Below are 55,636 nucleotides of genomic sequence, written 5' to 3'. Positions count from 1 at the left end.
GTGCTTGCGCATGCGCTCCATCAGCACTTCCGGCTGGGTGGTGGCCGCCTCGCGCAGGGCGGCGATTTCGATCATGGCGCGGTAACGGCATAGCTGCCCCACCTGTTCGGGCGTGAGCTTGAACACGAAAGTGCCGCGCTGCGGATAGATGTCGACCAGGCCTTCCATCTTGAGCCGCACCAGCGCTTCGCGCACCGGCGTCTTGCTGATGCCCATCCGTTGCGCCAGCTGGGCCTCCGATACCTGCTCTCCCAGCTTCAGCTCGCCGGCCACGATGCCCTCGCGCAAGCGGTCGTAGGCGAGATCGGTGAGCAACTGCGGTCGCTCGAAATGTAGGGGGGCGTTCATGGGGTGCTCCGTGTTCCGGCTTGCTCAAGTGTAGGGGTTATCGAGGATGTCGGATCTGAGATACCAGATACGATACATCGAACACGGCGACACACAAGCCGGCAAAACGAGCAGGAGACACATGGCAATCGAACAAGCGTCGCTGGGCACACCGAGCATTGGCCGTTGGGAAGAGCGGCTGCTGGTTGCCAATCGCTGGGCACTGATCCTGTTGCTGGCGACGATGGCCGTGCTGGTCATCGCGAACGTGATCTCGCGCTACGTGTTCTCGTATTCCTTCACATGGGTGGAGGAGGCGACCCGCTACATGATGATCTGGTCCGCCTTCCTCGGCGCCGGCGTCGCCCTGCGGGTGGGCGGCCATATCGCCATCGACACGCTGCCCGGCGCGTTGCCGCCGCGTGCCGCACGCCTGCTGCGCGCGCTCATCGTGCTGGTGCTCGCCGTCACGCTGCTGGTGCTGATCTGGCTCGGCGTCGAATACTCGGAATTTGCCTGGGAGCAGGAGACACCGGTGCTGGGTTGGTCCTTCGGCAAGGTCTACCTTGCGATGCCCATCGGTGCAGCCCTCATGCTCGTGCACCTCGGCCTGGTGGCGCGGCGCTGGATCGGCACCGGCGAGTGGGAAAAGGTCGAGGGCTTCGACCCACAGGCACTCTGAGGCGGACACAAGCATGACTGCCGTTCTTTCCATCAGCTTCCTGGGCCTGATGATCCTGGGGGCGCCGATCGCCTTCGCGATGCTGATTGCCGGGCTCGCCGCCGTCGCCATGAAGCCGGGCCTGAGCGGCCTGATCGTGGTGCAGAACCTGTTCAGCGGCCTCGACAGCTTTCCCTTGCTGGCGATCCCGTTCTTCATCCTCGCTGCCGAACTGATGTCGGGTGGCGCGTTGACGGATGTGCTCCTCAACTTCGCGGCGCGGCTCGTGGGTCGTCGGCGGGGCGGCCTGGGCCACGCGAACATCCTGACGCTGACGTTCTTCTCGGGCATCAGCGGCTCCGCGCTGGCCGATGCCGCGGGGCCCGGCGCGATGCTGATCAAGATGATGAAGAAGGCCGGCTACAGCCCTGCCTATGCCGCAGCGTTGACGGCTTCCACCGCCATCGTCGGGCCGATCATTCCGCCGTCGATCATCATGATCGTCTACGCGCTGACCGACAACAGCGTGACGATCACAGGACTGTTCCTCGCCGGTGTCGTGCCGGGGCTGCTCATCGCGGGCGCGCTGGCGGCAGTGAATCACGCCATCAGCGTGCGACGCAACTACCGAAGCTCCGAGGCGCTGATCGACCACACGCCGATTCTTCGGCTCTTCGTGAAAGCGTTGCCGGCGCTGGTACTGCCTTTCATCATCCTCGGCGGCATTCACCTCGGCATCTTCACGCCGACTGAAGCCTCCGCGGCTGCAGTCCTCTACGCATTCCTGGTCGGTCGCTTCGTCTACGGCACGCTGCGCATGGACATGCTTCCGGCGATCCTTTTCCGTACCGCGCTGATGACCTCGTCGGTGCTGTTCATCGTGGCGACGTCCGCGGTGTTCGCCTGGGTGCTGACGGTGGGCCAGATCCCGCAGACCGTTGCAGCCTGGATCGCGGGCATGCACCTGGCGCCGATCGCGCTGCTGATTGCCATCAACGTGTTGCTGCTGCTGGTGGGCATCTTCATCGAGCCGCTGCCCGGCGTGATGATCATGGTGCCGATCCTGGCGCCGCTGGCCGATGCGGCCGGCCTGAATCCGCTGCACTTCGCGATCGTCGTCATCGTCAATCTCACGCTCGGGATGATCACGCCCCCGGTCGGCGGGCTGCTGTTCGTCACATCCATCGTCTCGGGCGTCTCCATGGGGCCCATGGTGCGCGAGGCCAAGCCGATGCTGGTCGCGCTGCTGCTCGTGCTGGCACTCCTCACATTTGTCCCGGGCTTCTCGACCTGGCTGCCGGGACTGCTGGGCTACAGGAACTGAGCCTCTCAATCATTCGACCGCTTTGCACACAGGAGACATCAAGATGAACAGAAGACGCCTTTCCCTCTTGTCCATGGCTGCGGCCATGCTGGTCGCATTCGGAGCCTCGCAGGCGCATGCGGAGAAGGTCCTGAAGTACGCGCATTTCCAGCCGGCCAAGAACGACCAGCCGAAGCACGTGGCCGCGCTCGCGTTCAAGGAGCACGTCGAGAAGGCCACCAATGGCTCGATCAAGGTCGAGATCTACCCCGCAGGCCAGCTCGGCACCGCGCAGCAGATGATGGAGGGGCTGCGCCTCGGCAGCGTGGAACTGGCCGTCGTGCATGACGGCGGCATCCCCGGTGTCTACAAGACCTTCAACATCTTCGGGCTGCCGTACCTGTTCAACGACCATGCGCATGCCTACGCGGTGCTGGACGGTCCGTTCGGCAAGGAGCTGGCCGAGGACATGCGAAAGAAGACCGGCATTCGGCTGATGGCCTACGCCGACAACGGCATCCGCCACTTCACCAATTCAAAGCATCCCATCAAGGCGCCGGACGACATGAAGGGCCTGAAGATGCGCGTGCAGCCCAGCCCGGTGTTCGTGAAGCTGGTCGAGGCGCTCGGCGGCAGCCCCACGGCCATCGATTGGGGCGAACTGCCCGCGGCGCTGGCACAGGGCACGGCCGATGGCCAGGAGAACGGCGTGACCAACATCCTCGCCGCCAGTCTCTACCAGCACCAGAAGTACGTCACGCTCGACGGCCACGTCTACAGCCTTCATGCCTATCTGGTGAGCGACCGCTTCTACAACAGCCTCACGCCCACCGAGAAGAAGGCCGTGGACGAAGGCGTCGAGAAGGCGAAGAAGATCCACCGCGACATGACACGCGAGCAGGATCTCTCGGCCAAGAAAGTGCTGGGCGAAAAGGGCATGACGGTCACTGAACTCAGCGCTGCGGAGGTCGATCGCTTCCGCAAGGCCTCGCAACCTGCAGTGCGCAAGTACCTGGAGGCCGATGTCAGCAAGGAATGGACGGAAAAGCTGGTGAAGGCCGCGGACAGCTCGCGCCAATGATGTCGGAGCCGGCGACCGTGAACGAGCGAAGGGCCGGCGCCTTGCCGTACCGCGTGGTCGCCCTCGACGACGGCTACGCGTCGTACGACCAGGAAATCCGCCTGCTCGGCGAGGCGGGCGCATCCTTCGAGGTGCAGCCCTGCCGCGCCCAGGAAGAAGCGGCCTTGCGAACGGTGCGCGGCGCGGATGTCGTGCTGGTGAGGGAGTCTCCCATTCCGCGGCGGGTGATCGATGCGATGGATCGCTGCAAGGCCATCGTTCGCTACGGAATCGGCGTCGACAACATCGACCTCGTGGCGGCGCGCGAGCGCGGCATCGTGGTGGCGAACGTGCCCGACTACGGGACCGATGAAGTCAGCACGCAGACGGTGGCTCTTGCGTTGTCCGTCGTCAGGCGCTTGCAGTTGCACGATGCCGAGGTACGGTCCGGGCGATGGTCGACGGGCGTGCTCAAGCCGATGTATCGATTGCGCGGCCGTACGCTGGGACTGATCGGCTTTGGTCGGATCGCCCGCATGACGCATGAGAAGTTCGCCGGCTTCGGCTTCGGCCGCGTGCTGGTGAACGACCCGCACGCCGAACTGCCGCCGGGACTGGAAGCAGCGAGCGTGGACGACATCTGCCGCGAGGTCGACATGCTGTCGCTGCATGTGCCGTTGACGGCGCAGACGCGGCATCTGATCGATGCCCGCAGGCTGGCCTTGATGCGGCCGACGGCCATCCTGGTCAACACCTCGAGGGGCGGGCTGGTCGATTTGGATGCGCTCCATTGCGCGCTGACAGAAGGCCGAATCCTCGGCGCGGGGCTCGACGTGTTCGAGCAGGAGCCGCCGGACCCGGCGCATCCGATCTTCGCGCTGGACAACGTCGCCGTCAGCAATCACATCGGCTGGTACAGCGAGGAGGCCATGCGCGAACTGCAGCGCAAGACAGCGGAAGAAGCGGTGCGCATCCTGCGCGGCGAGCCGCCGCGTCATTGGGTGAACCGCTGAATCGAATCTTGTTTGGGATCTAAGGAGCTGAAGAATGAAAGAACTGATCGAAGGATTTCAGACCGTCGCGGTCGCCTCGGTGGCCGATGCCGTCGACAAGGTGTGCGGCAGGCGCGGCTACATGGACGCCAGCATCAAGCCGCGCATCAACGACAAGCGCGTGGTCGGCCCCGCGGCCACCGTGCTCGAAGCGGCAACGGATGAATTCCTGCCACCGCAACACGCGCTGGACCTGATCGACGAGGCGCCGCGGGGCAGCGTCATCGTGATTTCCATCGCGGGCGGCGAACCCGACGTGGCGGTCTGGGGCGGCCTCATGACGGCGGGTGCCGTGGCCAACGAGCATGCGGGCGCGATCCTGGACGGCGGCGTGCGCGACCTGGGCGAGATTCGTCGCGACTATGGCTTCCAGGTCTATGCCCGCGAGATCAGCCCAGGCACGACCCTGGGCCGCTTCAAGACGGTTGCATCCCAGGTGCCGGTGGAAGTCGGCGGCGTGGTCGTCCATCCGGGGGACATCATCGTGGCCGACATCGACGGCGTCGTGGTGGTGCCCCAGGGCAAGGCGCAGGAAGTGCTGGACATGTCCATCGAGATCGATGCGCGCGAACTGGAGCAGGCTCGCCTGATCATTGCGGAGAAGTCGCTGCGCAAGGGTCTGGCCAAGTACGGCCGCATCTGAAGGGGAGGGCCCAGCGCGTGACAACCGACATCCTCGCCCTCGGCGAGCCGATGGTGGAGTTCAACCAGACGGGGGAGGGCGGCGGTCGCTCCTACCTGCAAGGCTTCGGCGGCGACACCTCCAATGCGGCCATTGCCGCGGCCCGGCAAGGCGCGAGCGTCGGCTACCTGTCGGCGGTGGGGGACGACGTGTACGGTCGCATGCTGCGCGACCTGTGGGAGCGCGAAGGTGTCGAGCACGGCGGCGTCGCGACGAATCCGCAAGGCTTCACGGCCGTCTACTTCGTCAACCACGACGCCAAGGGCCATCACTTCAGCTTTTTCCGCCGGGGCTCCGCTGCGAGCCAGATGCGGCCACAGGACTTGTCACGCGAAAAGATCGCACAGGCGAAGGTCTTGCACCTGTCCGGTATCTCGGCTGCGATTTCCGATTCGGCATGCGACACCTGCTTCGCTGCCGTGGAGATGGCGAAGGAAGCGGGCGTGCAGGTCTCCTTCGACACGAACCTGCGGCTGAAGCTGTGGCCGCTGGCGCGCGCGCGGGCGGTGATGCGTGAACTGATCCGCCAGTGCGACATCTGCCTGCCCAGCTTCGAGGACATCAGCGCCATCAGTGGCCTTGAAGATCCGGATGCGCTCGCCGATTTCTGCCTTCAACTGGGCGCGAAGACCGTGGCGCTCAAGCTCGGGGCGGAAGGAGCGCTGATGGACGATGGGCGCAGGCGCTTTCGCCTGGCGCCGCATCCGTGCAAGCCGGTGGATGCGACGGGCGCTGGCGACACGTTTGGAGGTGCGTTGCTGGCGCGGCTTGTCGCCGGTGATGATCTTCAGGCGGCTGCGCGCTATGCGACTGCGGCTGCCGCCCTCTCCACCGAGGGCTACGGTGCAGTGGAGCCGATCCCTCATTCGGAGCAGGTACGGGCCGCGCTCGCCGCATGACGGTCGCGATCAGCGCCCTTCGTAGGCTTGCTTCAACAGGCCGATGTCCAGCTTCTTCATTTTCATCATCGTCTCCATGACGCGCCTGGCCTTCTGAGGGTCCTTGTCCTGGAGCATCGCGCCGAGCGCGGTGGGGACGATCTGCCACGACAGCCCATACTTGTCCTTCAGCCAACCGCAGGGCTGGATCTCGCCCCCGTCGGATGACAACTTCGCCGCGAAGTCATCGACTTCTTCCTGCGTCTCGCAGCGCACGAAGAAGGAGATGGCGGGTGTGAAGCTGAACATCGGGCCGCCGTTGAGGGCCATGAATTCCTGACCCTCGAGTTCGAAGGTGGCGCCCATGACGGAGCCCTTCGGGCCGGGCCCGCCTTCCCCTTGGCGCATGACGTCCTTGACGCGCGAGTTCTTGAAGATGGACGTGTAGAACGTCATCGCCTCTTCGACCTTGCCGTCGAACCAGAGGAAGGGCGCAATCTTTTGCATCGGGATTCCTTTCGTCTGCTGCCGGGAAAAGCGGGGAGTGCGGTTGCAGCACTTCCATGCCGGGACGGGCAGGGGAGAAGACCAAAGGTGGCCGACTGGTACTGAACCAACAAGTTCAGTATGCGGTGCGGCTCAACCGCATGTCAAGCGTCAAGCGACTTGCAGCGATGCCCTGCGTTCGCCGAGCCGGCTGCTCCACGCTGCAAGCGCCAACGCGCCGAGCGTGATGGCCGCGCCCGCCCACGGCAGGTCGGCCAGCGGGGCGCCCGCGGCCAGCATGCCGCTGCCGATCCAGGCGCCGGTCGCGTTGCCGAGGTTGAACGCGCCCTGGTTCAGCGTCGACGCCAGATTAGGCGCGGCGTCCGCATGCTGCACGATGAGTGTCTGCAACAAGGGCACCAGCGCGAAGGAGAGGGTGGTCCACAGCAGCATCAGCACGACGGTCGCGGCCTTCATCGGCAGCACGAAGTGCATGAGCGCCAGCACCAGCGCGTTGAGCCCGAGTACCAGCAGCATCGACGGCACCAGGCGCCGGTCCCCCAGCCGCCCGCCGACCGTGCTGCCGATGGTCAGGCCCACGCCCAGCAGAAGCAGGATGGGCGCGACTGCCGCGTTCGAGAATCCGCTCACTTGCGTGAGCAGCGGCGCGATGTAGGTGAATACGCAGAACAGGCTCGCCGAAGTCAATGCGCTCGTTGCCAGCGCCAGCAACACGCGGCGATCCGCCAGCACGGTGAACTCGCGAAGGATGTTGCCCTTCTGCATCTCGATGTGTCGCGGGAGCAGCACGACCAGCGAAGCAACCGCGGCCAGCGCGATCACCACGATGGACGCGAAGGTCATGCGCCAGCCATAGTGCTCGCCGACGATGCGGCCGAGCGGCACGCCGAGCACATTGGCCAGCGTGAGGCCGGTGAACATGAGTGCAATCGCCTGCGAGCGCTTGTTGGGCGCGACCAGCCCTGCGGCGACGACCGAACCGATCCCGAAGAAGGTGCCGTGCGCCAGCGCAGTGATCACACGGGCCGCCATCAGCAATCCGTAGTTGGGTGCCAGCGCGCACAGGAGGTTGCCGAGCACGAAAAGCGAGGCCAGGGTAATCAGCGTGGCCTTGCGCGGCAGCCGCGCCGTTGCCACGGCGAACACCGGCGCGCCGACCACCACGCCCATGGCGTAGCCGGTGACCAGCAGGCCCGCCTGGGAGAGCGTGACGCCGAGGTCGAGCGCCATGTCGGGCAGCAGCCCCATCACGACGAATTCGCTCGTGCCGATCGCGAATGCGGCGGCCGCGAGGGCCAGCAAGGCAATGGGCATGCGCGACGGAGCTGCGAGCGGCGAACTGGTCGAGGTGGTCATAAGGAATATTAGGGTTAACCCCTATTATCCCGGACGACCCGCCTCACGTTGCTGGCAGAAGCGAATTCCGACGGAACTCCGTCGCATAAAACAACAGTGCGACCACTCCAAAGGCGCCGCCGAGGAGGCACAGGCCACCCCATCCGTGGAATGCGTAGATCGCAGCGGCCAGGCCGGAGGCCACGGCCGCGCACATGAAGATGAAGGTCAGGAACAGCCCGTTCAGCCGTCCGCGCAACTCCGGCGCCAGGATGTACAGGCTGCGCAGGCTGAGCACGTTGCACACCTGGACAGCACCATCGAGCAGGATGCCCGCCGCGACCAGGCCCGCCAGCGAGCGGAAATGGACGGCCGCGGCGCCCAGTCCGAAAGACAGCAGCGCGACGACGATCGCCATGCCCGTCGCCGGTCGCGTGAGTCCGCGGTCTGCCAGGCGCCCCGCCCACGGTGCGGCCAGTGCTCCCGCTGCGCCAGCCAACGCAAACAATGCGATCCCGCCCTGGCCCAGCCCGAACTCATGGGCCAGCGCGAGCGGCACGGCAGTCCAGAAGGCCTGGAAGCCCGCGAACATCATCCCCTGGTAGAAGGCGCGCCGACGCAGCAGCGGCGTGCGCCAGACAATGCCGGGCAGCGAGGCCATGGTGCGCGCATAGCCGGTCGAGGCATGCGGCCGGCGCTGCGGCAACGCGCGCCACAGCACCACGGCCAGGGTTGCCATCAAGACCGCGGAAATGGCGAACACGGCACGCCATCCGAAGGCCGCTGCGATCAGGCTTGAAAACGGCCGCGCCAGCATGATCCCGGCCAGCAGCCCTGCCATGATGTTGCCCACGACCTTGCCGCGCGTCGCCTCCGGCACGAGATGCGACGCCAGCGGCACCAGCACCTGGGCCGCCACCGCGCAAGTCCCGACGAGAAACGAAGCCGCAAGGAAGGTCGCTGCCGAATTCGACAACGCGATGCCGACCAGGCCGATGACCGCACCCACCATCAGAAAGGTGATCAGCCGCCGGTTCTCGACCACGTCGGCCAGCGGAACCAGCATCAGGAGGCCCGCGCCATATCCGAGTTGGGTCAGCGTCATGATCAGGCCGGCCAGGCCCGCATGCAGCTGGAGCGTGGCGGCGATCGGCCCGATCAGCGGTTGCGCGAAGTAGATGTTGGCGACGCAGAGCCCACACGCGATGGCGAACAGGATGGTCAGGCCGGTGGACAGCCCGGCAGGTGCGGATGTCCCGCTGGGAATGGAATGTTGGGGATGGGGCACGGAGGCGTCTCGCAAGGGCTCCAGGGCTCGCCTGGGTGGAGGGCCGGCACCTTAGCATGTCTCCCGAGAACGTGCCGGGCGGCTGGAATGCACGTTCCGGCATACAGCGAAAGACGCATGGTCTGTTCGTCGGGAAGCGCACAAACTGGAGAGAGCTTTCAGGGAAAGGATGCACCATGCCAAAGAACATCGTGTTTTGCGCCGACGGCACCTGGAACGGCCTTGGCGCGGGCGATGCCCAGGATCTTCAGGCCGACGCGACCAACGTGCTGAGACTCTTCGCCGCACTCGCCGGCACGGTCACGTCGGACTCCCTGCGAAAGCAGGACGAGCAGGAAAAGGTGGCCACCGGGGCCGACGGCGAGGTCACCCAGATCGCGAAATACCTGCACGGCGTCGGCGACTCGAAGAACGGTATCCGGAAGCTGCTGGGTGGGGTGTTCGGAGAGGGCTTCATCGAGCGGATCGTTCGGGGCTACACCTTCCTGTCCAGAAACTACGAGCCAGGCGACCGCATCTACCTGGCCGGCTTCAGCCGCGGCGCGTACACCGTCAGGGCGCTCGGAGGCATGGTCACGAAGATGGGCTTGCTTCCCCAGGATGCCATGCGAGGCAGCGACGGCAGCTACGACGCCGACAAGGCCTACAAGCTCGGCGTGTACATATGGGCCGCCTACCGCAGGGCCGCGGGCAAGCACAGCACCTTGCTTGGCTATCTCGAAGAGTTCAAGGCCGAGTCGATCGATCTCGACAAGCTGGTGCAGGGTGTCGGCATCGAGGCGATCGGCGTCTGGGACACCGTGGGAGCCTTGGGCGTGCCGGTCTATGACCTGGCCGATGCGTCGAAGGTCGACATCTTCGAATTTGCCGACAAGGCGCTCTCCGCCAAGGTGCGGTCGGGATTCCACGCGCTGGCCATGGACGAGCAGAGAAGCGATTTCGAACCGACGCTGTGGGATGACCGGGATGGCGTCCATCAGCGGTGGTTCTGCGGCGCGCATGCCGACGTGGGTGGCGGCTACCCGACGCAGGAACTCTCCACGTTTTCGCTCGACTGGATGATCGGGCGTCTGCGCGACAGTGGAGTGGCGATCTCGCCGCAATACAAGGCGGCGGACTCATTCACCTTCGGCCCCATCCACACGCCGTACGAGGATCCGCCCTTCAAGCTGCGGCCGCACGCGCCGCGGCAGTATCCCGGTGACGCCTTGTTCCATCCGAGCGTTCAGATCTACCTCTCGGGCTTCGCGGGCTATCAGCCGGTGGGCCTGGGCCCGCTGCTGACCGGCCGGCAACTCGACCCGAGCGTCGTCAGCCCGTAGCGTCGTCGTCGTCGAGCCTTGCAGCAGCCGTGATCTCGGGGTGGACCAGGCGGTACGCGATAAGCAGCCAGGCAATGGCCCAGGCGGTGCCGAGCGCCCATCCCGCCAGCACATCCGTTCCCCAATGGACGCCGAGCGCGATCCGGCTCACGCCGACGAGCAGGGCCGTCGCAGCTGCGACGGCAAGGATGTAGAGGCGCTCGGACAGGCGGTTGCGTGTCGTCGCGGTGAGCACGCCCAGTGTGAGGAACACCGCCGCGGACATGCTCGCGTGCCCACTCGGAAAGCTCATGCCCCAGGCCGCGTAGTCGGCGAACGTTGCATCAGGCCGCATCCGGCTGAAGGCATGCTTGAGCAGCGTGACCAACCCTGCGAAGCCGAGCGTGGACGCCACGACGAGCAGCGCCGTCATGCGTGCCGACACCAGCAGCAGGTAGCCCGCGGTGGCCGCGGTGAGCAGTGTCAACACGGAGGTGCTGCCGAGCCCGCTCAGATCGCGCATGACCTGGGTGAACCAAGGGTGTGCCTCCCTGATCTGTTGCGCCTTGTGCAGAAGGCGCATGTCGATGCCGCGTGTATCGCCCTCGAAAACTTCGCTCGCGATGAGGGCGAATCCGAGAAGCAGGAGGACGACGCTGAGACCTGCGGCCAGCGGCCCGAGCAGCGACCGCAGATTGTCGAAGCGGGCCAGCGATACCCATCCGAATCGATGGCGAAATGGTGGCGACGGTGTGCTCATATCGATCTGCAATCTAGCACCGCTTGGAAGCGGACAGGGCGGACCCCGAAGCGAACTGGCAGGCGCCCGGAACGGCTCGCGCCTTGACGCCCTGAGACCCGGAGCGTTGCCGGGCAAGTCCCTTGATGGAAAATGTCTTGCTCCCCCGAAGATCAAGCACTTATTCAATGCTGACAACGAACCACGGCAACCAGGTGCTTTCTGTTGCGCCCATGATGGACTGGACAGATCGCCACTGCCGGTACTTCCATCGCCTTCTGACGCGGCGCACGCTGCTCTACACCGAGATGGTGACGACCGGTGCGCTCATCCATGGGGATGTGCCGCGCCATCTGCGTTTCAACAGCGAGGAGCATCCTGTCGCACTCCAACTCGGCGGCAGCGAGCCCGCCGATCTGGCGCATTGCGCCAGGCTGGGCGAGGAGTGGGGCTACGACGAGATCAACATCAACTGCGGCTGCCCGAGCGAGCGGGTGCAGCGCGGCGCCTTTGGTGCGTGCCTCATGAACGAGCCGCAGCTCGTGGCCGACTGCGTGAAGGCCATGGTCGACGTGGTGGACGTGCCCGTCACGGTCAAGCATCGCATCGGCATCGACAAGATCGAGAGCTACGACTTCGTGCGCGACTTCGTGGGCAAAGTGAGCGAAGCGGGCTGCGACACCTTCATCGTCCATGCCCGCAACGCCTGGCTCAAGGGTCTGTCTCCCAAGCAGAACCGCGAAGTGCCGCCGCTGCGCTACGAGTTGGTGCATCGGCTCAAGCATGACTTTCCGGCTCTGCGCTTCTCGATCAATGGCGGCTTCAACGACAACGCCCAGATGCATGCACACCTGCGCCTGCTCGACGGCGTGATGATTGGTCGCGAGGCCTATCACAACCCCTGGTGGCTGGCCGAATGGGATGCAGTCTTCTATGGTGACGCCCCCTCCACGCAGACGCGGGAAGAGGTCGAACTGAAGATGTGTGACTACATGGCGCGCGAGTCGGCAGAGCACGGCACGCCCTGGTCCAACGTTGCGCGCCACATGCTGGGCCTGCGCAATGGCCTCCCGGGCGCCCGCCGCTGGCGGCAGGTCTGGAGCGACCACCGACTCAAGTCCCGCCCGCCCCACGAGGTGATGGCAATCGCCCACGAGCCGGCAGACCAGCCCGCCTGAGCGCCGCGAGCGGCGCGCAATGCCAGAAATACCGCGGCCTGCGCGCGACTCAGAAACACCGCGGAACCGGCTCAGCCGGTCCGCCGGTGTTGCCCCCGGCAGGGGGAAGGCGAAGCGACACGAAGTGCGCGCAGCCTGGGGGCGAGCTCAATTCGCCGCTTCAAGCCCATTGCTGAAGTGTTGCTGCATCCTCGCCATGGCCGCAGCCGGATCGCGGCCCCTGATGGCGGCCATGACGGCCCGATGCTCCTTCAGCGATTCGCCGATGCGGCCCGACTTCAAGAGCGAGTTGTGGCGGTTGAGCTTCATCACCTTTCGCAGGTCGGCCACCATCTGGTCGCGCCAGCGGTTGTTGGCGATGGCGAGCAGCCGCATGTGAAATCGCTCGTTGATCGCGAAGAAGTGTTCACGGTCGACGTGGCCCGGCGTGGCGGCGGCTTCGAGTTCGGCATGCAGAGCATCGAGCTCGGCCAGTTGGGCATCCGACGCATGCTCGGCGACCACGCCCGCGGCATCGCTCTCGAGCAGGCTCAGCAGGTGATAGACGTCCGCCAGGTCCTTCTCCGACACCTCGGTGACGTAGGCGCCGCGTCGCACCTTCATCGTGACCAGCCCTTCGGCCGCCAGCACCTTCAGCGCCTCGCGCAGCGGCGTGCGGCTGATGCCGTATTCCTCAGCCAGCTTGAGTTCGTCGATCCAGCTGCCGGGTTCGAGTTCGCGGCTGAAGATGCGTTGGCGCAGCAGTTCCGCCACCTCTTCATAGAGGGCACGCGGTGTAAGGGTGACGGCGGACATGGGTGGAATGTACCGCAAGTTGGGTCTTTGAATTAATAATTACGGATCGGTTAGACTTGTATTGAACTGTGCCGCCGCCGCGCGGACACTCCACGAACTCGCACGACCTTAAAAGCGGCGCTCATGAGCAAATCCGACATCACCTTCTCCATTGCCACCCTCGAAGCCTGGACCAAGGCGGCCGCCAAGTCGGCCCCGGGCGGAGACCTCAAGGCTCTGAACTGGATCACCCCCGACGGCATCACCGTCAAGCCGCTCTACACCGCGGCCGACCTGCAGGGGCTGAAGTACACGGACACCTTGCCGGGTTTCGAGCCCTATCTGCGCGGCCCGCAGGCCACGATGTACGCAGTCCGTCCCTGGACCATCCGCCAGTACGCGGGCTTCTCGACGGCGGAGGAATCGAATGCCTTCTATCGCAAGGCGCTGGCGGCCGGCGGCCAGGGCGTCAGCGTGGCCTTCGACTTGGCGACCCATCGCGGCTACGACAGCGACCATCCGCGCGTGACCGGTGATGTCGGCAAGGCCGGCGTGGCGATCGATTCGGTCGAGGACATGAAGATCCTGTTCGACCAGATTCCGTTGGACAAGGTGAGCGTCTCGATGACGATGAACGGCGCGGTGCTGCCGGTGCTGGCGGGCTACGTGGTCGCGGCCGAGGAGCAGGGCGTCGCGCAGGACCAGCTGAGCGGAACCATCCAGAACGACATCCTCAAGGAGTTCATGGTCCGCAACACCTACATCTTCCCGCCACAGCCCTCGATGCGGATCATCGGCGACATCATCGAGTACACGGCGCAGAAGATGCCGAAGTTCAACTCGATCTCGATCAGCGGCTATCACATGCAGGAAGCCGGCGCCAATCAGGCGCTCGAACTGGCCTTCACGCTGGCCGACGGCAAGGAGTACGTGAAGACGGCGCTCGCCAAGGGGCTCGACGTGGACGTCTTCGCGGGGCGGCTGAGTTTCTTCTGGGCCATCGGCATGAACTTCTACCTTGAGGTCGCCAAGATGCGTGCCGCGCGCCTGTTGTGGTGCCGGATCATGAAGGAGTTCGACCCGAAGAACCCCAAGAGCCTCATGCTGCGCACGCACTGCCAGACCTCGGGCTGGTCGCTGACGGAGCAGGACCCCTACAACAACGTGGTGCGCACGACCATCGAGGCCATGGCTGCGGTGTTCGGCGGCACGCAGAGCCTGCACACCAACGCACTCGACGAGGCCATCGCGCTGCCGACCGAATTCAGCGCTCGCATCGCGCGCAACACACAGCTCATCATCCAGGAAGAGACGCACATCACCAATGTGATCGACCCCTGGGCCGGCAGCTACATGATGGAGAAGCTCACGCAGGACATGGCCGATGCGGCCTGGGCGATCATCGAGGAGGTCGAGGCGATGGGCGGCATGACCAAGGCCGTCGACAGCGGCTGGGCCAAGCTCAAGATCGAGGCCGCCGCCGCCGACAAGCAGGCGCGCATCGACTCGGGCAGGGATGTGATCGTGGGTGTCAACAAGTACAAGCTCAAAGAAGAGGAAACGCACGACATCCTGCAGATCGACAACGTCAGGGTGCGCGACGGCCAGATCGCCAAGCTCAAGGCCATTCGCGAGAAGCGTGACAGCGCTGCCGTGCAGGCCGCGCTCGACGCGCTCACCGCGGCCGCGGAAAGCGGCGAAGGCAACCTGCTCGACCTGAGCATCCAGGCCGTGCGCCTGCGCGCCACGGTCGGCGAGATCAGCGATGCGCTCGAAAAGATCTATGGCCGCCACCGTGCCGACACACAGAAGGTGACCGGGGTCTACGCCGCTGCCTACGATTCCGCGGAAGGCTGGGAAGCGCTGCAGCACGAGATCGCTGCCTTCGCCGAAGAGCAGGGCCGGCGCCCGCGCGTGATGATCTCCAAGCTCGGGCAGGACGGTCATGACCGCGGCGCGAAGGTCGTGGCCACCGCATTCGCCGACCTTGGATTCGACGTAGACATGGGGCCTCTGTTCCAGACGCCCGAGGAATGCGCGCGCCAGGCCATCGAGAACGACGTGCATGCCGTGGGCGTCAGCACGCTCGCAGCCGGCCATAAGACGCTCGTGCCCGCCATCATCGAGGAACTCAAGAAGCAAGGCGCCGACGACATCATCGTGTTCGTGGGCGGCGTGATTCCGCGCCAGGACTATGACTTCCTCTACGAAGCGGGCGTGAAGGGCATCTACGGTCCGGGCACGCCGATCCCGGCCAGCGCCAAGGACGTGCTGGAACAGATTCGCGCGGCGGTAGCGGTCTGAGATGAGGCATACCTCCTGGCTTGCCCACTTCGCGTGGCGGCCCACCCCCTTGCAGGGCGCAATACCTGCGGACCGGCGGAGCCGGTTCCGTGGCATTCCCGGTTCGGATGCAGCCGACAGCTGAAATGCCGCCTGTCAAAACTACCGTAACCGCCGACGCGTTGCTGGCGGCCCAGGGTCCGCAACAACGTCGGGCGATCGCCAAGGCGATCACGCTGCTGGAATCCACCCGCGACGACCATCGCGCGCAGGCGGACGAGTTGCTCACGGCCTTGCTGCCGCACACCGGGAAATCATTCCGGCTCGGGATCTCCGGTGTGCCTGGCGTCGGCAAGTCGACCTTCATCGAGGCGCTTGGGCTTTTTCTCATCAGGCGCGGCCACCGCGTGGCGGTGCTCACCGTCGACCCGTCCTCGACCGTCTCGGGCGGGTCGATCCTCGGTGACAAGACGCGCATGGAGCAGCTCTCCGTGCATGAGCGCGCCTACATCCGCCCGAGCCCATCGTCTGGCACGCTGGGCGGCGTCGCCGAAAAGACTCGCGAGGCAATGCTGGTGTGCGAAGCCGCCGGCTACGACATCGTGATCGTCGAAACGGTCGGCGTGGGCCAGAGCGAGACGGCGGTCTCGGGCATGACGGACATGTTCGTGCTGCTTCAGTTGCCCAACGCCGGAGACGACCTGCAGGCGATCAAGAAGGGCGTGATGGAGCTGGCCGACCTCGTCGTCATCAACAAGGCCGACATCGACAAGGATGCCGCGACCCGGGCGCAGGCACAGATCACATCGGCGCTGCGCCTCTTCGGGCACCACGGCAACCCGGCGCACGCGCAGGTGATGCACGCGGCGCACGCCGTGCCGGGTTCGCCCGAAGCGGAAATCCGCTTCTGGCTGCCCAAGGTGATCCAGCTCAGCGCATTGGCTGGCACCGGCATCGACGCATTCTGGGACGCAGTCCTGCAGTTCAAGGCGCTGCAGGCCGCCAACGGCAAATTGGCCACACGCCGCGAAAAGCAGGCGCTCTCATGGATGTGGGAGCGCATCGACGCCGGGCTCAAGCAGGCATTCCGACATCACCCGCAGGTGCGCGATCTGTTGCCCCAGGCCATCGCCCAGGTGGCAGCCGGTACGCTGCCTGCATCGACCGCTGCGCGCAATCTGCTCGCCGCGCAGGCAGGACGGGCGTAGCCTGTCGCCTGCCACCCTCACAAGATCAACTCTCCCGACGGAACGTCATGAAAGAAATCCTCGAACAACTTGAAAAACGCCGCGAACAGGCGCGGCTCGGCGGTGGCCAGAAGCGCATCGACGCGCAGCATGCCAAGGGCAAGCTGACGGCGCGTGAGCGCATCGAGCTGCTGCTCGACGACAACACCTTTGAAGAATGGGACATGTTCGTCGAGCACCGCTCGAGCGACTTCGGCATGGCCGACAACAAGATCCCGGGCGACGGCGTGGTCACCGGCTACGGGATGATCAACGGACGCCTTGTCTTCATCTTCAGCCAGGACTTCACCGTCTTCGGCGGCGCGCTCAGCGAGGCCCATGCCGAGAAGATCTGCAAGGTGATGGACCAGGCCATGAAGGTCGGTGCGCCGGTCATCGGCCTCAACGATTCGGGCGGCGCCCGCATCCAGGAAGGCGTGGCGTCGCTCGGCGGTTATGCCGACGTGTTCCAGCGCAACGTGATGGCCTCTGGCGTGGTGCCGCAGATCAGCATGATCATGGGCCCCTGCGCGGGTGGCGCCGTGTATTCGCCGGCAATGACCGACTTCATCTTCATGGTGCGCGACAGCTCGTACATGTTCGTCACCGGCCCCGAAGTGGTGAAGACGGTGACGCACGAGGACGTGACCGCCGAGGAACTGGGCGGAGCGCTGACGCACACCACCAAGAGCGGTGTGGCCGACATGGCCTTCGAGAACGACGTCGAGGCGCTGATGATGCTGCGCCGGCTCTACAACTACCTGCCGCTCAACAACCGCGAGAAGCCGCCCGTGCGTCCCAGCGGCGACCCGGCAGACCGCGCGGACCTTTCGCTCGACACGCTGGTGCCCGACAACCCGAACAAGCCCTACGACATGAAGGAGCTGATCGTGAAGGTGGTCGACGACGGCGACTTCTTCGAACTCCAGCCCGACTATGCCAAGAACATCGTGATCGGCTTCGCGCGCATGGAAGGGCAGAGCATCGGCATCGTGGCGAACCAGCCGCTGGTGCTCGCCGGTTGCCTGGACATCAAGTCCTCGATCAAGGCTGCGCGTTTTGTGCGCTTCTGCGATGCGTTCAACATTCCGGTCGTGACCTTCGTCGACGTGCCCGGCTTCATGCCCGGCACCAGCCAGGAGTACGGCGGCATCATCAAGCACGGCGCCAAGCTTCTCTATGCGTATGCGGAATGCACGGTGCCGAAGATCACGGTCATCACGCGCAAGGCCTACGGTGGCGCATACGACGTGATGGCATCGAAGCACCTGCGCGGCGACGTCAACCTGGCCTGGCCGCGCGCCGAGATCGCGGTGATGGGCGCCAAGGGCGCGGTGGAGATCATCTTCCGCGAGGACAAGAATGATCCGGAAAAGCTCGCGGCGCGCGAGGCCGAGTACAAGGCGCGCTTTGCCAATCCCTATGTGGCCGGAACGCGCGGCTATATCGACGATGTGATCCTGCCGAGCGAGACCCGCAAGCGCATCTGCCGCAGCCTGGTGATGCTGCGCGAGAAGAAGCTCGAGAACCCGTGGCGCAAACACGGCAACATCCCGCTCTGAGCACGGAAAGAAGAACATGTTCAAGAAAATCCTGATCGCCAATCGCGGCGAAATCGCCTGCCGTGTCATCAAGACTGCCAAGAAGATGGGCATCCTCACGGTGGCCGTCTATTCCGATGCCGACAAGGACGCGCGCCATGTCGAACTCGCCGACGAGGCGGTGCACATCGGCGCTTCGCCGAGCCGTGAGAGCTATCTGCAGGCGGATCGCATCATCGCGGCCTGCAAGCAGACTGGCGCCGAGGCGGTGCATCCGGGCTACGGCTTCCTGTCGGAGAACGAGGCGTTTGCGCGAAAGGTCGAGGAAGAGGGAATCGTCTTCATCGGCCCCAAGCACTATTCGATCGCTGCAATGGGCGACAAGATCGCATCGAAGAAGCTCGCGAACGAAGCCAAGGTCAACACCATTCCGGGCTGGAACGATGCCATCGAGACAGCCGAGCGTGCGGTCGAGATCGCCAGGGACGTCGGCTACCCCGTGATGATCAAGGCATCGGCCGGTGGAGGCGGCAAGGGCCTGCGCGTGGCCTACAACGACAAGGACGCCTTCGACGGCTTCACCTCCTGCCGCAACGAGGCGCGAAACAGCTTCGGCGACGACCGGGTGTTCATCGAGAAGTTCGTGGAGGAGCCACGTCATATCGAAATCCAGGTGCTCGGCGACGCGCACGGCAACGTGATCTACCTGAACGAGCGCGAGTGCTCGATCCAGCGCCGGCACCAGAAGGTGATCGAGGAAGCGCCGTCGCCCTTCATCAGCGAGGCCACGCGCAAGGCCATGGGCGAGCAGGCCGTGGCGCTGGCCAAGGCCGTGAAGTACCAGAGCGCCGGCACGGTGGAATTCGTGGTCGGCAAGGACCAGAGCTTCTACTTCCTCGAGATGAACACGCGGCTCCAGGTGGAACACCCGGTGACCGAGGCGATCACGGGGCTCGATCTGGTCGAATTGATGATCCGCGTCGCGGCGGGCGAGAAGCTGCCGTTGGCGCAGCAGGACGTGAAGCGCGACGGCTGGGCCATCGAGTGCCGTATCAACGCCGAGGACCCGTTCCGCAACTTCCTGCCTTCGACCGGCCGACTGGTGCGCTTCCAGCCGCCCAAGGAGACCATGTTCTCGGCGGATACCAAGCATCTCTACGGCGTTCGCGTGGACACGGGCGTGTACGACGGCGGCGAGATCCCGATGTTCTACGACTCGATGATCGCCAAGCTGATCGTCCATGGCCGTGATCGCGCGCATGCGATTGCGCTGATGCGCGAGGCGCTCAATGGTTTCGTGATTCGCGGCATCAGCAGCAACATCCCGTTCCAGGCGGCGCTGCTCGCGCACCCGAAATTCGTGAGCGGCGAGTTCAACACCGGCTTCATCGCCGAGCACTACGGCAAGGGCTTTCACGCGGAAGACGTTCCGCACGACGATCCGGATTTCCTCGTTGCGCTGGCGGCCTTCATGCATCGCCGCTATCGTGCCCGCGCATCGGGCATCAGCGGGCAACTCGAAGGACACGGCGTCAAGGTGGGCGAGCAGTTCGTGGTGGTCTTGATGGATGACAAGGGCGAGCACGTGCACAAGGCTGTGTCGGTCACTGATTTCCATGGACAGACAGGTTCCAGCGCGGTGGCCGTGGGCGACCGAAGCTACAAGATCGACAGCAAGGCGGCGCTCGGCAGCATCCGGGTGGAAGGCAACGTCAACGGGCGCGCGTTCATCGCGCAGGTCGAGCGCGGAGCAGGCAAGAATCCGCTGTCTTTGCGCGTTTCGCACAATGGCACCCAGATCGAAGGGCTGGTGCTCTCTCCGCTCGGCGCGCGGCTGCTCAAGCTGATGCCTTACAAGGCCCCGCCGGACCTCAGCAAGTTCCTGATGTCGCCGATGCCAGGCCTGCTGGTGGAGGTGTCGGTGAAGCCGGGCCAGCAAGTGCAGGCCGGCGAGAAGCTGGCGGTGATCGAGGCCATGAAGATGGAGAACGTGCTGTTCGCGACGCAGGACGGCGTGGTCGCCAGCATCGATGCGGCCAAGGGCGAATCGCTCTCGGTCGACCAAGTGATCATGGAGTTTGCGTGATGGGTGCGAACGACATGATGGCGACGAAGCCCGTGAACTTGCGCCGCCCGGTCACGCCTACGGCGCCGGCCGGGCCGTGGTCGGTGGAGGCCGTGCAGGCGCTGCTCGACAAGCCGCTCAACGACCTGCTGTTCGAGGCGCAGACGGTGCATCGCGCGCATTTCCCCGAGGGGGACATCGAGCTGGCGACCTTGCTGTCGGTCAAGACAGGCGGGTGTCCGGAGAACTGCGGCTACTGTCCGCAATCATCCGAGTTCGACACCGGGGTCAAGGCGCAAAAGCTCATGGAGGTCGACGAGGTGGTGCGCGCCGCGCAAGCCGCCAAGGATGCCGGCGCGACGCGCTTCTGCATGGGCGCGGCCTGGCGCGCGCCCAAGGATCGCGACGTCGAGAAGGTCGCGGTGCTGGTTGAGGCAGTCAAGGGCTTGGGTTTGCAGACCTGTGCCACCCTGGGCATGCTCGAACCACAGCATGCCGTGCAGCTCAAGGCGGCGGGCCTGGACTACTACAACCACAACCTCGACACCGCGCCGGAGTACTACGGCGACATCGTCGATACGCGCACCTACCAGGACCGGCTCGACACCCTGTCCTACGTGCGGTCCGCAGGCATCAGTGTCTGCTGCGGCGGCATCGTCGGCATGGGCGAAGCGCCGGTGCATCGCGCGGGGCTGATCGCGCAGCTCGCCAATCTCGATCCGTATCCGGAATCGGTGCCGATCAACAGCCTGGTGCGCGTGCCAGGGACGCCTCTGGCCGACTCGGAGCCGATCGATCCGCTCGATTTCGTGCGCGTGATCGCGGTGGCACGCATCACGATGCCCAAGGCGCGCGTGCGGCTGTCGGCCGGGCGCCAGCAACTGGGCGATGCGGTCCAGGCGCTGTGCTTCCTGGCCGGCGCGAATTCGATCTTCTACGGCGACAAGCTGCTGGTCACCGGGAACCCCGACGTGGAGGCAGATGTGCAATTGCTGCGCAAACTGGGCCTCAAGGCGCGCCAGACCACGGAGCAGGGAGCCTGCGCATGAACCGGCCATTCAAGGTGCTGGGGATCCAGCAGATCGCCATCGGCGGGCCGGACAAGAGCCGGCTGCAGAAACTCTGGGTCGAGATGTTGGGGCTGGAGGTGACAGGCACCTTCAAGAGCGAGCGCGAAAACGTCGACGAGGACATCTGCGCGATCGGCAGTGGACCGTTCAAGGTCGAGGTCGATCTGATGCAGCCGCTGGACCCGGACAAGAAGCCTGCGGTTCATACGACGCCGCTGAACCATGTCGGGCTTTGGATTGACGATCTTCCGAAGGCGGTCGAATGGCTCGAGGCGCAGGGTGTGCGCTTCGCGCCCGGCGGCATCCGTCAAGGGGCTGCCGGCTTCGACATCTGCTTCTTGCACCCCAAGGCCAACGAAGAATTCCCGATCGCGGGCGAAGGCGTGCTGATCGAGCTGGTTCAGGCGCCGCCCGAAGTGGTCAAGGCTTTCGCGGCCCTTGCGGCGGGCTGAGACGGCGAAATATCGTTGTTCAGCGCCCTTGAGGCGCTGGCTACTTGACGCCTGTCTTGGCGGCGCTGGCGGCGCGCGCACGCGCGAGGGCGGCCTCGACAATGGCCCGCTTGCGGTCCGCCGGCGCTGCGGTCACCGGGCCTTCCGGTGCCTTGGCTATGGAGGCTTCGGGCTTCTTGCGCCGCCGGCTGTGCGCTTCGTAGCGGCTACGTGCATGGTCTGCCTGCGCTTGCGACCACGCCTGCCAGCCGCTTCGGCCGGGCGTCGCCACTTCGAGCGAAATGCAGTCGACCGGGCACACCGGAATGCAGAGTTCGCAACCCGTGCAATGCGCCTCGATCACGGTGTGCATGCGCTTGTGGATGCCGAGGATCGCGTCGGTCGGGCACGCGTCGAGGCATAGCGTGCAGCCGATGCACCAGGATTCGTCGATGACCGCCATGGCCCGCGGGCCTTCGATGCCGAACCTGGGATCGATCGGCTGGACCGACTTTCCGGTGAGCTGCGACAGGCGAACCACCCCTTCCGCGCCACCCGGCGGGCATTGATGGATGTCCGCCTCGCCGGCTGCGATCGCTTCGGCGTAACCCGCACAATCCGGATAGCCGCAGCGTGTGCACTGCGTTTGCGGCAGCGCCTCCAGGAGGCGTGCGGCCAGCGTGTTCACGATCTCATGGGGACTTGCGTGCAGCCGAACGCGACTGGCGCGAAGGAGCCGTCTTCCGTGCCGCAGCGGCAGTCGCAGGGCGCCTTTTCGACGCTGCGGAGGGCTTGATCGTGTCTTCCGCCGCCAGGACCGTCTTGTCGGCTCGTTTTTGCGGCTTGTCGTGCGCTTCGATGAAGGCCTTCACTTCCGGGTAGACCTGTTCGCGCCAGCGGCGTCCGCTGAAGATGCCGTAATGGCCCGCGCCCTTGACTTCGTAGTGCCGCTGTTCGTCCGCGGAGACGCCGGTACACAGTTCGTGCGCGGCGCGGGTCTGGCCGGAACCGGAAATGTCGTCGAGCTCGCCTTCGACGGTCAGCAGGCCTGTGGAGCGAATGTCCTGAGGACGAACGGGCTCACGCACGCCCTCCGGATTCTTTACTTCCCAGGTGCCGTTCACGAGGTCGAAATCCTGGAACACAGTGCGGATGGTGTCGAGGTAGTAGTCCGCATCCATGTCGAGCACGGCGTTGTACTCGTCGTAGAAGGTGCGGTGCGCCTCGGCGCTTGCATCGTCACCCTTGATCAGGTTCTTGAAATAGTCGTAGTGGCTGCTCGCGTGGCGGTCGGGATTCATCGCGACGAAACCCGTGTGTTGCAGGAAGCCGGGATAAACGCGGCGACCCGCGCCCGGGAAGCCGTCCGGCACCCGGTAAATGACGTTGTTCTCGAACCACTCGAAGCTCTTGTTCATCGCGAGGTTGTTGACCGCGGTCGGCGACTTGCGTGCGTCGATGGGGCCTCCCATCATGGTCATCGACAGGGGCGATTTCTCGCCGCGGCTGGCCATCAGGGACACCGCCGCCAGCACTGGAACCGTGGGCTGGCAGACGCTGACCACATGGCAGTTGCCGTATTCGGCCTGCAGGTAGCGGATGAAGTCCTGGACGTAGTTGATGTAGTCGTCGAGGTGAAATTCGCCTTCGGACAGCGGCACGAGACGTGCGTTGACCCAGTCGGTGATATAGACCTTGTGCCCTTGCAGCATGGTGCGCACGGTGTCGCGCAGCAGCGTCGCGTAATGACCCGACAGCGGCGCCACGATCAACACCACCGGCTGGCTCTTCAGCGTGTGGAGGATATGCGGCTCATCCGTGAAGCGCTTGAAGCGGCGCAACTGACAGAAGGGCTTGTCGATCTCGACGCTTTCGTGGATCACGACGTCGTGGCCGTCCACATTGACGGTCTTGATGCCGAACTCGGGCTTTTCGTAGTCCTTGCCCAGGCGGTAGAGCAAGTCGTAGCCGGCTGCCATGCGCTGTGCAATTGGCGTCTGTCCGAAGACGGCACCCTGGCCGTAGAGCTTGGAGGCGGCCTGCGCGAAGTCTGCAAACGGCTCCATCAGGGAGCGTTGTGCTTCATAAAGTTGGTAGAGCATCGGAGGGGCCAGATAGTTATTGCAATGCAATATATCAGTTGGCCGATGCTCGAAATAGGGGAAGCGCCCCACGGACCTGACGCGGTCGCGACATTCGTGAGTTCTCCACGAAACGGCCCGAAAGCGGCGCGGTTGCCCGCGCCGCTGTCATGGTTTAAAGCACCTTGGCGATGCTCTGGCAGACGTAGTCGATGTTCTTGCTGTTGAGCGCCGCCACGCACATGCGGCCGGTGTCGGTGCCGTAGACGCCGAATTCCTCGCGCAGGCGCACCATCTGGTCCTTGGTCAGGCCCGAATAGCTGAACATGCCGATCTGGGTGGTGATGAAGCTCATGTCCTGCTTCACGCCGGCTGACTTCAGGCCGTCGACCAGCTTCTGGCGCATCGCCTTGATGCGCACCCGCATCTCGGCAAGTTCCTTTTCCCACACGGCGCGGCGCGCCGGGTCGTTGAGCACGGCGGCCACCACAGCGCCGCCGTGGATCGGCGGGTTGCTGTAGTTGGTGCGGATGGCGATCTTGAGCTGCGACAGCACGCGGGCAGCTTCTTCCTTGCTTTCGCAGAGCACCGAAAGGGCGCCGACGCGCTCGCCGTACAGGCTGAAGCTCTTGGAGAAGGACGTCGACACGAAGAAGGTCAGGCCAGCTTCGACGAACTTGCCGATCACCGCGCCGTCTTCGGCGATGCCGTGGCCGAAGCCCTGGTAGGCCATGTCGAGGAAGGGAGTCAGGTTGCCGGCCTTGACGGCGGCGATGACCTGGTCCCACTGGGCGGCGGTGATGTCGTAGCCCGTCGGGTTGTGGCAGCAGGCATGCAGCACGACGATGGTGCCGGCCGGTGCCGCCTTGAGCGCGCCAAGCATGCCTTCGAAATCGATGCCGCGCTTGGCTGCGTCGTAGTACGGGTAGCTCTCCACCTCGAAGCCGGCGTTGGTGAACAGCGCGCGGTGGTTTTCCCAGCTCGGGTCGCTGATCAGCACCTTGGCGGACGGGTTGAGCTTCTTTAGGAAGTCTGCCCCGACCTTCAGGCCGCCCGTGCCGCCGATGGCCTGGATGGTGGCGACGCGGCCGGATTTCACCGGCTCGCTGTCGGCGCCGAAGACGAGGCCCTTGACCGCGTTGTCGTAGGCTGCGATGCCGTCGATGGGCAGGTAGCCACGGGCGCTGGGCGCCTTCATCATGTCCGCTTCCGCTGCCTGCACGCACGAAAGCAGCGGCAGCTTGCCGTTGTCGTCGTAGTACACGCCCACGCCGAGGTTGACCTTATTCGGATTGCTATCGGCGGCGTATTGTTCGTTGAGTCCCAGGATCGGGTCGCGTGGCGCCATCTCGACGGCGGTGAACATTGACATTGGAAAAGTCCTTTGGGGGGTGATCGGTTCGCGTGAACGCCGGACCTGCGTTACGCTGCCCGGTTCGCTTGAATTTTACCGGCCGCGCCACCACCTGCCAGAGTCACGCCATGCCAGAAACCTCCGAGATCATTCCAGAGCGGCAACACGCCGACCCTGTGGGCCCTGCCAAGCAGGGCGAGTTCGTCACGTTTCCCGGGTCGCCGTTCGAGCTGTTCCAGCCCTATCCACCCGCAGGCGACCAGCCGGCCGCGATCGCCGGGCTGGTCGAGGGCGTGCAGGATGGCGAGGTGTTCCAGACGCTGCTGGGCGTCACCGGTTCGGGCAAGACCTTCACCATGGCCAACGTGATCGCGCGGCTGGGCCGGCCCGCGATCGTGTTTGCGCCCAACAAGACCCTGGCCGCCCAGCTCTACAGCGAATTCCGCGAGTTCTTCCCCAAGAACGCGATCGAGTACTTCGTCAGCTACTACGACTACTACCAGCCCGAGGCCTACGTGCCTCAGCGCGACCTGTTCATCGAGAAGGACAGCTCGATCAACGAGCACATCGAGCAGATGCGCCTGTCGGCCACCAAGAGCGTGTTGGAGCGGCGCGACACAGTGATCGTGGCGACCGTGAGCGCCATCTACGGCATCGGCACGCCCGAGGACTACACGCAGATGCGCTTCATCATGCGGGTGGGAGACAAGATCGGTCAGCGCGACGTGATCGGGCGCTTGATCCGCATGCAGTACACGCGCAACGAGCAGGATTTTTCGCGCGGCACCTTCCGCGTGCGCGGGGACACGATCGACGTGTTTCCGGCTGAGCACAGCGAGTTGGCGATCCGGATCGAACTGTTCGACGACGAGATCGAGACGCTGCAGCTGTTCGATCCGCTCACGGGGCGCATTCGGCAGAAGATCCCGCGCTTCACCGTCTACCCGTCGAGCCACTACGTCACCCCGCGCGACAAGGTGCTGAGCGCAGTCGAGACCATCAAGCTCGAACTCGACGAGCGGCTCAAGTTCTTTGTCGGCGAAGGCAAGCTGGTCGAGGCGCAACGCATCGAGCAGCGCACCCGCTTCGACCTCGAAATGCTTGCCGAGATCGGCCACTGCAAGGGCATCGAGAACTACACGCGCCACCTGTCGGGCGCAGCGCCTGGCGAGCCGCCTGCCACGCTGACCGACTACCTGCCGAAGGACGCGCTGATGTTCCTCGACGAAAGCCACCAGATGATCGGCCAGCTTGGCGGCATGTACAACGGCGACCGCGCGCGCAAGACGACGCTGGTGGAATACGGTTTCCGACTGCCCTCGGCGCTCGACAACCGGCCGCTGAAGTTCGAGGAATTCGAGACGCGCATGCGGCAGTGCATCTTCGTGTCCGCCACGCCGGCGCAGTACGAGAAAGACAATGCCGGCAATGTGGTGGAACAACTCGTGCGGCCTACGGGACTGATCGACCCGGAGGTCGAGGTTCGGCCTGCCACCCATCAGGTCGACGACGTCCTGCAGGAAATCCGGCTTCGGGTCGACAAGAACGAGCGGGTGCTGATCACCACGCTCACCAAGCGGATGGCCGAGCAGCTGACCGACTACCTCGGCGACAACGGTGTCAAGGTGCGCTATCTGCACAGCGACGTCGATACCGTGGAGCGCGTCGAGATCCTGCGCGATCTGCGGCTTGGCGCCTTCGATGTGCTGGTCGGCATCAACTTGCTGCGAGAAGGGCTGGATATCCCCGAGGTGTCGCTGGTGGCCATCCTGGATGCCGACAAGGAAGGTTTCCTGCGCGCCGAGCGCTCGCTGATCCAGACCATCGGCCGGGCCGCGCGCAACCTGAACGGCAAGGCCATTCTTTACGCCGATCGCATGACGGACTCGATGAAGAAGGCCATCGACGAGACCGAACGCCGGCGGGTCAGGCAGATCGCCCACAACGAGGCCCACGGCATCACGCCGCGCAGCATCGTGAAGCAGGTTCGCGACCTGATTGACGGCGTCTACAGCGAAAAAACAGGCAAGGAGGCCGCCAAGCGCGACCTTGAGCGCGCCAAGGTGGAGGACATGTCCGAAAAGGACATCGCCCGCGAGATCAAGCGGCTCGAGAAGACCATGCTGGAACATGCGCGCAACCTCGAGTTCGAGAAGGCGGCCCGCGTGCGTGACCAGTTGGCGGTGCTGCGCGAACAGGCTTTCGGCGGTCCGGGCCACGACAACGTCGTCATCCCGCCCGCCTGACGCGACCGCCCGGCTGGGTCCCGGAGTGCAATCGGGTTTACCCCAGCAGCCCGGAGGGCCTTCTGTTATACTTGAGCGAAATACTCAACAACAAAGAAACTTCGCGATGAAGGGCCGACTCCTAATAACTGGTTCACCAGAAAGGCCGGAGTCGGGCAGGGCGGAGACGACGTCACCGAGGCCCCGCGCCAAGGTGTCATTTCAACGGTAAGCACACAAGGAGCTTGCGATGCGTCTCACTACCAAAGGCCGCTTTGCGGTTACAGCCATGATCGACCTGGCACTGCGCCAGAACACCGGTCCGGTCACGCTGGCCGCAATCAGCCAGCGGCAGCAGATTTCGTTGTCTTACCTCGAGCAATTGTTCGGCAAGCTGCGTCGTCACGAACTGGTCGAATCCACCCGCGGCCCCGGCGGCGGTTATTCGCTCGGCCGCAAGGCTGCGGATATCACCGTGGCCGACATCATTGTTTCCGTCGATGAGCCCATCGACGCCACGCAATGCGGCGGCAAGGAAAATTGCCTCGGCGAAGCGGGTCGTTGCATGACCCACGAGCTCTGGGCCTCGCTGAACCAGCGCATGGTCGAGTTCCTCGATTCCGTCACATTGCAGAAGCTGGTCGATGACCAGATTGCCAAGGGCGTGCAGATCGAGAACAAGCCGGCGGTCAAGCGCGCGATCTCCAGCCAGCCGGTGGTCAAGCCAATCCGCGTCAATGCACCGAATTCGGTGTTTGCGCTGGGCAACGCCTTCGCCAAATCGTGATCCAGCGGCGCCTTCGGGCGCCGATCGAACTGCTTCGAACAGATAAACCCCACGCCAGCCTGAGCCAGCCATGGACGTCACTCCTCATTTCCCGATCTACCTCGATTACGGCGCGACAACGCCGGTTGATCCGCGCGTCGTCGACGCGATGATTCCCTGGTTGCGCGAGCATTTCGGCAATCCGGCGTCGCGCAGTCATGCCTGGGGGTGGGAAGCGGAGGAGGCGGTGGAAAAGGCACGCGCCGACGTGGCCGACCTGATCGGCGCGGATCCGCGCGAAATCGTCTGGACGTCCGGTGCCACCGAGTCCAACAACCTCGCGCTCAAGGGCGCTGCCCACTTCTACAAGGGCAAGGGCAAGCACCTGATCACCGTGAAGACAGAGCACAAGGCCGTGCTCGACACCATGCGTGAACTCGAGCGCCAAGGATTCGAAGTCACCTACCTGGATGTCCAGGAAAACGGCTTGCTCGATCTGGAGGCATTCAAGGCTGCGATTCGTCCGGACACCATCCTGGCGAGCGTCATGTACGTGAACAACGAAATCGGCGTGATTCAGGACGTCGTTGCGCTGGGCACTATCTGCCGCGAACAGGGCGTGATCTTCCACGTCGACGCGGCGCAGGCCACCGGCAAGGTCGAGATCGACGTCAAGAGCCTGCCGATCGACCTGATGAGCTTGGCTTCGCACAAGACCTACGGCCCCAAGGGCATCGGCGCGTTGTGCGTTCGCCGCAAGCCGCGTGTGCGGCTCGAAGCCCAGATGCACGGCGGCGGTCACGAGCGCGGCATGCGCTCGGGCACCTTGCCCACGCACCAGATCGTGGGCATGGGCGAGGCCTTCCGTCTCGCCAAGCTCGAAATGAAGGAAGACATCGCCAAGGCCCACGCCCTGCAGCAGCGTCTTCTCAATGGCTTGAAGGACGTGGAGCAAGTGTTCATCAACGGGGACCTCGAGCACCGTGTGCCTCACAACCTGAACATGAGCTTCAACTACGTCGAGGGCGAGTCGCTGATCATGGGCATCAAGGGCCTGGCCGTTTCCAGCGGCTCCGCCTGCACCTCGGCCAGCCTCGAGCCCAGCTATGTGCTGCGCGCGCTGGGCCGCAGCGACGAACTGGCGCACAGCAGCTTGCGCATGACGATCGGTCGATTCACGACTGAAGAAGAGATCGACTACGCGATTTCAACCATCAAGCACAACGTCGCCAAGCTCCGTGAACTGAGCCCGTTGTGGGAGATGTTCAAGGACGGCATCGATATCAGCACGATCCAGTGGTCGGCTCACTAAAGTTCAAAGAGGTACCCCATGGCTTACTCATCCAAGGTCATTGACCACTACGAAAATCCGCGCAACGTCGGCTCCTTCGAAAAGGGCGACGACTCGGTGGGCACCGGCATGGTCGGCGCTCCGGCCTGCGGCGACGTCATGAAGCTGCAGATCAAGGTCAACCCGGAAACCGGCGTGATCGAAGACGCGCGCTTCAAAACCTACGGCTGCGGCTCTGCGATCGCCTCGTCCTCGCTCGTGACCGAATGGGTCAAGGGCAAGACGCTCGACGAAGCCGCTGCACTCAAGAACGCACAGATCGCCGAAGAACTGGCGTTGCCGCCTGTGAAGATCCATTGCTCGATCCTGGCGGAAGACGCGATCAAGGCGGCCGTCAGCGACTACAAGGCCAAGCACGGCGCCGCTGCCGTGACTACGGAAGCCGTTCACTGACATGGCTGTGACCCTGACCGAATCGGCCGCGCGCCACGTCACACGCTACCTCGGCAAGCGAGGCAAGGGCGTGGGTGTGCGGCTGGGCGTCAAGACCACGGGCTGCTCGGGCCTGGCCTACAAGCTCGAGTACGTGGACGAGTTCACGCCTGAAGACGTGGTGTTTGAAGACCATGGCGTCAAGGTCCTGGTCGACCCCAAGAGCCTGGCCTACATCGACGGCACGCAGCTGGATTTCGTTCGCGAGGGCCTCAATGAAGGCTTCAAGTTCAACAACCCGAACGAACGCGACCGTTGCGGCTGCGGCGAGAGCTTTCGCATCTGATCACCGCCGGCCTCGCGCCCGAGCCGCCACCATGTCATGTGCTGGCGGCTTTTTAACGCCATGAATCTGAACGACACCGATTTCGAACTTTTCGCCGTGCCGGCGACATTCGCGCAGGACCGCGCCGCCCTGGACGCCCGCTGGAAGGAACTGCAGCGCGAGGCGCACCCCGATCGCATTGCCGCCCAAGGCGCTGCGGCTCAGCGAGTCGCCATGCAGTGGTCGGTGCGTATCAACGAGGCCTATCAACGACTCAAGAACCCGATCAAGCGCGCCACGTACCTGTGCGAGTTGAACGGCGCCCCCATCAATGCGGAGAACAATACGGCGATGCCGTCGGACTTCCTGATGCAGCAAATGGCATGGCGGGAAGAGCTGGACGAGGCGGGCGACATCGATGCACTCGAGAAGCTGCGAGCCGAGGTGGAAGCCGGCCGGGCGCGGGCGCTGTCATCGCTGGATTGGCTCATCGACGAAAAAGGCGACTTCCCCGCAGCCGCGCGCCAGGTGAGAGCCCTCATGTTCATAGAGCGCTTTGCCGAAGATATCGAGGCCAAGGCCGATCAGTGGGGACAATAGAGCCATGGCATTGCTTCAGATTTCAGAACCCGGCCAAGCGCCCGATCCGCACCAGCGCCGCATCGCCGTCGGCATCGACCTCGGCACGACCCACTCGCTGGTGGCGGCGGTGCGCAATGGCGTCGCGGAATGCCTTCCCGATGCAGAAGGCCGAGTGGTGCTGCCTTCAGCGGTGCGCTATCTCGACAAGGAGCGGCGCCAGATCGGGTTCGACGCGCTGGCAGCGCGTGCCGCCGATCCCGCCAATGTGATCACCTCCGTCAAGCGCCTCATGGGGCGGGGCATCCGGGACATCGCGAATCGCGACGCGATGGCCTATCACCTGACGGGCGATGACGGCGAGGTCAAGGTGCAGACCGTGGCGGGCGAAAAGTCGCCGATCGAAGTCAGTGCCGAGATCCTCGCAACGTTGCGCTACCGCGCCGAAGACACCTTCGACGACGAGCTTTACGGTGCTGTCATCACAGTGCCCGCCTATTTTGACGAGGGCCAGCGCCAGGCCACCAAGGATGCCGCGCAGCTCGCCGGCCTCAACGTGCTGCGGCTGATCAGCGAGCCGACGGCGGCTGCCATCGCCTACGGGTTGGACAACGCAAGCGAAGGCGTCTATGCCGTCTACGACCTTGGCGGTGGCACTTTCGACATCTCGATCCTGCGGCTGACCCAGGGTGTCTTCGAGGTGATCGCCACGGGCGGCGACTCCGCGCTCGGCGGCGACGACTACGACCACGCGCTGGCCGAGTTTGTTCTTTCCCAGACTGGCCACAAGGCGCAAGGCGATGCTGACAGAGCGGCTCTGCTCGTGGCGGCGCGGGCCGCCAAGGAGGCGCTGTCTTCGGCCGAGTCGACCGCGTTTGTCGCCGGGCTGGCGGCGGGAGAGCTTCGTTTCGAGGTCCGGCGCGAGCAGTTCGATGCCGCCACGGCAAGCCTCACGGCGCGCACGATCGCAGCGGTCCGCAAGGCACTGCGCGACGCACGGCTCCAGTCCGCGGAACTGCAGGGCATCGTTCTGGTCGGCGGCGCCACGCGCATGCCGCAGATTCGGCGAGCGGTCGGCGATTTCTTCGGACGCGATCCGCTGGTCAACCTCAACCCCGATGAAGTCGTCGCGCTCGGTGCCGCGATTCAGGCCAATCAGCTGGCCGGCAACGGTGGCGCCGACGACCTGCTGCTGCTCGACGTGATTCCGCTGTCGCTCGGTATCGAGACGATGGGGGGCTTGGTCGAGCGCATCGTGCCGCGCAACCAGACCATCCCGACGGCCATGGCCCAGGATTTCACGACCTACAAGGACGGCCAGACGGCCCTCGCCCTGCATGTGGTGCAGGGCGAGCGTGACCTCGTTTCAGACTGCCGCAGTCTCGCGCGATTCGAACTGCGCGGCATTCCACCGATGGCCGCCGGCGCCGCGCGGATCCGCGTCACGTTCACCGTCGATGCCGATGGCCTCCTGAGCGTGAGCGCCAAGGAGCAGGGCAGCGGCGTGGAGGCGAATGTCACGGTCAAGCCGTCCTACGGCCTTTCCGACGACCAGATTGCCACCATGCTGCAGGAGAGCTTTTCGACCGCCCAGCAAGACATGCAGGCGCGCGCGCTGGTCGAGGCGCGCGTGGACGCCGATCGCATGTTGCTGGCCACGCAAAGCGCGCTCGATGCCGATGGCTCGCTCTTGACGCCTGAAGAGCGCGGCACGATCGATGCGTTGATGGAAGCGCTGCGCAGTGCGCGCTCCGCCAGCGACGCCGCGGTGGTCGAAGCCGCCACCAAGACGCTGGCCGACGGCACGGAAGCCTTTGCTGCCCAACGCATGAACGCTGGCATTGCACGTGCGCTCGCCGGCCGCCAGATCGAATCCCTATAGAACCCTCATGCCCACGATCAAGATCCTTCCTCACCCAGAGTACTGTCCGCAAGGCGCAGAGATCAGCGCGCCTGCCGGCACCTCGATCTGCGAGGCCATGCTCGAGAACCACATCAACATCGAGCACGCGTGCGAGATGAGTTGCGCCTGCACGACCTGCCATGTCATCGTGCGCCAGGGCCTCAGCTCGCTCAATGAGGCGGAAGAGGGCGAGGAAGATCTGCTGGACCGTGCATGGGGCCTCGAGCCGCAATCGCGCCTGAGCTGCCAGGCGATCCTGGCGCAGACGGACTTGACCGTCGAGATCCCCAAGTACTCGATCAATCACGCGAAAGAAAACCACTGATGACCCGGCAGATCGTTCTCGACACCGAAACCACTGGCCTCTCGGCGGAGAACGGCGACCGCGTCATCGAACTGGGATGCGTGGAGCTGTTCAACCGCAAGCTCACAGGCAACGACCTGCACATCTATTTCAACCCCGAGCGCGAAAGCCATGAGGACGCGCTCAAGGTGCACGGTCTGACGACCGATTTCCTGCGCGACAAACCCAAGTTCGCGACGCTCGGCAACGACATCGTCGAGTACTTGCGCGACGCCGAGCTGATCATTCACAACGCGGCCTTCGACGTCGGCTTCCTCAACAAGGAGCTGGAGCTTGCCGGCCTGCCGCCGTTGAAGAGTTTTGTTGGTGAGGTGACCGACACGCTCGCCATGGCGAAGACGGTGTACCCCGGCAAGCGGAACTCGCTCGATGCGCTGTGCGACCGCTTCGGGGTGGATCGCTCGAACCGCACCTTTCACGGCGCGAAGCTCGACGCGCAGCTGCTGGCCGATGTCTACATCAATCTCACGCGCGGACAGGATGCGCTGCTGATCGATGTGGCGACGAACGAGCCGACGCAAGGCATCGTCATCGCCGTGGATCTCCGTACCTTCGAGTTGCCGGTGCTCGTTGCCACCGAGCACGAGCTCACGGCACACGAGGAAGTGCTGATGCAACTCGACAAATCCAGCGGCGGCCGGACGCTTTTTCGGCAAACTGCTGAAAAAGCTGTGGCATAATCGCAGGCTTCGCACCACACGGCGCGAAGAAATCCAAAAGGCGCATGTCACCCTGCATATGCGCCACGGGCGGTTAGCTCAGGGGTAGAGCACAGCATTCACACTGCTGGGGTCGGAGGTTCGAAGCCTCCACCGCCCACCACAAATTCTCCAGTGAAACGGCACCCTCAGAGGGGAGCGCCAAGGATCATGCGTCAGTCTCATGTGTCACCTGCAGTCCATCAACTGCCGGAGAAAAACGTGGGAACTAGAAATGTCGCGGGCCTCTACATGCGGGCCGGATCTTGGACACTGCGCATCGTTACCCCCAAAGAACTTGTGCCGACCGTCGGTCGTACGGTCTGGTATCGGAAGTCACTTGGGACCGCCCACAAGCCAACCGCCGAGGCGTTGGCGTTGCAGGTATGGGCCGACGCAAAAGCTGAGTTCCTAAGGCTCAGTCGAGACCTTCAGCCCAAGACGCCGACGAAGATCAAGCCTACGGCTGAACTTGTCTCGCTCCTTGCCGAACGAATTCGCCATCACGTCCTGGCTCGAGACGACGCGAGGCGCTTTGGTTTACCGGAACCAGACGCAGGGTGGAGCATTGCCGCCCAAGCTGACGGAGTCGACCCCCTGACGTTGCAGCGAGCGCTCGCCAAGGGGATGGGCTTGACCTTGGCACAGGGGAGTACGTCCCTTGGTCAGCGTGCCGCTGACGCTCATGCTCACAGTCTGGGTCTGCAGATCGACTGGACAGGCCAGCAGGCTGCTCTGGTACGCCTCACTCAGGTGCTGGTCTCTGCGTACGTTGATGTGGCCAAGAGATCGGACGGTGAGGTCGTGGTGACGCCCGATGCGCCAGCGTCCCTAGCTATGTCGTCGACCCCCGCGACCCCGAAGTACCGAACCATCCGCGACCTGCTGCCCCTCTGGAAGCAGAAGACCACGCCCACCGACCGAGCCGTGAAGGACACGGAGCGGGCCTTGGATCTGCTGGAGGCCTGTGGGGTCCCGCACCAGCTCCAGGGTCTCGCGTTTGCTCATGGCGCTGCATTTCGTGACTGGTTGAGGGACTCTACGGCCCGTGGGTTCTCGCAAAAGACAGGGCTGAATGTCTACCGATCCATCACTGCGCTGCTGAACGCTGGCCCTGAATACGGCGCCATTGCCGCCAATCCGTGGCGCGGTCTCAAGTTCCCCGTCGAAGGCTCGAAGAAGCGCACACCTTTCACGCGTGAGGAACTGACGTCGCTGTTCGACTCGGCCACCTTCACGGGCTACAAGATCCCCGAGGGCGCCAAGAGCGCTGGGGCCGCCGCGTACTGGATGCCCGTCCTTGGTCTGTACACGTCCGCTCGCGTGGGCGAGCTTGCGCAGTTGGAGACCGCAGACGTTCAACTGGTGGACGGCGTGACGGTCATTCGGATTCACGACGAAGCCGAGGGGTCCACGGTCAAGACGGAGAACGCAATCCGTGTCGTCCCCGTCCATCCGGAACTGGTGCGTCTTGGGTTCCTGGAGTACGTTGAGGCCCAGCGGATTGCGGGGCAAGCAAAACTGTTCCCGACCTTGCACAGGGGAGGGCGCCGCAGCCCTGGCGGAGTCTTTACTGAAGAGTTCCGCGTGACCCTGAACAACGCCAAGGTAACGCGGGCCTATGCGACCTTCCACGCGTTCCGTCATCTGGGTCGGTCGCGGCTGGTAGAGGCGGGCGTGAACGAACGCCAGATCGACGCGTTGTTAGGCCATGCTGACGACTCAGTCGGCGCGACCTACACGCACCACTCGACGTCATCGCTGGCCCACGCCATCGCGAAGATCGACTACCCAGGGCTTACGCTGCCTCGGACCTACCCAAGCCCAGTGAAGTGAGCCGCTGAGGCGTGAACAACAGAGCGTGATTCGGAGTACGACAAGTCGCCCAAGTCTCCCTACAGTTCGGGTCTTCATCAACTCCAAAGACACCCCACCATGACCGCCGCCAGCACGTTCACGGCCACTCAACGCAACCAGATCGAGACCCTGCGCCGCGACTTGGTCCAGCGGACCCACAGACCCATTACGACCCAATACGGCGTCACCGATGACGGACAGCACTGGGCCGCACTAGGCATCGAGACGCTGCCCGACGGAGCCGCCGGGGAGCCCGGGGTGGTGGTCTCAATCCTGACTGGCGCGGGCATCCCGGGCGATGCAGCCGTCATGGCGAGCGACTCGTCTTCGATTGCTCATGGTGTCGAGTTCCCGGAGGCCATCAAGGCCGCGAGGTTCGCCGCGATGAGGGCCTATCGGGTCATGGCTTCTAAGCGACCGATCCAGTAGTCGGCCACCGCGTCGACCCGAGAACCCCCGGCGGTCCTAGAGCCCCCGGGGGTGTTCTTCATCCGTAGAAATCGGGCCGGAGCAACGGCTCAAAGTAGCCGAGCCCAAAAAGCCAGTAAGCTCCAGCGCAATTAGATCCCGAGCATAGCTACTCTATGGCCTTCATAGCCCCAGCATTCGACCAGAAGTCATTCACGTGCCCGCACTGCGGCGTGCTCACACGCCACTACAAATGGGGCTACGACCTCAACAAGCCGACCAACGGGCACTTCACAGAGCAGAGTCTTGCCGGTGGCGCGCTCAAGATAAGTGTGTGCGAGCACTGCGGAAAAAACTGCCTCTGGGTCGTGGAGGAGTATGTCTATCCAGCCCAACCCACCGCACCTCATCCAAACGCGGACATGCCGCCAGACGTGCGGGCCGACTATGAGGAGGCCGCCCGTATCTGCAACACATCGCCTCGCGGTGCGGCCGCGCTTCTGCGACTGGCGATTCAAAAGCTGATGATAAACCTGGGGCGGCCCGGCAGGAACATAAACGAGGACATCGCAGCGCTTGTAGCGAAAGGCCTGCCCGTGCAGATTCAACAGGCTTTGGATGTTGTGCGCGTCGTCGGAAACAACGCGGTTCACCCGGGGCACCTCGACTCGAATGACATTCAGATCGCGCAGCAACTATTTCCGCTCATCAACGTGATCGTTGAGTACCAGATATCACTTCCTTCGCGCATCCAAGAGATGTACAACGCCCTGCCCAATGACGCAAAGGTTGCGATAGAAAAGCGAGACGCCGGAAAGTAGGAGAACCTACCCCGCCATTGCCTGATTCCGGGACTGCTGATTGCCCGCATCGTCGCCCGTGATGCCTTTGAGAACGTGCTCGAGCGCCAGCTTCCCGCCGATCTTCACCAAGTCAAAGGATAGCGCCAGCCCCTTGGTCTTAGCGATGCTCTTGACGCGCTCCCAGACATCCTTGGACCTGATGGTTGCGAGAAGCTGGTGGCCTTCCCAAGTCAGTTCTGGATTCATCAGGCCGGCATTCTCGAAGTCCTGATAGGGGACGCCGCTGACCAACCCGGCATCGCGCAGCAGCAGGACATGCCGTGCCCTTGTGGCGTCGGCGCCGTCGTCGTCGAATCGCGCTCGGAATTGAGCCGCGTTTCTCTCTGTGGCCGTCATGTCTTCGATTTCAGTCATGACGTCACGAACGATATCCCAGTCGAGTTTCATCGAGCGTTCCTTCGTCGAGCGGAGCCGGCTGGCCCCAATTCTGGACGTGACAATGATACTGGATGGGCGTACAGTAATCGCATGGGCCGCTCGGAATGGATCGCAGCCTGCGCCCACCAACTGCAACGGCGGTGGCGGACGGTGGATCCTGAGGTCCTAGAGGACGTCGCGAGCGACCTGTGGGCCGACGAATCCCTCAGGATGCTCCCGGCGACTCGCGCAGCTTCGGAGTGGCTCCGGCCTCTGTGGCAGCCAGATTCCCCAGCACCATCGACACGGTCGCCCATCGAATCCAACGGCATCTTGGCTCGGATCCCGGCCCAAAACGTCGCCCGGGGGTCCCAGGGACTCCCTGAGGCCGCTAGGGGTCAACCGGAGAAGCTGCAGGCCGTCGTCGACGTGGCGCACCTGGGGCGCGTCAGGAGGCCCGGCATCGGGGGAAGTCTTTGCATTGCTTCTGGAACGCGTGCCATGCGGAGGCCGTGACGTAGACATCATCTGGCCTATGTGCAGCAACTACGAACCGGGCATGCGGGCCGACCGGTTGCTGCACTTCTTCGGGGTCGTGCGCGAACGCGATGGGCCCCTTGGGTCACTTGGCCCACGGGTCTCGCGACGTTCATCCGGCCGGCCGAAGACGGCTCTGCGCTTCCGTCCGCCGGCCCCGCGCAATGACGCACAACCACGACTGCAGATAGACCGGCCCGCTCCCCTGGCTGGCCCCGGGGCGGACGGGTCCCAGGGCCGGTCGACCAACTTAAATCTCAGCATGCAATACAGCAAATCATCTCTCCTGTCATCCTCGATCTTGACAATGTTGAGGCGGGGAACAGTTCTTAGACTTTCGGCAAACTTGACAAAGGTGTAATAAATGACACGCATTGTTGGAATGGCGCGCGCAAGTCGCTGGGTACCGAACCTATCGCGCCGTGGAGTAGCTCTTGTTTTGGTCGGCATTCTGAGCTCCTCCGCCACCTGCAGTTGCAACGTCAATTTTGTCGACCTTCAAGCCGTTGTTAATGGGCAACCAAACGGTGTCGATGTCGACAAGTTCAAAGCCGAAGCCTACGGCGCAATCGCTGGTTCGGTCGTCTTCGGACTGGCCGGCAGCGCCATTCCAGCGATAGGTACCGGACTGGGGGCCTCTGTGGGCGCGGCTGTCGGTGCATTTTGTGGCTGCATAGTTCAAGAGGCCGGGAAGTGATTTCGTCGGCGCTCATTCGAACCACACTGGCGGCGACTCTGCTCGCCGCGAGCTGGCAAATTAAAGCCGAATTAATTCCGCCACTAGCAGTTTTCGGATCGGCCCAAGCACCGATCAAGGTCCTCGCCTACGTATCGCCCGCCTGCGGAGACTCCATCAATGCCTTCAAGAATACGATCATGCCTTCGCTTGAGAAGGAATACATTCAGACTGGAATGCTGCGTCTTGGTGTCCTAGTTACTCCCCTAGATCGAGAGGATCTGGAGTTCACGACCATACTTATGTGCAGCCGAGCCGGCACGCAAAAGGCGCTCGATTGGCAACTCCGCAACGGGTTTGCTCGAGGACGCTCTTACGCGATGTCCAATGCACCCGCTGAGCTTGGGCTAAAACCAATAGACCAGTGCGAGGACGCGGGAGCCTATAGAGAGTGGACTGCGGAGGTGCTGCGAACGGCGCAGCGTGCATTTCGCGTGGCCGGCACCCCAACCTTTATTGTTGGGGGGAAATCGTACTTCAATCCGAGCTACGCGGTCCTTCGCGACGCCATTGAAAAGGAACGAGCCTCACCGAGCAAACCCACGATCTCTCTCGCTCCGGTGGTTGCGCGTAGCTACCTTGACCAAGGTGCGCTAAGGGCCTTGATCGTCGGAAAGCAGGTATCGTGGATCTGGCTTGCTGACAATGCGATTATCGACAACGACTTTCATTCGGAGGGGAAGTATTCCTCTGTGAATCGCGGTAAGTCGACCCCCTTTAACGGCGAATGGGAAATAAAGGATAGTGGCGAACTCTGCTTGGATCGGCGCGGGAGGGGGACGAAAGAATGTTTGATGGTCTATCGCGATGGGCAGACGCTGCGAGCAGCGACCAGAACTGGCACTCCTCGTTTCGAATTTCTTCCCAACTGAACGTCGATAAGTACGGGCGCTTGTCGCGGCGCCGGGGTGGTCTTCCCGGTTAACTCCTCACGGCTTGTGATGGTCGTCGGCGCCGTGGTGGCAGTGGCTGCTTGGTTTCCTCCAGTTCGCAACAGAGCCCCACGCGTGCCCGGGGTCCCCGGGATCCCTCGGGCCCATTCGGAGTCAGAAAAATTCCTCACCCCTCCTCGTCGCCGCGCAGGGCCAGCCGCCCCCGTAGGGGGTGGGTGGACCTGTGCGGAGGGCCGTGGCGCCCCCAGCGGCCTCAGGGCTGTCCAGGTCAACCCAGGGTCGCACGGGCCCGCCAAGGTCTCCCAGGACAGCCCAGAGGACGCGAGTGGGCGCGAGGGGGCGCCGAGCCCGCCCAGTTGGTCCTAACTCCGTAGCGGTTCTGGCGGGACCTAGGGGGGCAACGATGGACTTGTGGTCGTGGGGCGGGAGCCCTTTGGATTGCAAAGATGGACTCGTGGCGTAGGTCTCGCAAGTTGTCCCTTCTGAGCCACCTGTCCGCCCTGTGAGCTAGCTTGGCTCAAAATGTGTTGACGGTATCTTGTGCATGGCTCATAATGGACCCCTATCTTTCAACACCACCCATCGCACCATGTCGCATCTTGCCTACTACCGCGTGTCGACCAACGATCAATCCATCGAGGCGCAGCGGACGGCCCTTGGGTCCGTCAAGTTCTCCAAGGAGTTCTCTGACGTCGGCGTGTCTGGTGGGGTCCCTGCGGCTCAGCGCCCGGGCTTCGCGGCGCTGCTGTCGTTCGTGCGTGAAGGCGACACGATCCACGTCTACGCGCTGGACCGTCTGGGGCGCGATGCGCTGGACGTACAAGCGACCGTAAGGGACCTGCTGGCCCGTGGGGTGTCGCTGGACGTCAAGGGGCTCGGGGTGATCGCCAAGGGCGTCGGCGAGATCATCGTGGCGGTCCTGGCCCAGGTCGCCGACATGGAGCGCCAGAAGATCAACGAGCGCACTGCAGCTGGTCGCGCTGCTGCCCGGGCCTCGCTAGCTGCCACGGGCAAGACCCAGCACGGTAAGACGTCGCTTGGTCGTCGTCCGTCTGCGGACGCTGCTGCGGTCGTTGCGTGGCGCAATCAGCATGGGGCTTCACAAGCGCAAGCCGCTGCCGAGTTCGGTATCTCGGTCGCCACGGTCAAGCGGTACTGCGCCTCCGTCTGATCAACCCCACCGGTCCGCTGGCCCGCCCTGGTTCGCCTCGGCGGGCCTTTGCGTTTCTAGGACTCTAGTCCGACTTCGGTGGGTCGTCGCGGTCGATAGGGTGTTTCAGAAGCTCGTTACTGAGGGAAGTGACCTGCTCCGCAATCTCAGGAATACCGACGAGTGACTCGATGGCCAGGAAGGCGATTGAATTAGTCAGCCGACCTTGGTCGTGCAAAGATTTCAACCGGTCTAGCAATTCGACAGCAAGGACTCGCTGGTCATCAGGCAGGCTACATGCAGACAGTCCGATGCGCATTGCGTCCAGATGCGAAATGACGGCGGGGTTCAGGGCCATCCTCGCAATGTAGGCAGACTCATCTGCCAAGTCCAGATCGCGATTGTGTGAGCAAGACCGCCGAGCGAAAAGTGCATTTGCTATGGTATTGATAGCAAAATCACTAGCATCCATGCGGGCTCCCACGCGTGTCTATAGGCATCTCATGGGGCAATGGCGAAGCCGAGCTTTCTGCGTAGCTGAGGGGGCTTTCTGGCGGACTCCCTGCAGCCGGACCACAGGGTTGCCGCCGGCCCTCGGGGTCCCGGAGAACGACCTACTACCGACCACAGATGAGGATCTTGGTGGAGGTATTGCTAGGTCACCCCGATGGATCTCACAGACTCCCAGGGGTCACCGCGCCCCTAGCTCGCCCCAGCTACACATCACCGCCGCTCTCTTGATGGTCGCACCTCGAGGGTGAGCCAGCGCTCTTGGCTGCACTCAGCTGCCCCTGCGGCCCCGCGTTCCTCGCGCTTTGCCCCCAGCCCTCAGATGCGCTGCCCCAAGGTCCCCCAGGACCCCACAGCCCCTTCACTCAACACCCAGCCCCACGGGCCCCGGAGAACCCCATGACCCAAATGGTCCCTGCGTCCTTTAGGATGCCAGCCCGCCTGCAGTGCAGCCTGTGCCTGCAGCAGCTACCCACCGATCAGTTCCGACGCAAGACTGACCGCTACCTTTGGTCGGGTCGCGGAGCATGGTCGATGAATTGTCTAGTCTGCGAGCCCGCTTACTTGCGTGCATGGGTCGCCCAGAATCGCGAGGCCCACAACGCCCGTCGTCGTGCAAGGTACGCGGAGAACAAGGCCCGCTTACAGTCCATGGCGGGATGGTCGCCCGAGTCGCGAGTCGCCGTCGAAGCGGCAGCGGAGAAGCGCAAGCAGGACGCCAGGGATCGCGCAGAGCGCAAAGCGCTGCTCAAGTGGATCCACAGGCATAGCCCCACGTACACGCCCCCAAAGCTGCGCTATGGTCGCTGGAAGGGCATGACCATGGCCGAGGTCTGGAAGGTCATGAAGGCGGAGGGCCGTGGAGACCGCAGAGAGACCGCTGGCGCGGTCGCTGGGCCCGTCGGGGCCCGTATGACCCCCGAGCAGGCTGCAGCGAACCTGGGGGCCCTGAGAGCGATACACAAAGCCGAGAGGGAGCGGGACGTCGAGTAGGTCGCCCATCTGTGCCCAGACGCCACCGGCCGCGAAGCCGCGAACGTGCTGGATGCGCTCCACGGGATCTCACCCCTACAAGGTGACCGCTCTAAGGAGAACCGCGTTCGCTGGATAGCACCCACACAAGGTGACGGCTCCAAGCTCGTGGTTCCCTAAGGTGCGCCCACACAGAGTGACGACCCAGACGCCAAGCGCTATTCGTCCGATCTCACCCACACAAGATGACGGCTCTACCGCCGCCAACACCCCGGGACCCATGCGGTCCCGTCGTTTTTTGTAAGCCCAATCTCATGACCCTCTCGACTACCCCTTACGTGGTCGGGGCAACGCGCTGCTGCACCAAGTGCGGGAAGACGTTCCCCGCCACCACTGCCTTCTTCTACCGCGCCGGTATCAAAGCCAGTGACGTGCTTCGCGGCAACTGCATCCCATGCCAGAGGGCCGCTGTGCGCTCCACGGCGCCCCGGGGTCGCTATCGACGACTGCCAGTCCTCAACAACGCGTTCTCTGCCCTGGTCGCAGCTTCGTCGCCTCCGTGATTTCCTCCGGGCCCATTTCGGCCCTGAGTTTTTTTGTAAGTCCTCCGCAACCGCCGGTCTCCCTCGGGACCCGGCTCGCTTTCGCACGCCCCAAGGAAATCCAATGAACGTCATTCCATTCAGCTTCGATGCCCACAACATCCGATCCATCCTGATCGACGGGGAACCATGGTTCCACGCTGCGGACACCGCCAGCGCCCTTGGCTATGTGAACACCGCAGAGGCCATCCGCGAGCATGTTGAGAGCGAAGACAAACAGAGCGTTTCGCTCGGTTTGCCAGGGATCGCGCCGATCTTCATTAACGAGCCAGGGATGTATGCCTTGATCTTCGGGTCGCGCATGGAGGCCGCTGCTCGCTTTCGCCGTTGGATCACAAAGGAAGTCGTTCCCTCCATCCGCAAGACCGGGGGCTATGGAGCGTCCGAGGGCGCCCGGCTGGCGCTCGAGACAGTGCGACGCCAACTGGAGCACGTCGACCGCGTAGTCGAGTTCAAGACGCAGCATTGCTTCAAGAGCATCGGTCGACCACGCGACCGCGAGATCATCGCGAACACCGTGAACCTGGAGGCGGCCAAGCTCCACCTTGATCCCGCGCTGGTCGAGAAGGTCCGCGCTTCGACTGTCGATACGGTCATGGCGACCGTCTACCAGGACCCCATGGCCGTCGCACGTATCGAGCGCCACAAGGCGCTGATCGAAACCGAGGTACAGAAGCGCCTGACGGTCGAGAGGTCGAAGGCTCGCTATAGAGGCCCGGCGAAGCCACGCGGCAAAGGGCGCCGCGCATGAAGCGCTGTCCTGGCTGCGCGACCACGCTGTCCCTGGCGTCCTTCGGTCCCGACAAGTCCCGCCGCGATGGACTGGCCGGTCGTTGTCGCGGCTGCAACGCGAGGGCCAAGCGGCCTAGTGACGCGGCGCGGGGCAGTCTCGGACGCGGTCTTCACCTGACAGCGGAACAGCACGCGGACCGCATGGTCTCCGAGGCCCTGGCGTACGCCTACGCGAATGGCATCGGCTTCGCGATCAATCGAAACCACCTGCTGCCGTTACCGCCTCTTTGCCCCTTGACGCTCGATAGCTTGGTCGACGGCGAGGAAGCGCAAGCGCCTGTGCTGGCTCGATTGGTCGACACCGAAGGATTCACGCCGGAAAGCACCGTGGTCCTGAGCGTGCGATCAAAGAGACGCCATCAGGTGCTTAGCGCCCGAGGACTCCGCGAGAACCTGGGCAAGTCACTGACCCGGCTTCAGAGCATCGTGGTCGCCGAAGCGGTCAGCCGCTTCAATCACCTTTGCTGGGAAGCGGAAGTGATCGACATCACCACCGAGATCGATCACCTGGAGGTCGACAGCCGTGGTCTTCTGGTCGTCCCTCCTCTGGGTCGACGTGCGAAGCATGCGGCCGACACGGTCCAGAACTGGTGCGACCTGATCAGCGACGACGCCGGGCGCGAGTACATCGCCGCCGGTCATCGCCTTCCCCCAGAACGCGAGCCGCCACAGCAGCTGTCGCTCAACCTCCGCATGACCAAGACCCCCGCCGAATGGCTCGAATGGGCTGAAGAGGTCCCGAGTCCTGCGGAACCGTGGCGCATCCCAAAGCCCCAAGCGCCGAAGTACGTACAGCTGTCGTTCTGACAGCGCCTCACCCGCCAAACCCAACACCCCATGAACACTCAACACCAACACCCCACCGCGCCCACGCTCCATTTCGACCCGACCGCCATGGAGATCGGCTACGACCTCCCGCACGCCCGGACCATTCAAACCGTCACCGATGAGCACGGCATGCGGATCTCGCACGTCCGCCTTCGCAACGGCGAGTACGCCATGCTGAACGCGTTTGACCTGACACGCTTGATGGCCGCAGGCATGGCCGCAAGTGGCTGGTTCGTCGGTATCGGCCCAAGCGGTCATGCAGCGGTCGTCGCGCCCTCGCGTAGCCCCCGTCTCCCCGTGATCCTGGTGGCCCGGGCGATCCTCGGCTGCACCCCAGGTGAGTACGTGCGCTTCGGTCGCCCGGGCGACCCGCTGTCGTACCTCGACCTGCGCCGGTCGAACATCGCCATTGAGCAGCGGGCCGTCCAAGCTTTCCCCATCGTGACGCTGGCGGACCTCGAAAGAGGTTCGTCGTGAGCGTCCCTCGCCGGGGCGCTCGCATGCCACGCTACAAGCCGACCCCGCTGCAGGCCGAATTGCTTGCCGAGGCCGTGGCCCGCAACGGCATGCACACGGTCGTCCAAAAGAAACCCAGGGTCCGTGGAGTCCGTGCGAGACAAGAGCAACTTGTCCGCGACATCTTCAGCGGCGCCGTCCCGTTCCCTCTCATTTCCGCCGACGAGAGCGGCGACGAAGCCATCTAGATCGGTTGCTCCATCTCCAACCAATTCAACACATGCAACAAGTCACTTTCAATTCACTCGGCCAATGGCCGTCCGTTTCTCACTACGTCGAGAACGCCGAAACCGAACCCGCCGCACGGGGCGCCGCTCTGGCGCATTGCGCTGCTGAGGGTATCGAGCTTCGCGGCCTCAGCATCGACAGCATCGACTTTGCTGGCGGCAACTTCGACGGCCTGCGTTTGACCGGTTGTGCCGTGCGTAACGCCGACATGCGCGAAGCCACATTCAGAGGCGCCATCTTCACAGACTGCCGTCTCGACGGCATGCGGGCTGATGACTCCACGTCGTTGGAAGGCGCCACCTTGGAGGGCTGCCAGATCGATCAGTCGGATATCTCGGGGCTATTCGCGCCGCTGCTGGCCGTGCGTGGGTGCACTCTTAGGGGAACTGAGGCCATTGGTCTGGTTGTCCCTGAGTCCACCTGGACCAATGTGAAGACCATGAAGTCCTCCAACCTGTCGGGATGGGTCTGCCCGATGTCAGACCTCCGCCTCCTGGAAGGTGCGGCCGGGGTCGTCGAAGCTTCTGAAGGGAGCCCCGAGGACCGCGAAGAGCTTCGCGACTGCCAGCGGCTCGGCGTTGCAGCTGTACGCGCTCTCAAGGACGCAGCAGCAAGCCCAGTGATCGCCCGTGATCTCGGAGGCTATCCCATCGCCAAGGACCCAAGGACGAACGCGTGGAATCGCATCGAAGCCCAAGACGCTAAGTCGAACGCTTGAATCTCAAATTACCAAGGAACCATTCAATGACCAATTTGAAAGATCGCATCAGCGCAGCAGCTGGTCGCATCGAAACCACCCTCTCCAAGGCTGTTACCAAAGGCACCAAGAAGGCAGGGGCCGTGAAGGTCACGGGCTTCAACAGCGAGCTCGTCTCGACCGAGTTCGGCGTCTTCTTCAAGAGCCCAGCGACGGAGCGCTACTTCGCGACCAAGGCGATGTTGGATCGACTTTCCAACGCCTTCAACGGGTACGACTCGGGAGCAATCGACCGCCCTACGCTCATAGCGGAGATCCGCGCTGTGGCGTCTCTCCACGACCCGAGCGACACGCGAGCGGAACGTATGCGTGTGCTGGCGGACGTCATGGAGCGCAGCGAGTCGTCGCTAGCGCTGATGGCCGGAGTGCAGGCCGATCTTAAGACCCGCTTGGTCGGTCTGAGTGGAACACTCGTCATCGAAGCCGTGCGTGCCCCAGACGGCCACACGATTGCCGCGCCGGAGCCGAAAGATCCTAAGGACCGCAAGCGTCCGGAAGACGCCAGGGTCTACGAATACAACCCCGACGCGGGTACGGCCCGTGATCTCAAAGGTTACGGCGGTCGCTGATGGCAGAGAAATGGATCCTTGGCCCTGGCGGCCAGCCGATGCCCGAAGCGCAAGCCCGCGAGGCCCTCGCCAAGCAAGCAGCTAGACGCGTTGTCTACGACCCTCAGCGGGCCGCCATGCAGGCAAGGTCTGGCGAAGCTGCCAGCGTCAGTCTGCTGCCACCGCAGCCCAAATACGTCGGGGGGCTAACCCATGCGCAGGTCGAGACTCGCATTAATGCCGCCCTGACCGCAGTTGATACCCCACACGGTGGGGTCGTACTACCAATCCCCACCAGATGGACTCGGTAATCGAATCCCTCGCCCAATTTTTGAAAGCCCAACCATGTTTGCACCATCAAAGCGCTCTCCGAGCGCACGTTCTGACGAGCACATTTACGGACGCAACGCGCCGACCCCCGAGATCCTCAAAGCGACTGTCGCAGTCGGCGAGTCGGACAAGGTCCGTGCCGTGCTGCTCAACGATGAACCGTCATCGATCCTCGGGATTCCCGTGACCCTCTACGTCGTCGCGCTAGACAAGCTGGACCAAGTCCAGATCGGTCAGCCGCTGATCGTGGACGGCAAGGCGTGTCTGCATGTCAGGCCGGGGGCCGCGTTCCTGTGAGCAACTCCAAGCTATCGAACACCATCAACCCAGCCTACCCCAACGGGTACGCCGTGGTCACTCTGCACCCCAAGACGGGCATGCACGCCCTCAGGGTCACCCTGCCGTTCATGCCGCGAGACATGCGTGACGACGAGGTCCGTCTCATGGCCCTGGACCTAGCACGGGAGAGCGGGATCGATGTCAGCGACTACGAGTGAGCAGTCCATGAGTACAGACTTCCTGGTCCGTATCGAGACCTTGCTGACCCAGGTCCCCGCCTTGGACCCCGGGACCCTGGCGGACTCCCTGGTCAGCTTGGCGGACCCCGGGGAATCTGGCGGCCCCCTGCGGGCCGTGGCGAACATGGTCCGCAACCGTCCCCAGCGGGATCGCGCCCTGGTCTACAAGGTCCTGGAGGGCATGCTGGTCCGCCCATCAACTAGGGTCGCCTGAAATGCCGGTTGGTCTGCAAATCTTCGGCCCGGACGGCACTGTGTTTGTTGACACGGCTGACCGCTTCTCCCGCTGTGTTCAGGCCGGACTCGTCCATGTCCCCCAAGGGGTCTACGGCGAGAAAGCCTCGGTCCTTGTGACCCCAGCGGACGGCTACCCATTCGAGAGCAGTGGTCGCTGGACCGTCGCGGTTGGCGGGGGTTGTACGGTTGACCTGAGGTCGGGGTACTTTGACGTCTATGCAGGGATCGCCGGAGAGGGCACCTTTGGCTATACCGTCTGGATCAAGTAGGGGCACGCCATGAGCATCGGTTTCCAAAGCTGGAATGAGAATGGCGTCCTCCAGCTAGACAGTACGTTGGTAGCCACACCGGTAATCCAGTCGGGCCGTGTCACATCAGACACTCCAGTAGGGGCCGAGACCGTGATTTATCACGAGCCCCATGGGTCTGCATTGCCCCTGTTGTTCATCCGGCCAGACCCGGGAACCTTTGTCGGAGGCCTGATCCAGTTCCACGACCAGCTATGGGTAACCAACCGTGGTGGCTTCGACTACATGCTGTTGTCGCTCCAAGGCACCCCGCAACTGTTCGGCGACGGGAACGTGGGCCTGCGGCTATGGGACGCCAACGGGGTGATGACTTATTCGTCACAGTGGCGGCACGCACGGATCGCTAACATCGTGCCCGCCTTTATTCCCGGGGGCTGGTATACACCCCAGCCCGGTATCACCAGACAGATATCCCTGGGGACCGGGGTATCCGGTTACCGCCCATGGCTTGGAATGCAGGACGTCTCATACGCCAGCTTTGGTGGGCAGTACCCATCAGCCATGTGGGCCATTGGTCTATCGGCAGATGGTACGCAGATGCACGTACAGGCCCGCTCAGCGGATACCTTCGACACCGGCTTTGTCTTCGACTCTCAGGGGTCCCAGTTCCTGGCACGACCCATGCTGGTCCCGGTCGCTGCTATCCCGTATACGTAACGCGGCGAGACGCACCGACGCAATGCAATGACACCTGCGCGGCTCAGAGTTCGCTGAGACCCTGCAGACCCCTCAAGACCCCAAGGACCCATCGAGGCCCTTGGGGTTTTTCATTTGAACAACTGAAAGACATCAATGATCGATCGATCAAACGAAGCACTTCTTCTCTCCGAATTTCAACGCATCGTCTCTCGGCACGACATGCCGTCGACCAAGCTTTGCGCGGACTACGTGATTCAGAACGAACCTCTGCGCGACAAACGTCTGGCGCTCATGTTCCCTCATGTAGCCTTTAAGAAGACCCTGGGCAAGAGGACGCGCACGTCGTGAGCTTGTCGGCGACAGCTGCACGTCAAGCCGCTTCCAAGGGGCTGACCAGTGAAGAACTGGACGGCATGTGGCGGGCGTTCTGGATCGAGGCAGAAGAGATCCGGCAGGGAGCGGCCCGTAGGGCCAATGCCGCGTATCTGGCAGATGGCTATGACGCTGTCGCCGAGGCCGACGCGGTGCCGGTCCAGAGTAGGTTCCCGAGGGCTTGGGCGACCTATGGACACTTGGCGCCGCCATGGATCGCGGAGGTCCAGCGGATCCCGAGCCCGCGCCCGGAGCCCAGGTCGACCCCTGGGGCACAAGTGTTCTGGAAGGACGGCGCCCAGCACTGCGGGACCTGCACGCTGCCGGATGGAGTCTGCAAAGGACACGCTGTGGTGCCTATTGACCCAAGGAAATTTGCGGCTGCGATTTCCCGGCGACTGTAAGGACTCCTCGGACGTTGTCGCCAACTGCGATATCTACCCGCGTCGGTGAAACATTTCTCGTGCGCCTGTCAGAATCTCGCATGCCCATTCCAGACTACCAATCCGTCATGCTTCCGCTGCTTCGCCTTGCCGCAAGCGGGCCTGAGCATCGTGTTCGAGAGGCCGTTGAGAAGTTAGCGGCCGAGTTCCAACTGAGCGACAGTGAGCGTGCGGAACTCTTGCCGAGTGGGACGGCCCCGCTGTTTGACAATCGGGTTGGGTGGGCCCGTACCTACTTGAAGCAAGCGGGTCTTCTGACCTCGCCGAAGCGCGGCATGTTTCAGATAACTGAGCGCGGCCGGTCGTTGATCGCGGAGAACCCGTCGAAAATTGACGTAGCACTCTTGGACCGGTTCGACGAATTTCGATCGTTTCGGATGCGACGGCGCGAAGGGAGTGCCGAGACTTCTGGTGAGCCCAGAACGATAGGGACGCTCGAGCCACAGCAAGAACTTCCAACGGATCAGACGCCAGAGGACCTCCTTGCTTCCGCGTATCGTCGCCTAAGAAGTGGCTTGGAGCTAGAAATCATCGAGCAGGCGAAGGCGGCAACGCCCGCCTTTTTTGAGCGCCTTGTGATCGATCTACTTGTTTCGATGGGCTACGGCGGGTCCCGCGAAGACGCCGGCCGCGCCATAGGAAAGAGCGGTGATGGTGGCATCGACGGGATGATCAAGGAGGACAAGCTCGGACTGGACGTTATCTACGTCCAAGCAAAGAAATGGGAGGGCACAGTCGGGCGACCGGAGATCCAAAAGTTCGCGGGCGCACTTCAAGGCCAACGGGCCAGCAAGGGTGTCTTCATCACCACGTCCTCGTACACGCGTGAGGCGATTGAGTACGCAGGCATCATCAACTCAAAGATCATTTTGATCGACGGGCAACAGCTCGCCGCCCTTATGGTCGATCACAACGTCGGCGTGTCTACCGTCGGAATGTATGAGTTGAAGAAGCTCGATACCGACTACTTCGAGGGTGAGTGATGCAAACGGCATACCCCGGTCGCGCCGTCAGGCAGCTGGCTGGTGACTGCTGCGAACTCACCTCCTGAGGCCTGATACAGTGTGTCACTCGTGGGTCGACTCAGTCGACTGACACACGGTCTTTCTCCCTCGGGGAAGGGCGGAGGAACTAAGGTTCGAAGCCTCCACCGCCCACCAAATTTCCCCCTCTCGTTGAATTCTTGCGTCGAGCTGCGCGACGCAATGCCTCGTCGCATTTGCTTGCGGGGCGCGCAGCCGCGGGCAGCTCCATCGCGAGATGAGGCGCTTTCCGGGGCGCCAGGCGATGCATCCCGCATTCATGCGCATGGGCGGCCCCACAAGTTCCAGTTCTCTTCACTCAGCGAACTGCCGGTTACAGGCTGCCGCGCGCAGGCACCTATCAGGCCGCCGCGTTGCGGCGATCTCAGTAGATCTCTTGTCCGGGTCACTGCCTCCGCAGGGCGCACGCTCGTTCGCAATCAATGCGCACTGGCTCAATCAAGACTGCAATTCCACGCGCGAGACGCCAACGGTCAATTGGAATGAATGTCGCTCTTGATTCATCTTGTCGTACTCCGACAACGGATTACCGAGTTGCGAAGGTTGACTCTGCATGGTTACTGGATGACTCGGCATGACTCGCGCAACTCGAGAGAAACCCCTCTGATGCAATAGCGACAGCTTCCCGAAAGGAGGTTGGCCCGGGGTCCAGTGGGAGCACAGAAGTGCCAGTCACGGTGAGCCCTTCGAACCGGAGCCCTATGTTTAACCTTGGAGAAACTTGCAATGAAAAAATCTCTGGTTGCCCTGGCTTCTCTGGCTGTCGCCGGCGTCGCTTCGGCTCAGTCGTCTGTCACGCTGTTTGGCGTGCTCGACGGCGCCGTTAGCGGCTACTCGAACAAGGCGCAGGAACGCTTTACCGGTCAGAGCACTACTGCCAGTCAAACTGCCCTGAGCAGTTCCGGCGAAACCGCCAGCCGTTTGGGCTTCCGTGGTACGGAAGACCTCGGTGGCGGTCTGGCTGCCAGCTTCTGGCTCGAAGCCAGCATCAACACCGACAACGGCACTGGCGTCGACAATGGTGCTTTGAAGTTCAATCGTCGTTCGACCATCAGTCTGTCCGGCCCGTTCGGTGAAGTGCGTGCCGGTCGCGACTACACGCCTACCTACTGGAACGACACCGTGTTCGATCCGTTCGGCACCAACGGCGTGGGCTCCAATCTGATCTCGACGGCCAGCAAGGCGCGCTGGGGTAGCGAAAACTATTTCAACGAGAACTACACTCGTGCGAGTAACTCGATCGGCTACTTCTTGCCACCGAACCTCGGTGGTTTCTACGGTCAGGTCATGTACGTGTTCAATGAAAAGATCAAGTACGACCCGGCTGCGCTCACCCCGAACGACCCTCAGTTCCAACGTACCGGACGCTATGTCGGCGGTCGTGTCGGATATGCGACCGGCCCGCTGGATGTCGCGCTGGCCTACGGTGAGAGCACCATTGGCGCCAGCTTCAATCAAGGCTGGACCACGACGCTCAACACGTGGAACCTTGGGGCCTCTTACGACTTTGGCGTTGTGAAGCTCTTTGGCGAGTACTCGGACAACAGGGCAAAGACTGATTGGAGCCGTTCGCAATTTGTCGACAACGTGCCGACTCCCGGCTTCAGGGGTGGTTTGATCGGTGCAAGCGTGCCTGTCGGTCCCGGCTTGATTCGCGCGTCCTATTCTCAAGTTCGGTATCGCAACACGGTCGAGGAAGGCTTCTCTGCGCCGAGGGCTGACAAGTTCGCGCTCGGCTATGTGCACAACCTGTCGAAGCGCACGGCGTTGTACACGACGGTGGCACGCCTGAACAACAAGAACGGCGCTGGCCTCACTGTTGGCGGTCCGGGCTTCTTCACGGGCGTCACGGGTGCGTCGCTGGTTCCCAAGACCTCCACGGGTTACGACATCGGCATGCGCCACGCGTTCTGATCGAGCATTTGGCGAATTCACCTAACTAGGTAATTCCAGCAGGCTGGCCGGCGAAAGTCGGTCGGCCTTTTTCGCTTGCCAGCGACTGGATCGTTTGGGCGAGCTCATAGGTTGGCCAGGGAGAGCATAAGAAATGACCAACGGTGTCCTATTTACACAAGCTGCAGAGAAGATGTTGGATCTCAACGATCTCCGCGTTTTCTCGTATGTCGCATCGCTTGCCAGCTTTTCATTGGCGGCTGATGCATTGAAGATTCACAAATCGAGCGTGAGCCGAAGCGTTGCACGGCTCGAATCGATGCTCGATGCGCCCTTGCTTCAACGCACGACGCGCAAGGTTCGTCTCACTCGGCGCGGCAATGCGCTGAAGGAGCGCTGCTCCGAAATCCTGTCGCGCATCAACGAGACGATTGGGTATGTGGGCGGTGTCGACGTCGAGCCACAGGGACATCTCACGGTTTGCATCGGGACGGAGGTCGCATTGGCGAATCGGCTCCAGAGCCATCTGTTGCCGCAGTTCCTGACGCACTGTCGCAACGTGCAGGTGTCGATACGCTACGTCAGCAGCAGGTCCGATCTGCGAGCGGAGAACGTGGATGTAGCGGTCTACACAGGTTCGCTGGCCCCACAGCCGGTGAATATCCAGTTGGGCATGATCGAGCGCCATCTGTGCGCGGCACCCGACTATCTTCAACGACGCGGCAGGCCCGCCGATCCCATGGATCTGGCGAGCCATGACATCATCGTGTGCGACGGCGAGGATGCGGCTGGCTTCGCTCTCGGAAGCGCCATCGAGTCGTCGCTCCTGTCTGAAGCGCGCCCGCGACTGAGCGCCAATGATCCGTCCTCCGTGCATGAACTCGTCGCTGCGGGGGCCGGTATCGGCTGTCTCCTGGGCCATCTCTGTGCCGACGACATCAAGACTGGCCGTTTGATCAAGTTGTTTCCGCAACTCCCGGTGCCGCCTTTGGCCGTCAAGGTGGCTTTTCCCAGCAAGCGATCCATTTCGCCGGCGGTCAAGAAATTCGTCGAGCTGCTGAAGTCCTCTCTCGCTGACGAGACCCGGCTTCACCACTAAAGACTGGACGCCCGCACGCGCTGCGGGCTCCTTGCGGAGCGAGCGCCCTCGTGCTCGCTTCCCGCTACTGCGTCGAGGGTCAGTGCGCGCCGCCCTGCATATCCTGTCGCATCTTGCTTGGGGCGACCCGGTACCAGCCCTTGAACTTGCGACTGAAGCTGGTCGGATCCGAATACCCCAGCTGTGCTGCGATGGACTCCATCGACAAATCGGTGTGCTGCAAGTACCAGGCGGCGTGGGTCTTGCGCAATTCGTCCTTGATGTCGGAGTAGGTGATGTCGGCCGCAGCGAGCCGTCGCACCAGCGTCCGCGGTGAAATCCCGAGGTCCGAAGCGAGATCGCTGGTGTCCGGATTGCTCGTCAGTCGTTCGAAGAGCGCGCGGCGGACGCGCTGGACGAACACGCCATGTCCCAGTTCAGACTCCATCCTTAGACAGGCCTCGGAAGCGTCCGCAAACGCCTTTGCGTCGGCAGAAGCGGAAGGCGCACGGAGCAGATCCACCGGGAGTTCGAAGGTGAGGCATTCCTGATCGAACGCCACACTGCGTACGTAGCGCAGGCATGGCACGTCGTTGTCGGCCGGACGGGCGTACGGCAGTCCGACGGTGAGTTCGTCGACGGGGCGCCCGAGGATGGCTTCCAGCAGACGCACGTGCGCCCCAAGAATGGATTGCATGACGAATACGTGGGTATCGCCCAGCGGCAGCAATGGCTTGACCTTGAGCGTGCTCCATCGGGGGCCGTTTTCCACCTGGAACTCCAAGCTCCCGAAGATCAACCTGGCATGACGCGTCATGACCTGGAGGCCCTGATCCAGGCTGTCGCTGGTCACCGCCGCGATCCCGACCGGGCTGTGATACGGCTGGAGCATCGACCCTGCCATCAGACCGAGCGCCGGCTCGCCACTGCAGTGGATGGCATGCGCGACAAATCGGCGAAACACGGCGAAGTCCACCATCTGCCGGTCTTCATGGAGCGCCTGCCAAGCCAGGCCTGCGTTCGCAAGCACGGTAGAGGGCCGCACGCCACGGCTGTTCAAGCAGTCCAGGATCCGTCGAACGTAGACCGGGTGGGCGAACGGGATGGAGATCTCGTCCTTGGTGTTCATAGCTCAGTAACTCGGGTTGACTGGGTTCACCCATTGCTGGGTCGGCCTTCGCAAGGCTGCGAGCCGGTCGACGAGACTCACCGGATTGAGTGAAATCGCTGTCTTTGTCGAAGCGCAATTCAGCGTCTGACTCTACAGTTCCCCCCTGAAGCGGCAGTCTTCAAATCGCTGCGAAATCTCGCAATTACGTGTCCGAAAGTAGTACCGTCGAAACCTGACGTCCCGGTGCTGACGAAGAGATTCCGATGTCGCGGTCGAATCTCCATTCGAGCTGTCAGCAGATTCTCCTGAGCGAACGAGACGATTCGCCGCCAGGGAATTTCCCACCCCAGGGTCATGTCGGCGCAAGCCGACGCAAAATGCCTCCGTGCGCCGTCCTCCCGCTCTTGCAGGAGCCATACAACGGCGCAGGAAGGAGCACGCCATGGCCACCAGTCCTGATCTTCCGACGCCGATCACGTCCGACCCACCGGACCTGCCGGAGTTGCCTGTAGAGCCCGACAAGGGGCCCGCAACGCCGCCCGGAAGCCCGACGGACCCGGAGAGCCCGTTCACGGTGCAACCGGAGTGAGCTACTCCGGGCGTCCGCCATCCCGCTAAGCTCGCGGGATGGACGAATTTGATTGCGCTGTCATTGGTGCCGGAGTGGTGGGGCTCGCCGTCGCGCGAGCGCTCGCGTTGCAGGGCCGCGAGGTCATCGTGCTGGAGGCGGAGGGCGCCATCGGCACCGGCACGAGTTCGCGAAACAGCGAGGTGATCCACGCCGGCATCTACTACCCCCAGGGCTCGCTGAAGGCGAGCCTGTGCGTCGAGGGCAAGCAGCTGCTCTACGAATACGCGGGAGAGCGAGGCTTGCCTCACCGGCGCTGCGGCAAGCTCATCGTCGCCACGGCTGAGGCGCAGGTCGCGCAACTCGACGGCATCATGGCCAAGGCGCGCGCCAATGGAGTGGACGACATGGTGATGCTCACGCGCGATCAGGCGAGGGCAATGGAGCCTCAGTTGGAATGCCACGCCGCGTTGCATTCGCCAAGCACCGGCATCGTCGACAGCCACGCGCTCATGCTGAGCTTGCAAGGTGATCTGGAAAATGCTGGTGGCGTCGTGGCGCTCATGTCGAATGTCCAGGGCGCCGAGTGCTCAAGCGGCGCGGTCGTGCTGAGGACGAAGGACGGCACCGCCCTCCGATGCAATACGGTAGTGAATTCCGCCGGCCTGGCCGCACCTTCGCTGGCCCGCCGGTTTCAGGGGCTGCCCGCGGAAGCGGTGCCGCCAGCCTTCTTCGCCAAAGGCAACTATTTCACCTTGGCTGGTCGGGCGCCGTTCAGTCGCCTCATCTATCCCGTGCCGGAGGCCGCGGGCCTTGGCGTGCA

Annotated in this window: 55 protein-coding genes and 1 tRNA gene (2 of these 56 running past the window's edge); 44 read left to right on the top strand and 12 right to left on the bottom strand. The window is 63.5% G+C overall.

Annotated features, from left to right (window positions below; genetic code table 11):
* Positions 1-348, bottom strand: partial view of a GntR family transcriptional regulator gene (locus QTH90_RS06475; RefSeq protein WP_286663676.1) — the 5' portion only. The gene continues 303 nt to the left of window position 1, outside the view; the window shows 348 of its 651 coding nt (coding positions 1-348); it begins with the start codon at positions 346-348; the stop codon falls past the left edge of the window.
* A gap of 121 nt (positions 349-469) precedes the next feature.
* On the opposite strand from QTH90_RS06475, the gene QTH90_RS06470 reads away from it, so the two are divergent.
* The 6 genes from QTH90_RS06470 to QTH90_RS06445 are packed head-to-tail and all read left to right on the top strand — an operon-like array spanning position 470 to position 5,984.
* A complete protein-coding gene (locus QTH90_RS06470) occupies positions 470-1,009 on the top strand; it encodes a TRAP transporter small permease (RefSeq protein WP_286663675.1) in 540 nt (179 codons plus the stop codon).
* A gap of 13 nt (positions 1,010-1,022) precedes the next feature.
* On the top strand, positions 1,023-2,312 hold the full coding sequence (locus tag QTH90_RS06465; RefSeq protein WP_286663674.1) for a TRAP transporter large permease: 1,290 nt from the start codon (positions 1,023-1,025) through the stop codon (positions 2,310-2,312).
* Positions 2,313-2,355: 43 nt separating this feature from the next.
* On the top strand, positions 2,356-3,372 hold the full coding sequence (locus tag QTH90_RS06460; protein ID WP_286663673.1) for a TRAP transporter substrate-binding protein: 1,017 nt from the start codon (positions 2,356-2,358) through the stop codon (positions 3,370-3,372).
* 17 nt (positions 3,373-3,389) lie between these two features.
* Entirely contained in the window at positions 3,390-4,364 is a 975-nt protein-coding gene (locus tag QTH90_RS06455) for a C-terminal binding protein (RefSeq protein WP_286663672.1), read from the top strand.
* Positions 4,365-4,398: 34 nt separating this feature from the next.
* Complete coding sequence (locus QTH90_RS06450; RefSeq protein ID WP_286663671.1) at positions 4,399-5,046, top strand: RraA family protein; 648 nt, start codon at positions 4,399-4,401, stop codon at positions 5,044-5,046.
* Between the two features lie 17 nt (positions 5,047-5,063).
* Positions 5,064-5,984, top strand: a complete 921-nt coding sequence (locus QTH90_RS06445; RefSeq protein ID WP_286663670.1) for a sugar kinase — start codon at positions 5,064-5,066, stop codon at positions 5,982-5,984.
* A 9-nt stretch (positions 5,985-5,993) separates the two neighbouring features.
* Here the strand turns inward: QTH90_RS06445 and QTH90_RS06440 are convergent, their stop codons facing one another.
* The 3 genes from QTH90_RS06440 to QTH90_RS06430 form a co-directional block, all read right to left on the bottom strand.
* A complete protein-coding gene (locus tag QTH90_RS06440) occupies positions 5,994-6,470 on the bottom strand; it encodes a VOC family protein (RefSeq protein WP_286663669.1) in 477 nt (158 codons plus the stop codon).
* A gap of 150 nt (positions 6,471-6,620) precedes the next feature.
* Entirely contained in the window at positions 6,621-7,784 is a 1,164-nt protein-coding gene (locus QTH90_RS06435) for an MFS transporter (protein WP_286664476.1), read from the bottom strand.
* Between the two features lie 85 nt (positions 7,785-7,869).
* Positions 7,870-9,093: an MFS transporter gene (locus QTH90_RS06430; protein WP_286663668.1), complete on the bottom strand. Its 1,224-nt coding sequence runs from the start codon at positions 9,091-9,093 to the stop codon at positions 7,870-7,872.
* Between the two features lie 176 nt (positions 9,094-9,269).
* On the opposite strand from QTH90_RS06430, the gene QTH90_RS06425 reads away from it, so the two are divergent.
* Positions 9,270-10,415, top strand: a complete 1,146-nt coding sequence (locus QTH90_RS06425; RefSeq protein WP_286663667.1) for a T6SS phospholipase effector Tle1-like catalytic domain-containing protein — start codon at positions 9,270-9,272, stop codon at positions 10,413-10,415.
* Here QTH90_RS06425 and QTH90_RS06420 read toward each other — a convergent pair.
* On the bottom strand, positions 10,405-11,154 hold the full coding sequence (locus QTH90_RS06420; protein WP_286663666.1) for a phosphatase PAP2 family protein: 750 nt from the start codon (positions 11,152-11,154) through the stop codon (positions 10,405-10,407). The two genes, QTH90_RS06425 and QTH90_RS06420, sit on opposite strands and share 11 nt — an antisense overlap.
* Positions 11,155-11,321: 167 nt before the next feature.
* Here QTH90_RS06420 and dusA point away from each other — a divergent pair, with 167 nt between their 5' ends.
* Positions 11,322-12,311: a tRNA dihydrouridine(20/20a) synthase DusA gene (dusA, locus tag QTH90_RS06415; protein ID WP_286663665.1), complete on the top strand. Its 990-nt coding sequence runs from the start codon at positions 11,322-11,324 to the stop codon at positions 12,309-12,311.
* 147 nt (positions 12,312-12,458) lie between these two features.
* On the opposite strand, the gene QTH90_RS06410 is transcribed toward dusA, so the two are convergent.
* Entirely contained in the window at positions 12,459-13,106 is a 648-nt protein-coding gene (locus QTH90_RS06410) for a GntR family transcriptional regulator (protein ID WP_286663664.1), read from the bottom strand.
* A 123-nt stretch (positions 13,107-13,229) separates the two neighbouring features.
* On the opposite strand from QTH90_RS06410, the gene scpA reads away from it, so the two are divergent.
* The 6 genes from scpA (at position 13,230) to QTH90_RS06380 (ending at position 21,722) form a co-directional block, all read left to right on the top strand.
* On the top strand, positions 13,230-15,389 hold the full coding sequence (gene scpA / locus QTH90_RS06405) for a methylmalonyl-CoA mutase (RefSeq protein WP_286663663.1): 2,160 nt from the start codon (positions 13,230-13,232) through the stop codon (positions 15,387-15,389).
* Between the two features lie 125 nt (positions 15,390-15,514).
* Positions 15,515-16,576 carry a methylmalonyl Co-A mutase-associated GTPase MeaB gene (meaB, locus tag QTH90_RS06400; RefSeq protein WP_286663662.1) on the top strand — a complete coding sequence of 354 codons (1,062 nt, stop codon included), beginning with the start codon at positions 15,515-15,517 and terminating at the stop codon, positions 16,574-16,576.
* A 47-nt stretch (positions 16,577-16,623) separates the two neighbouring features.
* Positions 16,624-18,156, top strand: coding sequence for an acyl-CoA carboxylase subunit beta (locus tag QTH90_RS06395; RefSeq protein ID WP_286663661.1), 1,533 nt, complete (start codon positions 16,624-16,626; stop codon positions 18,154-18,156).
* 16 nt (positions 18,157-18,172) lie between these two features.
* Positions 18,173-20,221 (top strand): acetyl-CoA carboxylase biotin carboxylase subunit, encoded by a 2,049-nt coding sequence (locus QTH90_RS06390; protein WP_286663660.1) that lies wholly within the window; start codon positions 18,173-18,175, stop codon positions 20,219-20,221.
* Positions 20,221-21,249: a biotin synthase BioB gene (gene bioB, locus QTH90_RS06385; protein WP_286663659.1), complete on the top strand. Its 1,029-nt coding sequence runs from the start codon at positions 20,221-20,223 to the stop codon at positions 21,247-21,249. Before QTH90_RS06390 ends, bioB begins: the two co-directional genes overlap by 1 nt.
* Positions 21,246-21,722 (top strand): VOC family protein, encoded by a 477-nt coding sequence (locus QTH90_RS06380; protein ID WP_286663658.1) that lies wholly within the window; start codon positions 21,246-21,248, stop codon positions 21,720-21,722. Before bioB ends, QTH90_RS06380 begins: the two co-directional genes overlap by 4 nt.
* 40 nt (positions 21,723-21,762) lie before the next feature.
* Here QTH90_RS06380 and QTH90_RS06375 read toward each other — a convergent pair whose 3' ends face one another.
* The 3 genes from QTH90_RS06375 to QTH90_RS06365 all read right to left on the bottom strand — a co-directional run bounded on the left by QTH90_RS06375 (position 21,763) and on the right by QTH90_RS06365 (position 25,154).
* Positions 21,763-22,389: an RnfABCDGE type electron transport complex subunit B gene (locus QTH90_RS06375; protein WP_286663657.1), complete on the bottom strand. Its 627-nt coding sequence runs from the start codon at positions 22,387-22,389 to the stop codon at positions 21,763-21,765.
* Between the two features lie 4 nt (positions 22,390-22,393).
* Positions 22,394-23,803 (bottom strand): polyhydroxyalkanoate depolymerase, encoded by a 1,410-nt coding sequence (locus QTH90_RS06370; RefSeq protein WP_286663656.1) that lies wholly within the window; start codon positions 23,801-23,803, stop codon positions 22,394-22,396.
* Between the two features lie 154 nt (positions 23,804-23,957).
* Positions 23,958-25,154, bottom strand: a complete 1,197-nt coding sequence (locus QTH90_RS06365; protein WP_286663655.1) for an amino acid aminotransferase — start codon at positions 25,152-25,154, stop codon at positions 23,958-23,960.
* A 110-nt stretch (positions 25,155-25,264) separates the two neighbouring features.
* Here QTH90_RS06365 and uvrB point away from each other — a divergent pair, with 110 nt between their 5' ends.
* The 13 genes from uvrB (at position 25,265) to QTH90_RS06300 (ending at position 36,805) form a co-directional block, all read left to right on the top strand.
* A complete protein-coding gene (gene uvrB, locus QTH90_RS06360; RefSeq protein WP_286663654.1) occupies positions 25,265-27,382 on the top strand; it encodes an excinuclease ABC subunit UvrB in 2,118 nt (705 codons plus the stop codon).
* A 229-nt stretch (positions 27,383-27,611) separates the two neighbouring features.
* A complete protein-coding gene (iscR, locus tag QTH90_RS06355) occupies positions 27,612-28,148 on the top strand; it encodes a Fe-S cluster assembly transcriptional regulator IscR (protein ID WP_028253560.1) in 537 nt (178 codons plus the stop codon).
* 70 nt (positions 28,149-28,218) lie between these two features.
* Complete coding sequence (locus QTH90_RS06350) at positions 28,219-29,439, top strand: IscS subfamily cysteine desulfurase (RefSeq protein ID WP_286663653.1); 1,221 nt, start codon at positions 28,219-28,221, stop codon at positions 29,437-29,439.
* Between the two features lie 18 nt (positions 29,440-29,457).
* The gene (gene iscU, locus QTH90_RS06345; RefSeq protein WP_286663652.1) at positions 29,458-29,871 is read left to right on the top strand and encodes a Fe-S cluster assembly scaffold IscU; all 414 of its coding nucleotides are present in this window, start codon (positions 29,458-29,460) and stop codon (positions 29,869-29,871) included.
* 1 nt (position 29,872) lies between these two features.
* Positions 29,873-30,196, top strand: coding sequence for an iron-sulfur cluster assembly protein IscA (gene iscA, locus QTH90_RS06340; protein ID WP_286663651.1), 324 nt, complete (start codon positions 29,873-29,875; stop codon positions 30,194-30,196).
* 60 nt (positions 30,197-30,256) lie between these two features.
* Positions 30,257-30,775, top strand: a complete 519-nt coding sequence (gene hscB, locus QTH90_RS06335) for a Fe-S protein assembly co-chaperone HscB (RefSeq protein ID WP_286664475.1) — start codon at positions 30,257-30,259, stop codon at positions 30,773-30,775.
* 4 nt (positions 30,776-30,779) lie between these two features.
* The gene (hscA, locus tag QTH90_RS06330) at positions 30,780-32,636 is read left to right on the top strand and encodes a Fe-S protein assembly chaperone HscA (protein WP_286663650.1); all 1,857 of its coding nucleotides are present in this window, start codon (positions 30,780-30,782) and stop codon (positions 32,634-32,636) included.
* A gap of 7 nt (positions 32,637-32,643) precedes the next feature.
* Positions 32,644-32,982 carry an ISC system 2Fe-2S type ferredoxin gene (gene fdx, locus QTH90_RS06325; protein WP_286568456.1) on the top strand — a complete coding sequence of 113 codons (339 nt, stop codon included), beginning with the start codon at positions 32,644-32,646 and terminating at the stop codon, positions 32,980-32,982.
* Complete coding sequence (gene dnaQ / locus QTH90_RS06320; protein WP_286663649.1) at positions 32,982-33,701, top strand: DNA polymerase III subunit epsilon; 720 nt, start codon at positions 32,982-32,984, stop codon at positions 33,699-33,701. The genes fdx and dnaQ overlap by 1 nt, the downstream gene beginning before the upstream one ends.
* A gap of 67 nt (positions 33,702-33,768) precedes the next feature.
* Positions 33,769-33,843 (top strand) — tRNA-Val (locus QTH90_RS06315).
* 47 nt (positions 33,844-33,890) lie between these two features.
* Positions 33,891-35,555, top strand: coding sequence for a site-specific integrase (locus tag QTH90_RS06310; protein ID WP_286663648.1), 1,665 nt, complete (start codon positions 33,891-33,893; stop codon positions 35,553-35,555).
* 99 nt (positions 35,556-35,654) lie between these two features.
* A complete protein-coding gene (locus QTH90_RS06305; protein ID WP_286663647.1) occupies positions 35,655-36,005 on the top strand; it encodes a hypothetical protein in 351 nt (116 codons plus the stop codon).
* A gap of 155 nt (positions 36,006-36,160) precedes the next feature.
* A complete protein-coding gene (locus QTH90_RS06300; RefSeq protein ID WP_286663646.1) occupies positions 36,161-36,805 on the top strand; it encodes a DUF4145 domain-containing protein in 645 nt (214 codons plus the stop codon).
* A 6-nt stretch (positions 36,806-36,811) separates the two neighbouring features.
* Here QTH90_RS06300 and QTH90_RS06295 read toward each other — a convergent pair whose 3' ends face one another.
* Positions 36,812-37,234, bottom strand: a complete 423-nt coding sequence (locus QTH90_RS06295; RefSeq protein ID WP_286663645.1) for a DUF2513 domain-containing protein — start codon at positions 37,232-37,234, stop codon at positions 36,812-36,814.
* An 871-nt stretch (positions 37,235-38,105) separates the two neighbouring features.
* Here QTH90_RS06295 and QTH90_RS06290 point away from each other — a divergent pair.
* From QTH90_RS06290 to QTH90_RS06280, 3 genes are all read left to right on the top strand, one after another.
* Complete coding sequence (locus tag QTH90_RS06290) at positions 38,106-38,438, top strand: hypothetical protein (RefSeq protein ID WP_286663644.1); 333 nt, start codon at positions 38,106-38,108, stop codon at positions 38,436-38,438.
* Positions 38,435-39,349: a DsbA family protein gene (locus QTH90_RS06285; protein WP_286663643.1), complete on the top strand. Its 915-nt coding sequence runs from the start codon at positions 38,435-38,437 to the stop codon at positions 39,347-39,349. Before QTH90_RS06290 ends, QTH90_RS06285 begins: the two co-directional genes overlap by 4 nt.
* Before the next feature lie 610 nt (positions 39,350-39,959).
* The gene (locus tag QTH90_RS06280; RefSeq protein ID WP_286663642.1) at positions 39,960-40,541 is read left to right on the top strand and encodes a recombinase family protein; all 582 of its coding nucleotides are present in this window, start codon (positions 39,960-39,962) and stop codon (positions 40,539-40,541) included.
* Between the two features lie 64 nt (positions 40,542-40,605).
* Here QTH90_RS06280 and QTH90_RS06275 read toward each other — a convergent pair whose 3' ends face one another.
* Positions 40,606-40,992 carry a hypothetical protein gene (locus QTH90_RS06275; protein ID WP_286663641.1) on the bottom strand — a complete coding sequence of 129 codons (387 nt, stop codon included), beginning with the start codon at positions 40,990-40,992 and terminating at the stop codon, positions 40,606-40,608.
* 1,676 nt (positions 40,993-42,668) lie between these two features.
* On the opposite strand from QTH90_RS06275, the gene QTH90_RS06270 reads away from it, so the two are divergent.
* The 12 genes from QTH90_RS06270 (at position 42,669) to QTH90_RS06215 (ending at position 53,155) form a co-directional block, all read left to right on the top strand.
* The gene (locus QTH90_RS06270; protein ID WP_286663640.1) at positions 42,669-43,355 is read left to right on the top strand and encodes a BRO-N domain-containing protein; all 687 of its coding nucleotides are present in this window, start codon (positions 42,669-42,671) and stop codon (positions 43,353-43,355) included.
* A 182-nt stretch (positions 43,356-43,537) separates the two neighbouring features.
* Entirely contained in the window at positions 43,538-44,203 is a 666-nt protein-coding gene (locus QTH90_RS06265) for a hypothetical protein (protein WP_286663639.1), read from the top strand.
* Positions 44,204-44,233: 30 nt separating this feature from the next.
* Positions 44,234-44,701, top strand: coding sequence for a hypothetical protein (locus QTH90_RS06260; protein ID WP_286663638.1), 468 nt, complete (start codon positions 44,234-44,236; stop codon positions 44,699-44,701).
* Positions 44,698-44,928 (top strand): hypothetical protein, encoded by a 231-nt coding sequence (locus QTH90_RS06255; protein WP_286663637.1) that lies wholly within the window; start codon positions 44,698-44,700, stop codon positions 44,926-44,928. Before QTH90_RS06260 ends, QTH90_RS06255 begins: the two co-directional genes overlap by 4 nt.
* Before the next feature lie 32 nt (positions 44,929-44,960).
* Positions 44,961-45,686 (top strand): pentapeptide repeat-containing protein, encoded by a 726-nt coding sequence (locus tag QTH90_RS06250; protein ID WP_286663636.1) that lies wholly within the window; start codon positions 44,961-44,963, stop codon positions 45,684-45,686.
* A gap of 26 nt (positions 45,687-45,712) precedes the next feature.
* The gene (locus QTH90_RS06245; protein ID WP_286663635.1) at positions 45,713-46,294 is read left to right on the top strand and encodes a hypothetical protein; all 582 of its coding nucleotides are present in this window, start codon (positions 45,713-45,715) and stop codon (positions 46,292-46,294) included.
* Positions 46,295-46,618: 324 nt separating this feature from the next.
* Complete coding sequence (locus QTH90_RS06240; RefSeq protein ID WP_286663634.1) at positions 46,619-46,900, top strand: hypothetical protein; 282 nt, start codon at positions 46,619-46,621, stop codon at positions 46,898-46,900.
* 736 nt (positions 46,901-47,636) lie between these two features.
* On the top strand, positions 47,637-48,323 hold the full coding sequence (locus QTH90_RS06235) for a hypothetical protein (protein ID WP_286663633.1): 687 nt from the start codon (positions 47,637-47,639) through the stop codon (positions 48,321-48,323).
* A gap of 135 nt (positions 48,324-48,458) precedes the next feature.
* Positions 48,459-48,653, top strand: coding sequence for a hypothetical protein (locus QTH90_RS06230; RefSeq protein WP_286663632.1), 195 nt, complete (start codon positions 48,459-48,461; stop codon positions 48,651-48,653).
* 508 nt (positions 48,654-49,161) lie between these two features.
* Complete coding sequence (locus tag QTH90_RS06225) at positions 49,162-50,103, top strand: restriction endonuclease (protein ID WP_286663631.1); 942 nt, start codon at positions 49,162-49,164, stop codon at positions 50,101-50,103.
* 786 nt (positions 50,104-50,889) lie between these two features.
* On the top strand, positions 50,890-52,077 hold the full coding sequence (locus QTH90_RS06220) for a porin (protein WP_286663630.1): 1,188 nt from the start codon (positions 50,890-50,892) through the stop codon (positions 52,075-52,077).
* A 133-nt stretch (positions 52,078-52,210) separates the two neighbouring features.
* The gene (locus QTH90_RS06215) at positions 52,211-53,155 is read left to right on the top strand and encodes a LysR family transcriptional regulator (RefSeq protein ID WP_286663629.1); all 945 of its coding nucleotides are present in this window, start codon (positions 52,211-52,213) and stop codon (positions 53,153-53,155) included.
* A 79-nt stretch (positions 53,156-53,234) separates the two neighbouring features.
* On the opposite strand, the gene QTH90_RS06210 is transcribed toward QTH90_RS06215, so the two are convergent.
* Complete coding sequence (locus QTH90_RS06210) at positions 53,235-54,263, bottom strand: AraC family transcriptional regulator (protein ID WP_286663628.1); 1,029 nt, start codon at positions 54,261-54,263, stop codon at positions 53,235-53,237.
* A gap of 424 nt (positions 54,264-54,687) precedes the next feature.
* Between QTH90_RS06210 and QTH90_RS06205 the strand changes: the two genes are divergently transcribed.
* Positions 54,688-54,834, top strand: coding sequence for a stereocilin (locus QTH90_RS06205; protein ID WP_286568449.1), 147 nt, complete (start codon positions 54,688-54,690; stop codon positions 54,832-54,834).
* A 38-nt stretch (positions 54,835-54,872) separates the two neighbouring features.
* On the top strand, positions 54,873-55,636 hold the 5' portion of the coding sequence (locus tag QTH90_RS06200) for an NAD(P)/FAD-dependent oxidoreductase (protein WP_286663627.1). It continues 334 nt past the right edge of the window; 764 of the gene's 1,098 nt are visible here — the first part of the coding sequence; its start codon is at positions 54,873-54,875; its stop codon lies beyond the right edge, outside the window.

The organism is Variovorax flavidus (genome assembly GCF_030317145.1).
GTDB lineage: Bacteria > Pseudomonadota > Gammaproteobacteria > Burkholderiales > Burkholderiaceae_C > Variovorax > Variovorax flavidus.
Note: the sequence above shows the minus strand (reverse complement) of the source record. Positions and strands in the feature narration are given on the sequence as shown.

What these genes read in the sequence shown, in the direction of transcription:
- QTH90_RS06265 (WP_286663639.1), top strand. Translation starts at nt 43,538, where the DNA reads ATGGTCTCCGAGGCCCTGGCGTACGCCTACGCGAATGGCATCGGCTTC.
- hscB (WP_286664475.1), top strand. Translation starts at nt 30,257, where the DNA reads ATGAATCTGAACGACACCGATTTCGAACTTTTCGCCGTGCCGGCGACA.
- QTH90_RS06220 (WP_286663630.1), top strand. Translation starts at nt 50,890, where the DNA reads ATGAAAAAATCTCTGGTTGCCCTGGCTTCTCTGGCTGTCGCCGGCGTC.
- QTH90_RS06390 (WP_286663660.1), top strand. Translation starts at nt 18,173, where the DNA reads ATGTTCAAGAAAATCCTGATCGCCAATCGCGGCGAAATCGCCTGCCGT.
- QTH90_RS06465 (WP_286663674.1), top strand. Translation starts at nt 1,023, where the DNA reads ATGACTGCCGTTCTTTCCATCAGCTTCCTGGGCCTGATGATCCTGGGG.
- QTH90_RS06440 (WP_286663669.1), bottom strand. Translation starts at nt 6,470, where the DNA reads ATGCAAAAGATTGCGCCCTTCCTCTGGTTCGACGGCAAGGTCGAAGAG.
- QTH90_RS06350 (WP_286663653.1), top strand. Translation starts at nt 28,219, where the DNA reads ATGGACGTCACTCCTCATTTCCCGATCTACCTCGATTACGGCGCGACA.
- QTH90_RS06395 (WP_286663661.1), top strand. Translation starts at nt 16,624, where the DNA reads ATGAAAGAAATCCTCGAACAACTTGAAAAACGCCGCGAACAGGCGCGG.
- QTH90_RS06230 (WP_286663632.1), top strand. Translation starts at nt 48,459, where the DNA reads ATGATCGATCGATCAAACGAAGCACTTCTTCTCTCCGAATTTCAACGC.
- QTH90_RS06210 (WP_286663628.1), bottom strand. Translation starts at nt 54,263, where the DNA reads ATGAACACCAAGGACGAGATCTCCATCCCGTTCGCCCACCCGGTCTAC.
- QTH90_RS06260 (WP_286663638.1), top strand. Translation starts at nt 44,234, where the DNA reads ATGAACACTCAACACCAACACCCCACCGCGCCCACGCTCCATTTCGAC.
- QTH90_RS06215 (WP_286663629.1), top strand. Translation starts at nt 52,211, where the DNA reads ATGACCAACGGTGTCCTATTTACACAAGCTGCAGAGAAGATGTTGGAT.
- QTH90_RS06235 (WP_286663633.1), top strand. Translation starts at nt 47,637, where the DNA reads ATGAGCATCGGTTTCCAAAGCTGGAATGAGAATGGCGTCCTCCAGCTA.
- iscA (WP_286663651.1), top strand. Translation starts at nt 29,873, where the DNA reads ATGGCTGTGACCCTGACCGAATCGGCCGCGCGCCACGTCACACGCTAC.
- iscU (WP_286663652.1), top strand. Translation starts at nt 29,458, where the DNA reads ATGGCTTACTCATCCAAGGTCATTGACCACTACGAAAATCCGCGCAAC.
- QTH90_RS06290 (WP_286663644.1), top strand. Translation starts at nt 38,106, where the DNA reads ATGACACGCATTGTTGGAATGGCGCGCGCAAGTCGCTGGGTACCGAAC.
- QTH90_RS06450 (WP_286663671.1), top strand. Translation starts at nt 4,399, where the DNA reads ATGAAAGAACTGATCGAAGGATTTCAGACCGTCGCGGTCGCCTCGGTG.
- uvrB (WP_286663654.1), top strand. Translation starts at nt 25,265, where the DNA reads ATGCCAGAAACCTCCGAGATCATTCCAGAGCGGCAACACGCCGACCCT.
- QTH90_RS06275 (WP_286663641.1), bottom strand. Translation starts at nt 40,992, where the DNA reads ATGGATGCTAGTGATTTTGCTATCAATACCATAGCAAATGCACTTTTC.
- QTH90_RS06240 (WP_286663634.1), top strand. Translation starts at nt 46,619, where the DNA reads ATGTTTGCACCATCAAAGCGCTCTCCGAGCGCACGTTCTGACGAGCAC.
- QTH90_RS06410 (WP_286663664.1), bottom strand. Translation starts at nt 13,106, where the DNA reads ATGTCCGCCGTCACCCTTACACCGCGTGCCCTCTATGAAGAGGTGGCG.
- dnaQ (WP_286663649.1), top strand. Translation starts at nt 32,982, where the DNA reads ATGACCCGGCAGATCGTTCTCGACACCGAAACCACTGGCCTCTCGGCG.
- QTH90_RS06295 (WP_286663645.1), bottom strand. Translation starts at nt 37,234, where the DNA reads ATGAAACTCGACTGGGATATCGTTCGTGACGTCATGACTGAAATCGAA.
- iscR (WP_028253560.1), top strand. Translation starts at nt 27,612, where the DNA reads ATGCGTCTCACTACCAAAGGCCGCTTTGCGGTTACAGCCATGATCGAC.
- bioB (WP_286663659.1), top strand. Translation starts at nt 20,221, where the DNA reads ATGGGTGCGAACGACATGATGGCGACGAAGCCCGTGAACTTGCGCCGC.
- QTH90_RS06250 (WP_286663636.1), top strand. Translation starts at nt 44,961, where the DNA reads ATGCAACAAGTCACTTTCAATTCACTCGGCCAATGGCCGTCCGTTTCT.
- QTH90_RS06225 (WP_286663631.1), top strand. Translation starts at nt 49,162, where the DNA reads ATGCCCATTCCAGACTACCAATCCGTCATGCTTCCGCTGCTTCGCCTT.
- scpA (WP_286663663.1), top strand. Translation starts at nt 13,230, where the DNA reads ATGAGCAAATCCGACATCACCTTCTCCATTGCCACCCTCGAAGCCTGG.
- QTH90_RS06420 (WP_286663666.1), bottom strand. Translation starts at nt 11,154, where the DNA reads ATGAGCACACCGTCGCCACCATTTCGCCATCGATTCGGATGGGTATCG.
- fdx (WP_286568456.1), top strand. Translation starts at nt 32,644, where the DNA reads ATGCCCACGATCAAGATCCTTCCTCACCCAGAGTACTGTCCGCAAGGC.
- QTH90_RS06300 (WP_286663646.1), top strand. Translation starts at nt 36,161, where the DNA reads ATGGCCTTCATAGCCCCAGCATTCGACCAGAAGTCATTCACGTGCCCG.
- QTH90_RS06305 (WP_286663647.1), top strand. Translation starts at nt 35,655, where the DNA reads ATGACCGCCGCCAGCACGTTCACGGCCACTCAACGCAACCAGATCGAG.
- QTH90_RS06280 (WP_286663642.1), top strand. Translation starts at nt 39,960, where the DNA reads ATGTCGCATCTTGCCTACTACCGCGTGTCGACCAACGATCAATCCATC.
- QTH90_RS06310 (WP_286663648.1), top strand. Translation starts at nt 33,891, where the DNA reads ATGCGTCAGTCTCATGTGTCACCTGCAGTCCATCAACTGCCGGAGAAA.
- QTH90_RS06205 (WP_286568449.1), top strand. Translation starts at nt 54,688, where the DNA reads ATGGCCACCAGTCCTGATCTTCCGACGCCGATCACGTCCGACCCACCG.
- QTH90_RS06365 (WP_286663655.1), bottom strand. Translation starts at nt 25,154, where the DNA reads ATGTCAATGTTCACCGCCGTCGAGATGGCGCCACGCGACCCGATCCTG.
- meaB (WP_286663662.1), top strand. Translation starts at nt 15,515, where the DNA reads ATGCCGCCTGTCAAAACTACCGTAACCGCCGACGCGTTGCTGGCGGCC.
- hscA (WP_286663650.1), top strand. Translation starts at nt 30,780, where the DNA reads ATGGCATTGCTTCAGATTTCAGAACCCGGCCAAGCGCCCGATCCGCAC.
- QTH90_RS06270 (WP_286663640.1), top strand. Translation starts at nt 42,669, where the DNA reads ATGAACGTCATTCCATTCAGCTTCGATGCCCACAACATCCGATCCATC.
- QTH90_RS06425 (WP_286663667.1), top strand. Translation starts at nt 9,270, where the DNA reads ATGCCAAAGAACATCGTGTTTTGCGCCGACGGCACCTGGAACGGCCTT.
- QTH90_RS06460 (WP_286663673.1), top strand. Translation starts at nt 2,356, where the DNA reads ATGAACAGAAGACGCCTTTCCCTCTTGTCCATGGCTGCGGCCATGCTG.
- dusA (WP_286663665.1), top strand. Translation starts at nt 11,322, where the DNA reads ATGCTGACAACGAACCACGGCAACCAGGTGCTTTCTGTTGCGCCCATG.
- QTH90_RS06470 (WP_286663675.1), top strand. Translation starts at nt 470, where the DNA reads ATGGCAATCGAACAAGCGTCGCTGGGCACACCGAGCATTGGCCGTTGG.
- QTH90_RS06370 (WP_286663656.1), bottom strand. Translation starts at nt 23,803, where the DNA reads ATGCTCTACCAACTTTATGAAGCACAACGCTCCCTGATGGAGCCGTTT.
- QTH90_RS06435 (WP_286664476.1), bottom strand. Translation starts at nt 7,784, where the DNA reads ATGCCCATTGCCTTGCTGGCCCTCGCGGCCGCCGCATTCGCGATCGGC.
- QTH90_RS06380 (WP_286663658.1), top strand. Translation starts at nt 21,246, where the DNA reads ATGAACCGGCCATTCAAGGTGCTGGGGATCCAGCAGATCGCCATCGGC.
- QTH90_RS06245 (WP_286663635.1), top strand. Translation starts at nt 45,713, where the DNA reads ATGACCAATTTGAAAGATCGCATCAGCGCAGCAGCTGGTCGCATCGAA.